Raw genomic sequence first — 53,718 nt, 5'->3', positions numbered from 1 at the left:
AGGCACGGAAATGGTCATGCCTGGCGACAACGTCACCGTTGACGTCGAGCTGATCGTTCCGATCGCGATGGAAGAAAAGCTTCGCTTCGCTATCCGCGAAGGCGGCCGTACCGTCGGTGCAGGCATCGTCGCTTCGATCGTCGAGTAATCGCGATATCTCAGATTAAGGAAGAACCCTGCTGGAAACAGCAGGGTTTTTTCGTTTCTGATGGGCGTCTGGCCGTCCATGAGATGTTGTAAAAATATCGTTAAAATTTCCAGACGCAGCACTTTATTCATCTCGCGTTCAGAAAGCGTTTTGCGATCCGGCTTTTATGGTCCAGACTCCTTCTTGTAGAAAGGAGAGCCAGCATGATTCAAAAGGCAACCTTCGTTGCGACGATATTCGCAATGTACGTTTTCACAATGTTTTTCATCGCTGCAATTCCGCAAGAGGTCGTTCAGGCGGCCGGCGTGCAGGTGGATGAGGTAAGCGTCGTCAAGTGATGACCTTGCAGGATCGCCGGAAAATTCGGCGGTGATTGGAAATGACAGCGCAGGTGCTTCCGGTTGGAAGCTCCTGGCCGAAGCGGGTTTGAACCTGCTTGCGTGACGCTCGCTTGCTCTTCGCGCGGAAGAGTTTATCTATGCCTCCGATTTCACGACGCGGAGGATATTTCATGAAAAAGCGCATTCTTTTCACCGGCGGTTCGGGCAAGGCGGGTCGCCATGCCGTGCCGTGGCTCGTCAATGCAGGCTACGAAGTCCACAATGTCGATCTCGTGCCGCTGGAGAGCCCCGGCGTCACCAATCTCATTGCCGACATCACCGATAGCGGCCAGATGTTCAATGTGCTTTCCATGCATCGCGATTTTCCTGATCTGGACGCAGGCAAGGGCGTGCAGTCCTTCGACGCCGTCGTCCATTTCGCTGCGGTGCCGCGCATCCTGATCAAACCCGACAACGAAACCTTCCGAATCAATACGATGGGCACCTACAATGTCATCGAGGCGGCGGTGAAGCTTGGTATCAGGAAGATCATTGTCGCCTCGAGCGAGACCACTTATGGCGTCTGCTTCGCGGAAGGCCATCGCGATTTCCATCAGTTCCCGCTGGAGGAAGACTATGATGTCAATCCGATGGATTCCTACGGCCTCTCCAAGGTCGTGAACGAGAAGACGGCACGCGCTTTCGCCGAGCGCTCCGGCTTCGACATCTATGCGTTGCGTATCGGTAACGTCATCGAGCCGCACGAATACGAGAAATTCCCGACCTACTTCGCCAATCCGGAGATGCGCAAGCGCATCGCCTGGAGCTATATCGACGCGCGCGATCTCGGCCAGATCGTCCATCTCTGCATCGAGAAGGATGGATTGGGTTTCCAGGTCTTCAATGCCGCCAACGATACCGTTTCGGCCAACACGCCGTCGAAAGAGCTCGCCAAACGCTTCTTCCCGAATGTGCCCTTCGCCCGCGATATCGGCGAATATGAAAGCCTGCTTTCCAACCGCAAGATTCGCGAAGTGCTCGGTTTCAAGGAAGAGCACGACTGGCGCAAATACGTGGGTGTGTGAGATTCCGGTTAATGGACATCGGTGCCGGGCGTGTCGCATACTGCGTCCGGCAGCGTAATGCCGCCAGTGCTGATCGCTTTTTCCGGTTGCTTTCGGAGAATGGTTCTGAAAATCGAAAATCGCTCTTGCATATCCCGAGCCGCCGTCTTAAAGGGAGCGCCATGCTTTTCACCGGCTCATGATCGTAAGGTCAACAGGCTGAATGCAAAGCGTAAAGGGGTATAGCTCAGTTGGTAGAGCGGCGGTCTCCAAAACCGCAGGTCGTAAGTTCGAGCCTTACTGCCCCTGCCATTTTCCTTGAACGGAGAGCGCGGACGTGAACGCAGCGTTCCGGCGAGGATTGCGCATATGGCAACAAATTTCGTTAAGCATCGGTTTCCCTCTTGTGTATTCGGGGATCGGTGTTTATTTAGGGTTCAACAGACACGCGGTGCGTGGGGCTGATAGTTTCAGCTTTACGCGCCGTAATTGCGTGGGCAGTCGATGGCATCCAAATCCAATCCATTCGCGTTTCTGCAGCAAGTTCGCGCGGAAACGTCCAAAGTTACCTGGCCGTCGCGCCGCGAGACGATGATCTCGACGGTCATGGTGCTGTTTATGGTTGTTTTTGCTGCGCTGTTTTTCTTTGCCGCTGACCAGCTGATTGGCTGGGCGCTGAGCTTCGTGCTCAATACCKGCAACTGATACGGGTGGAGATGAAAATGGMGGCACGTTGGTACATCGTCCACGCATATTCCAATTTCGAAAAGAAGGTGGCTGAGGACATCGAGAACAAGGCTCGCCAGAAGGGGCTCGAGCACCTGTTCGAGAAGATTCTCGTGCCAACCGAGAAGGTGGTGGAAGTGCGTCGTGGCCGCAAGGTCGATTCCGAGCGCAAGTTCTTCCCGGGTTATGTCATGGTTCGTGCCAACTTGACGGACGAAGCCTATCACCTGATCAAGAATACGCCGAAGGTTACAGGCTTCCTGGGCTCCGACAACAAGCCCGTTCCGATTCCGGATTCCGAGGCTGATCGCATCCTCGGCCAGGTCCAGGAAGGTGTTGAGCGCCCGAAGGCCTCCATTACCTTCGAAATCGGCGAGCAGGTTCGCGTTTCCGACGGCCCGTTCGCATCGTTCAACGGCACGGTTCAGGATGTCGACGAAGAGCGTTCGCGCCTGAAGGTGGAAGTATCGATCTTCGGCCGCGCCACGCCGGTTGAGCTGGAATACGCTCAGGTCGAGAAGGTCTGATTTCGAGATCGGGGTTCGGTCGTCATTGACTGATCCTCGTGCGGCAAACGCCGCATCGCGTGGAAGGTGAGGGGGTCAAGCCGGACCTCAAAGACCCGCACCACGCAACCGCAGCCGCCGGAGTGATCCGGCATCAAGGGCCGGGCGACCGGCCGTCAGTGAAAGGCAGAGAGATATGGCTAAGAAAGTTGCAGGCCAGCTCAAGCTTCAGGTCAAGGCAGGATCGGCAAACCCGTCCCCGCCGATTGGTCCGGCGCTTGGTCAGCGTGGCATTAACATCATGGAATTCTGCAAGTCGTTCAATGCGGCTACGCAGGAAATGGAAAAGGGTATGCCGATCCCGGTCGTCATCACCTATTACCAGGACAAGTCGTTCACCTTCGCGATGAAGCAGCCTCCGGTCAGCTACTGGCTGAAGAAGGAAGCAAAGATCCAGTCCGGTTCCAAGACCCCGGGCAAGGGCGCAAAGGCTGGTACCCTCACCAAGGCTCAGATCAAGACGATCGCAGAAGCTAAGATGAAGGACCTGAACGCAGCAGATATTGAAGGTGCAATGGCGATGATCGAGGGCTCTGCCCGCGCCATGGGCCTGGAAGTGGTGGGTTAAGACCATGGCAGGCAAGCGCACTCAGAAGATCAACGAAGGTGTTGATCCGACCAAGCTCTACGCTCTGACGACCGCCATCGGCATGGTCAAGGAACGTGCCGTAGCAAAGTTCGACGAAACCATCGAAGTTTCGATGAACCTCGGTGTTGACCCGCGCCACGCTGACCAGATGGTTCGCGGCGTTGTCAACCTGCCGAACGGCACCGGCCGTACGGTTCGCGTCGCCGTTTTCGCCCGTGGCCTCAAGGCTGATGAAGCCAAGGCTGCCGGTGCTGACATCGTCGGCGCTGAAGAGCTCGTAGAAATCGTTCAGGGCGGCAAGATCGACTTCGATCGTTGCATCGCGACCCCGGACATGATGCCGCTCGTCGGCCGCCTTGGTAAGGTACTTGGCCCGCGTGGCATGATGCCGAACCCGAAGGTTGGCACGGTTACGATGGATGTCGCTGGAGCCGTCAAGGCTTCCAAGGGCGGCGCTGTCGAGTTCCGCGTCGAGAAGGCCGGTATCGTTCATGCCGGCATCGGCAAGGCGTCCTTCGAAGCCAAGGCTCTGGAAGAAAACATCCGTGCTTTCGCTGACGCTGTCATCAAGGCAAAGCCGGCTGGCGCCAAGGGCAACTACGTCAAGCGCGTAGCGCTCTCCTCGACCATGGGTCCGGGCGTCAAGATCGAAGTTGGCACGGTCACCGCAGCGGCTCCGGCTGCTTAAGTTTCATCGGGCTTCGGCCTGATAACAAGAATTCCGGCCTCGCAAGGGGCCGGAATATTCCGGAGAAATCCGGAATCCTGTCCGAGATTGCAGGTGGTTTTCCCTTAATCACTGTTGCCTGCATGAGACGGGTAAGACCCGAATTGCATGAAGTTATACTTCTAGGAAGTCGGTTCGAGCCTTGGATGCCTTGTGCCTCCTTTGCCTTAAGTGGCGCGGAGCGCGAGGGGACAGGATCCTCAAGCGTCGCTTGGGATCTCTTCTGATCCCAGGAGGCAAAGGCAACCCGGTGGGTCCGTTCAACGGTCCCGCCAACTGGAGATAGGCAGTGGAAAGAGCGGAAAAGCGCGAATTCGTCACGGAACTGAACGATGTCTTCAAGGCATCGGGCTCGGTTGTCGTGGCCCACTATGCTGGTGCTACAGTCGCGCAGATGAACGATTTTCGTTCGAAGATGCGCGCTGCTGGCGGCACCGTCAAGGTCGCGAAAAACCGCCTGGCCAAAATTGCCCTTCAGGGTACGGAAGCGGAAGGGATTTCTGATCTCTTCAAGGGTCAGACCCTCATTGCTTATAGCGATGATCCGATCACCGCTCCGAAGGTCGTCATGGATTTTGCCAAGACCAACGACAAGATCGTTGTTCTCGGCGGCGCCATGGGAACAACCACGCTCAACGCTGAAGCAGTCAAGTCGCTTGCGACCCTGCCTTCGCTCGATGAGCTGCGTGCGAAGCTGCTGGGCATGATCCAGACACCGGCTACCCGCATCGCTGGGGTTGTTGCAGCACCGGCAAGCCAGCTTGCCCGTGTGTTTGCGGCCTACGCCAAGAAGGACGAAGCCGCTTAAGGCGGTTTTTCGCTGTTTATAATCAACCGGTTCGAACCGAACAAAAGGAACTAGTAAAATGGCTGATCTCGCAAAGATCGTTGACGACCTGTCCTCGCTGACCGTTCTGGAAGCTGCAGAACTGTCGAAGCTTCTCGAAGAAAAGTGGGGCGTTTCCGCTGCTGCTCCGGTAGCTGTTGCTGCCGCTGGTGGTGCTGCCGCTGCTGCTGTCGTTGAAGAAGAAAAGACCGAGTTCGACGTCATCCTCACGGATGCCGGCGCCAACAAGATCAACGTCATCAAGGAAGTCCGCGCTATCACCGGCCTCGGCCTCAAGGAAGCCAAGGACCTGGTCGAAGCTGCTCCGAAGGCTGTCAAGGAAGCTGTTTCCAAGGCTGAAGCCGCTGACATCAAGAAGAAGCTTGAAGACGCTGGCGCAAAGGCCGACGTCAAGTAATCTTGAACCGCATCTGGGAGGCGGGGTATTTACTGCCTCCCATTTGCCGTTTTTCTGAACGAATTACCCAAAAGCCGCGTGAAAACGGCTTTTGGGTAATGGGTTCTTCAAGAGCATGGTCTCGAACCGAGGCACCAAGGCAATCCGGCCTGGCTGTTTCGGGAGGTGGGACGAGGTTGAACTACTCATTGGTTGACGGGATCGACTGGCCATCGGTTCCCGTCCGTTGCAGGCCCGGATGCAATTTTTGAAGGAGCGACGATGGCTCAGACCCTTTCGTTCAATGGTCGTAGGCGCGTACGCAAGTTTTTTGGTAAAATCCCCGAAGTCGCAGAAATGCCGAACCTCATCGAGGTTCAGAAGGCATCCTACGACCAATTTCTGATGGTTGAAGAGCCCAAGGGCGGTCGTCCCGACGAAGGCCTTCAGGCAGTCTTCAAGTCCGTTTTCCCGATCACCGATTTCTCCGGCGCTTCGATGCTGGAGTTCGTATCCTATGAATTCGAACCGCCGAAGTTCGACGTCGACGAATGCCGCCAGCGCGACCTGACCTATGCCGCGCCGCTGAAGGTTACTCTCCGTCTCATCGTGTTCGATATCGACGAGGATACCGGCGCCAAGTCGATCAAGGACATCAAGGAACAGTCCGTTTACATGGGCGACATGCCGCTCATGACGAACAACGGCACGTTCATCGTCAACGGCACCGAGCGCGTGATCGTATCCCAGATGCACCGTTCGCCGGGCGTCTTCTTCGATCACGACAAGGGCAAGAGCCATTCTTCCGGCAAGCTGCTCTTTGCTGCCCGCGTAATCCCGTATCGTGGTTCCTGGCTCGATATCGAATTCGACGCCAAGGACATCGTCTATGCCCGTATCGACCGCCGCCGCAAGATTCCGGTGACGTCGCTGCTGATGGCCCTCGGCATGGACGGCGAGGAAATTCTCGACACCTTCTATACGAAGTCGCTCTACAAGCGTGACGGCGAAGGCTGGCGCATTCCCTTCAAGCCGGAAACGCTGAAGGGTGCAAAGGCGATCACCGAGATGGTTGACGCCGATACCGGCGAAGTCGTTGTCGAAGCCGGCAAGAAGTTGACCCCGCGTCTGCTTCGCGCGCTTTCCGACAAGGGCCTGAAGGCTCTCAAGGCGACTGACGACGATCTGTACGGCAACTATCTTGCCGGAGACATCGTCAACTACTCGACGGGCGAGATCTATCTCGAAGCCGGCGATGAAATCGACGAGAAGACGCTGGGTATCATCCTCGCCAATCACTTCGACGAGATCCCGGTTCTCGGCATCGACCACATCAATGTCGGCGCCTACATCCGCAATACGCTGACGGCAGACAAGAACGAGAACCGCCAGGACGCTCTGTTCGACATCTACCGCGTCATGCGTCCGGGTGAGCCGCCGACSATGGAATCGGCCGAAGCCATGTTCAACTCGCTGTTCTTCGATGCGGAGCGTTACGATCTCTCCGCCGTCGGCCGCGTCAAGATGAACATGCGCCTCGACTTGACCGTCGAAGACACCGTCCGCATTCTACGCAAGGACGACATCCTGGCCGTGGTCAAGATGCTCGTCGAACTGCGCGACGGCAGGGGCGAGATCGACGACATCGACAACCTCGGCAACCGCCGCGTCCGCTCGGTCGGCGAGCTGATGGAGAACCAGTACCGTCTCGGCTTGCTGCGCATGGAGCGCGCGATCAAGGAACGCATGTCCTCGATCGAAATCGACACGGTCATGCCGCAGGATCTGATCAACGCCAAGCCGGCTGCTGCAGCCGTCCGCGAATTCTTCGGTTCCTCGCAGCTCTCGCAGTTCATGGACCAGGTCAACCCGCTCTCGGAAATCACCCACAAGCGCCGTCTCTCGGCTCTTGGCCCGGGCGGTCTGACCCGCGAGCGTGCCGGCTTCGAAGTCCGCGACGTTCATCCGACGCACTACGGCCGTATTTGCCCGATCGAAACGCCGGAAGGCCCGAACATCGGTCTGATCAACTCGCTGGCAACCTTCGCACGCGTCAACAAGTACGGCTTTATCGAAAGCCCGTATCGTCGCATCGTCGACGGCAAGGTGACCAGTGATGTGCTCTATCTCTCCGCTATGGAAGAGGCGAAGTACTATGTTGCCCAGGCCAACGCCGAACTGACGTCCGATGGTTCCTTCGTCGACGAATTCGTCGTTTGCCGTCACGCCGGTGAAGTTATGCTCGCTCCGCGCGACAGCATGAACTTGATGGACGTCTCGCCGAAGCAGGTCGTTTCGGTCGCAGCCGCTCTCATCCCGTTCCTGGAAAACGACGACGCCAACCGCGCTCTCATGGGCTCGAACATGCAGCGTCAGGCCGTTCCGCTTCTGCGGGCTGAAGCACCGTTCGTCGGCACCGGCATGGAACCGGTCGTCGCCCGCGACTCCGGTGCTGCCATCGGCGCACGCCGCGGCGGTGTGGTCGACCAGGTCGACGCGACGCGTATCGTTATCCGCGCCACGGAAGACCTCGAAGCCGGCAAATCCGGCGTCGATATCTACCGCCTGCAGAAGTTCCAGCGTTCGAACCAGAACACCTGCGTCAACCAGCGTCCGCTGGTAACCGTCGGTGACGAGGTCAACCGCGGCGACATTCTCGCCGACGGTCCGTCGACCGATCTCGGTGATCTGGCGCTCGGCCGCAACGCGCTCGTCGCGTTCATGCCCTGGAACGGCTACAACTACGAAGACTCGATCCTGCTCTCCGAGCGTATCGTTGCCGACGACGTGTTCACCTCCATCCACATCGAAGAATTCGAAGTGATGGCGCGTGACACCAAGCTTGGTCCGGAAGAAATCACGCGCGATATTCCGAACGTTTCGGAAGAAGCGCTGAAGAATCTCGACGAAGCCGGTATCGTCTACATCGGCGCCGAAGTTCAGCCGGGCGATATCCTGGTCGGCAAGATCACCCCGAAGGGCGAAAGCCCGATGACGCCGGAAGAAAAGCTCCTGCGCGCCATCTTCGGTGAAAAGGCATCCGACGTTCGCGATACGTCCATGCGCATGCCGCCCGGCACCTACGGCACGATCGTCGAAGTGCGCGTCTTCAACCGCCACGGCGTTGAAAAAGACGAGCGCGCGATGGCAATCGAGCGCGAAGAGATCGAGCGTCTGGCAAAGGACCGTGACGACGAGCAGGCGATCCTCGACCGTAACGTCTACGGCCGTCTGATCGACATGCTGCGCGGCCAGTCCTCCATTGCAGGCCCGAAGGGCTTCAAGAAGGGCACCGAGCTGTCGAACGCCGTCGTCTCCGAATATCCCCGCTCGCAGTGGTGGATGTTCGCCGTCGAGGACGAAAAGGTCCAGAGCGAACTCGAAGCGCTTCGTGGCCAGTACGACGAATCCAAGTCGCGCCTTGAACAGCGCTTCATGGACAAGGTCGAGAAGGTCCAGCGTGGCGACGAAATGCCTCCGGGCGTCATGAAGATGGTCAAGGTCTTCGTCGCTGTTAAGCGCAAGATCCAGCCGGGCGACAAGATGGCCGGCCGTCACGGCAACAAGGGTGTGGTTTCGCGCATCGTGCCTGTGGAAGACATGCCGTTCCTGGAAGACGGCACGCATGTCGACGTCGTTCTGAACCCGCTCGGCGTTCCCTCGCGCATGAACGTCGGCCAGATCCTCGAGACACACCTTGGCTGGGCTTGCGCCGGCATGGGTCGTCAGATCGGCGATATGCTGGAAGCCTACAGGGCCAACGGCAATATCGAACCGCTCCGCAAGACGATTGGCGACGTTGTCGGCGATGGTCCGAAGGCCGAACAGGTCAAGGATTTCGACGATGAATCGGTGCTGCGTCTCGCTGACCAGTGGAAGCGCGGCGTTTCGATTGCGACGCCGGTCTTCGATGGCGCTCACGAAGGTGACGTCAACGACATGCTGGCACTGGCGGGTCTCAAGGAAAGCGGCCAGTCGACACTGTACGATGGTCGTACCGGCGAGCAGTTCGACCGCCAGGTCACGGTTGGCTACATCTACATGCTGAAGCTCAACCACCTGGTCGACGACAAGATCCACGCTCGTTCGATCGGCCCGTACTCGCTCGTTACCCAGCAGCCGCTGGGCGGCAAGGCGCAGTTCGGCGGCCAGCGCTTCGGCGAAATGGAAGTCTGGGCACTCGAAGCCTACGGTGCAGCCTATACGCTGCAGGAAATGCTGACGGTGAAGTCGGACGACGTGGCCGGCCGCACCAAGGTCTACGAAGCGATCGTCCGTGGCGACGACACCTTCGAGGCCGGTATTCCGGAAAGCTTCAACGTTCTCGTCAAGGAAATGCGCTCGCTGGGTCTCTCCGTCGAGCTCGAAAATTCCAAGATCGAGGAGCTGCAGGCTGCAGGCCAGCTGCCGGATGCTGCCGAGTAACCACATGATAAGGTGTGCGCCTTAGGGCGCACACCGTTCCCGCCATGGCCCCGTAATGTGTCGGCCGGGCAGGGACGCTTTCGCCGCATTCTGCGGTTATTGTCGTTTAAGCGCTGGCGCGGCTCCCGGGAATTTGCCGCCAACCTCGCAAGCTAAGGGCGCTTTCGCCCATGAAGGAGACAGGCATGAACCAAGAGGTCATGAATCTTTTCAATCCGCAGGTGCCTGCACAGAACTTCGATTCCATCCGGATTTCGATCGCCTCTCCGGAGAAGATTCTTTCCTGGTCCTACGGCGAGATCAAGAAGCCGGAAACCATCAACTACCGTACGTTCAAGCCTGAACGCGACGGTCTCTTCTGCGCGCGCATCTTCGGACCGATCAAGGACTACGAGTGCCTGTGCGGCAAGTACAAGCGCATGAAGTACAAGGGCATCATCTGCGAAAAGTGCGGCGTCGAAGTCACGCTGTCGCGCGTTCGCCGTGAGCGCATGGGCCATATCGAGCTCGCCGCTCCCGTTGCCCATATCTGGTTCCTGAAGTCACTGCCGAGCCGCATCTCCACGCTGCTCGACATGACGCTGAAGGATGTTGAGCGCGTCCTCTACTTCGAAAACTACATCGTCACTGAGCCGGGTCTCACCGCGCTCAAGGAGCACCAGCTCCTGTCCGAAGAAGAGTACATGCTCGCCGTCGACGAATACGGCGAAGATCAGTTCACGGCCATGATCGGTGCCGAAGCCATCTACGAGATGCTCGCATCGATGAACCTCGAAAAGATCGCTGGCGACCTTCGCTCCGAGCTTGCCGACACCACGTCGGACCTCAAGCAGAAGAAGCTGATGAAGCGTTTGAAGATCGTCGAGAACTTCATGGAATCTGGCAACCGTCCGGAATGGATGATCATGAAGGTCGTTCCGGTCATCCCGCCGGACCTGCGCCCGCTGGTTCCTCTGGACGGTGGTCGTTTCGCGACATCGGACCTGAACGATCTCTATCGCCGCGTCATCAACCGTAACAACCGTCTGAAGCGCCTGATCGAACTGCGCGCACCGGGTATCATCATCCGCAACGAAAAGCGCATGCTGCAGGAATCTGTCGACGCGCTCTTCGATAACGGCCGCCGTGGCCGCGTCATCACCGGCGCTAACAAGCGTCCGTTGAAGTCGCTGTCGGATATGCTCAAGGGCAAGCAGGGCCGCTTCCGTCAGAACCTGCTCGGCAAGCGCGTCGACTATTCCGGCCGTTCGGTCATCGTGACCGGTCCGGAACTGAAGCTGCATCAGTGCGGCCTTCCGAAGAAGATGGCGCTCGAGCTCTTCAAGCCGTTCATCTATGCCCGCCTCGACGCCAAGGGTTATTCCTCGACCGTCAAGCAGGCCAAGAAGCTGGTTGAAAAGGAAAAGCCTGAGGTCTGGGATATCCTCGACGAGGTCATCCGCGAGCATCCGGTTCTCCTGAACCGCGCACCGACGCTGCACCGCCTGGGCATCCAGGCCTTCGAACCCATGCTGGTCGAAGGCAAGGCTATCCAGCTGCATCCGCTCGTCTGCACGGCCTTCAACGCCGACTTCGACGGTGACCAGATGGCCGTTCACGTGCCGCTGTCGCTCGAAGCCCAGCTCGAAGCCCGCGTTCTGATGATGTCGACGAACAACATCCTGCATCCGGCAAACGGCGCACCGATCATCGTTCCGTCGCAGGACATGGTTCTCGGCCTCTACTACCTGTCGATCATGAACCAGAACGAGCCGGGCGAAGGCATGGCCTTCTCCGACCTCGGTGAGCTGCACCACGCCCTGGAAAACAAGGTCGTGACGCTGCACACCAAGATTCGCGGTCGCTTCAAGTCGATCGGCGAGGACGGCAAGCCGTACTCGAAGATCTATGAGACAACGCCGGGCCGCCTGCTCATCGGCGAACTCCTGCCGAAGAACGGCAAGGTGACCTTCGATATCTGCAACCAGGAAATGACCAAGAAGAACATCTCCAGGATGATCGACGCGGTCTACCGTCATTGCGGCCAGAAGGACACGGTCATTTTCTGCGACCGCATCATGCAGCTCGGCTTCAGCCATGCCTGCCGCGCCGGCATTTCGTTCGGCAAGGACGATATGGTCATTCCGGACACCAAGGCGAAGATCGTCGACGACACCGAAAGCCTGGTCAAGGAATACGAGCAGCAGTACAATGACGGTCTGATCACTCAGGGTGAAAAGTACAACAAGGTTGTCGACGCTTGGGGCAAGGCGACGGAAAAGGTCGCCGAAGAGATGATGGCCCGTATTAAGGCTGTTGAATTCGATCCGGCGACCGGTCGCCAGAAGCCGATGAACTCGATCTACATGATGTCCCATTCGGGCGCCCGCGGTTCTCCGAACCAGATGCGTCAGCTGGGCGGCATGCGCGGCCTCATGGCCAAACCGTCGGGTGAAATCATCGAGACGCCGATCATCTCGAACTTCAAGGAAGGCCTGACCGTCAACGAGTACTTCAACTCGACGCACGGCGCCCGTAAGGGTCTGGCAGACACCGCGCTCAAGACTGCGAACTCGGGTTACCTGACCCGTCGTCTCGTTGACGTTGCGCAGGACTGCATCGTCACGCACGTCGATTGCGGCACCGAAACCGGCCTCACCATGACTGCCATCGTCGATGCCGGCCAGGTCGTTGCCTCGATCGGTGTCCGTATCCTCGGCCGTACGGCTCTTGACAATATCGACCATCCGATCACCGGCGAGCGTATCGTCGATGCCGGCAGGATGATCCTCGAGCCTGATGTCGTCGAAATCRAAAAGTCTGGTATCCAGTCGATTCGTATTCGTTCGGCACTGACCTGCGAAATCCAGACGGGCGTCTGCGCGGTCTGCTACGGCCGCGACCTCGCACGCGGTACGCCTGTTAACATGGGTGAAGCCGTCGGCGTTATCGCGGCTCAGTCGATCGGCGAACCGGGCACGCAGCTCACCATGCGTACGTTCCACCTTGGTGGTACGGCAACCGTGGTCGACCAGTCGTTCCTGGAAGCCTCGTACGAAGGTACGGTGCAGATCAAGAACCGCAACATCCTGCGCAACTCCGATGGCAACCTCATTGCCATGGGCCGCAACATAACCGTCCAGATCTTGGACGAGCGTGGTGTGGAGCGTTCCTCGCAGCGTGTTGCCTACGGTTCGAAGCTGCATGTCGACGAAGGCGACAAGGTCAAGCGCGGTCAGCGTCTGGCGGAGTGGGATCCCTACACCCGTCCGATGATGACGGAAGTAGCTGGTACGGTTCAGTTCGAAGATGTCGTCGATGGCCTCTCCGTTCTCGAAGCGACCGACGAAGCCACTGGCATCACCAAGCGTCAGGTTATCGACTGGCGTTCGACCCCGCGCGGTTCGGACCTGAAGCCTGCCATCGTCATCAAGGATGCAAGCGGCAATGTCGCGAAGCTTTCCCGCGGTGGCGAAGCCCGCTTCCTGCTCTCGGTCGATGCAATCCTGTCGGTCGAGCCGGGCACGAAGGTCTCTCAGGGTGACGTTCTCGCGCGTTCGCCGCTGGAAAGCGCCAAGACCAAGGACATTACCGGTGGTCTGCCGCGTGTTGCAGAACTGTTCGAAGCCCGTCGTCCGAAGGACCACGCCATCATCGCAGAGATCGATGGTACGATCCGCCTCGGCCGCGACTACAAGAACAAGCGTCGTGTCATCATCGAGCCGGCAGAAGACGGTGTCGAGCCTGTCGAATACCTGATCCCGAAGGGCAAGCCCTTCCACCTTCAGGAAGGCGACTATATCGAAAAGGGTGACTACATCCTCGACGGTAACCCGGCTCCGCACGACATCCTGGCGATCAAGGGCGTGGAAGCCTTGGCTTCCTACCTCGTGAACGAAATCCAGGAAGTCTATCGTCTGCAGGGCGTTGTCATCAACGACAAGCACATTGAAGTGATTGTCCGTCAGATGCTGCAGAAGGTGGAAATCACCGATGCAGGCGACTCCACGTACATTGTCGGCGACAATGTCGACCGTATCGAACTGGAAGACGTCAACGACCACCTCATCGAGGAAGGCAAGAAGCCTGCCAGCGGTGACCCGGTTCTGCTCGGCATCACCAAGGCATCGCTGCAGACCCCGTCCTTCATCTCGGCCGCTTCCTTCCAGGAAACGACCAAGGTGCTGACGGAAGCCGCGATMGCCGGCAAGACCGACGGTCTGCAGGGTCTGAAGGAAAACGTCATCGTCGGCCGTCTGATCCCGGCTGGTACCGGTGGCACCATGACCCAGATCCGCCGCATCGCGACGGCTCGCGACGACCTGATCCTGGAAGAGCGCCGCAAGGGCTCCGGGGCAGGGGTCGCAACGCCGATGCTGCAGGACCTGGCGAACGAAAGCGCCCCGGCTGCCGAATAATCGGCAACTCGGTATCTCTCAAATTCAAAACCGCCCGGAGAAATCCGGGCGGTTTTTCTTTGTCCGAAAGATCGTGGGAGATGGGGTGCCGCGCCGATAAACAGCGTTGCGACGATGGCGGCAAGATAGACGGACCCGGAGCAGATCAGGATGCCTGTTACGCGGCTGGAGCGGGCTGCTGACGGCAGCAATGCGGACAGATGTCGGACGTCCGGAATTTTAGTATCGCATACCGGTGGCGCTTCATGGCAGTAAAAGACAAAGCCGCCGGCAACGGCCGGGCGGCTTCGCTGAAATCGTTGCTGAGGCTTAAAGACCGAGCGCGCAGCACAACTCGGTCTTGGCACGCCAAAAGGTGGTTTGTCAGCGGTCACCGCGAGCGCAGGCCAATATCGAAGGGCAGGCGGAAGATGCCTGAACGCAGACGGACTGCGGCCTGCAGTTCGGGATACGCAAAAAAGGAATGCTGCACTTGCAGAGACCGCTGGCGACGGTATTGCGAGAACCCGCCGCACGCTCGCCGCCCTCATTGATATCGGCCAAAATGGAAAAGGTGAGGGTGGGAGGATTGGGCCCGCGCCGGCGCGCAGGCTTTGTTCTTTATATATAGGTCTAGCTGAAGCGGATGATCGAGACTTCGCCGTCCAGCGCACCCTGGTAGGCGGATGCATGCGGCTCTTCGGAGGGCACTTCGGTCAGCATGCCGATCTGGTCGAGATCGGCTTCGATGAAGCCTTCCTCGGCGAGCGCGTTCAAGGCTTCGCGCACGGCGCTGTCGTCATCGGCGGCTTTCAGCATGACGTGCAGGTCCACGCCCTCGCTCGTATCGGATTCATAGCCCTTGCCGATGATGATGAAGATCATCGGTCCGTCGAAATTGTTGTCATTGTCCGGTGTCCCGATCATCTTTTTGTCCTTCGGCTGTCTGAGAATCGCAATATGCAGATCCCATATAAGGGCTTGATGTCTGCAAATACTGATTCCTATCCGTTTTTGCTGCAATGCCCAAGTTTATCTTGCCGGGTATCTTTAACCGGCCTAAAGAGCCTGTAAACAGCGTGTTCACAGGGCTTTTCAAGCCGTCGGGGCGGAGATTATTTCTTAACCGGCCTTGACGAAGAGGGCGGAAACCAGTAGTACGCCGGCCATCGGATCCCATGTGAGGTTTGGCTGTTCGGGGCGACGCGCCCTGAAGATCGCCTCAAACAAGGTTCTAAACGCACGTTGAAGTCATGATGCTGCACGCATGACGCATCTTTTTTGCGTCCTCTGCTCTATGTGGTCCATCTGCGGAAGCGGATCGGGCCATATTTTGCGCATTGAGGGAAAATATGTGTGGCAGTGCCGGAGACGGCGAAGTTCGAGCCCGTAAGGGCTGTTGAGACAAACGTAAGGGATGGTTGAATGCCTACCGTAAACCAGCTGATCCGCAAGCCTCGCCAGGCGAACGTAAAGCGTAACAAGGTTCCCGCTCTTCAGGAGAACCCGCAGAAGCGTGGTGTTTGCACCCGCGTTTACACAACGACGCCGAAGAAGCCGAACTCGGCTCTGCGTAAGGTCGCAAAGATCCGCCTCACCAACGGCTTCGAAGTCATTGGTTACATTCCCGGCGAAGGTCACAACCTTCAGGAACACTCTGTCGTCATGATCCGTGGCGGCCGCGTCAAGGACCTTCCGGGTGTCCGTTACCACATCATCCGCGGCGTTCTCGATACCCAGGGTGTCAAGAACCGCAAGCAGCGCCGTTCCAAGTACGGTGCGAAGCGTCCGAAGTAATTTCGCCCCGGGCGATATCGCCCGGAAAGGCTTGGAAGTGAGATCCCCGGCGCTGCGCGAAGTCCTCCGCGTGGTAGAGCGCCTTAACAGTTAAAGAGACGAGAAGTATGTCCAGACGCCATAAAGCAGAAAAGCGCGAGATCAATCCGGACCCGAAGTTCGGTGACCTCGTTGTCACGAAGTTCATGAACGCCATCATGCTCGACGGCAAGAAGTCCGTCGCTGAAAGCATCGTATACGGCGCGTTTGACTCCGTGCAGGGCAAGTCGAAGCAGGAGCCGCTGACGGTTTTCCATTCCGCGCTCGACAACATCGCTCCGCACGTTGAAGTCCGTTCGCGCCGCGTCGGTGGTGCGACCTACCAGGTTCCGGTCGATGTCCGTMCGGAGCGTCGTCAGGCTCTTGCCATCCGCTGGCTGATCGCTGCTGCTCGCAAGCGCAACGAAACCACCATGATCGATCGTCTCTCGGGCGAACTTCTCGATGCCTCGAACAACCGCGGTTCTGCGGTCAAGAAGCGCGAAGACACGCACAAGATGGMTGACGCCAACCGCGCGTTCTCGCATTATCGCTGGTAATCCCGAACGATATCGAAAGGCAGTCCATTATGGCTCGCGAATATAAGATCGAAGACTACCGCAATTTCGGTATCATGGCGCACATTGACGCCGGCAAGACCACGACTACCGAGCGTATTCTTTATTACACCGGCAAGTCGCACAAGATCGGCGAAGTCCACGACGGCGCAGCCACGATGGACTGGATGGAGCAGGAKCAGGAACGCGGTATCACGATCACGTCCGCTGCTACCACGACCTACTGGAAGGGCCGTGACGGCAAGACCCGCCGCTTCAACATCATCGACACTCCCGGCCACGTCGACTTCACCATCGAAGTCGAGCGTTCTCTGCGCGTTCTCGACGGCGCCATTGCGCTGCTCGATGCCAACGCCGGCGTTGAGCCCCAGACGGAAACCGTCTGGCGCCAGGCTGAGAAGTACAATGTTCCGCGCATGATCTTCTGCAACAAGATGGACAAGACCGGTGCGGACTTCTACCGCTCCGTCGAGATGATCAAGACCCGTCTCGGCGCAACGGCTGTCGTCATGCAGCTGCCGATCGGTGCAGAAACCGAATTCAAGGGCGTCATCGACCTCATCGAGATGAACGCTCTCATCTGGCGCGACGAGTCGCTGGGTGCTCAGTGGGATGTCGTCGAGATCCCTGAGGACATGAAGGCCAAGGCTGAAGAATATCGCGAAAAGCTGATCGAAACGGTCGTCGACATCGACGAAGCCGCGACGGAAGCCTATCTCGAAGGCATCCTGCCCGACAACGACAAGATCCGCGAACTCGTTCGCCGCGGCACGATCGACGTCAAGTTCCATCCGATGTTCTGTGGCACAGCGTTCAAGAACAAGGGCGTTCAGCCTTTGCTCGACGCTGTCGTGGACTACCTGCCGTCGCCGATGGACATTCCTGCGATCAAGGGCGTCGATTTCAAGACGGACGCTGAGATCGAGCGTCACGCCGATGACAGCGAGCCGTTGTCCATGCTCGCTTTCAAGATCATGAACGACCCGTTCGTCGGTTCGCTCACCTTTGCACGCATCTACTCCGGCAAGCTCGAAAAGGGCGCGTCGGTCATGAATACGGTCAAGGACAAGCGCGAGCGCGTCGGCCGCATGTTGCAGATGCATTCCAACTCGCGTGAAGACATCGAAGAAGCCTTCGCTGGCGACATCGTCGCTCTCGCCGGTCTTAAGGAAACCACCACTGGCGATACGCTCTGCGACCCGCTGAAGCCGGTTATCCTTGAGCGCATGGAATTCCCCGAGCCGGTCATCCAGATCGCCATCGAGCCGAAGACCAAGGGCGACCAGGAAAAGATGGGCCTCGCGCTCAACCGTCTGGCTGCTGAGGATCCGTCCTTCCGCGTCAAGACCGACCAGGAATCCGGCCAGACCATCATCGCCGGTATGGGCGAACTGCATCTCGACATTATCGTCGACCGCATGCGTCGTGAGTTCAAGGTCGAAGCAACCGTCGGCGCGCCGCAGGTTGCCTACCGCGAAACCATCACAAAGGCACACGAAGAAGACTACACGCACAAGAAGCAGTCCGGTGGTACCGGCCAGTTCGCTCGCGTGAAGATCGTCTTCGAACCGAACCCGGATGGCGAAGACTTCAAGTTCGAATCCAAGATCGTTGGCGGCTCTGTTCCGAAGGAATATATCCCCGGCGTTCAGAAGGGTATCGAAAGCGTTCTGTCTTCGGGTCCGCTCGCTGGCTTCCCGATGCTCGGTGTCAAGGCGACCCTCATCGACGGCGCCTTCCATGACGTCGACTCGTCGGTCCTGGCGTTCGAAATCGCTTCCCGCGCTTGCTTCCGTGAAGCAGCGAAGAAGGCCGGTGCTCAGCTCCTCGAGCCGATGATGAAGGTCGAAGTCGTCACCCCGGAAGATTATGTCGGCGATGTCATCGGCGACCTGAACTCCCGTCGTGGTCAGATCCAGGGCCAGGAAAGCCGTGGTATCGCTGTTGTCATCAACGCCAACGTTCCGCTGGCGAACATGTTCAAGTACGTCGATAACCTGCGCTCCATGTCGCAGGGCCGTGCTCAGTACACGATGACCTTCGATCATTACGCGCCGGTCCCGTCGAACGTCGCAACCGAAATCCAGGCAAAGTATTCCGGTCAGAAGTGACCGGAATACCAATTGACCGATAACAAGAATTAGCGCCCTTCGGGGCCAAAAATGGAGAGCCGAAAATGGCAAAGAGTAAGTTTGAGCGCAACAAGCCGCACGTCAACATCGGCACGATCGGCCACGTTGACCACGGCAAGACGTCTCTGACGGCAGCGATCACGAAGTATTTCGGTGAATACAAGGCGTATGACCAGATTGACGCTGCACCGGAAGAAAAGGCGCGCGGCATCACCATTTCGACGGCTCACGTCGAGTATGAGACGCCGGCCCGYCACTACGCSCACGTCGACTGCCCCGGCCACGCCGACTATGTCAAGAACATGATCACCGGTGCTGCGCAGATGGACGGCGCGATCCTGGTCTGCTCTGCTGCTGACGGCCCGATGCCGCAGACGCGCGAGCACATCCTGCTCGCCCGCCAGGTTGGCGTTCCGGCGATCGTSGTGTTCCTCAACAAGGTCGACCAGGTTGACGACGCYGARCTKCTYGAGCTCGTCGAGCTCGAAGTTCGCGAACTTCTGTCGTCCTACGACTTCCCGGGCGACGACATYCCGGTCGTCAAGGGTTCGGCGCTTGCTGCTCTTGAAGATTCTGACAAGAAGATCGGTGAAGACGCGATCCGCGAGCTGATGGCTGCTGTCGACGCCTACATCCCGACGCCTGAGCGTCCGATYGACCAGCCGTTCCTGATGCCGATCGAAGACGTGTTCTCGATCTCGGGCCGTGGTACGGTTGTGACCGGCCGCGTCGAGCGTGGCATCGTCAAGGTTGGCGAAGAAGTCGAGATCGTCGGCATTCGTGCGACGTCGAAGACGACKGTTACCGGCGTTGAAATGTTCCGCAAGCTGCTCGATCAGGGCCAGGCYGGCGACAACATCAGGCACGGAAATGGTCATGCCTGGCGACAACGTCACCGTTGACGTCGAGCTGATCGTTCCGATCGCGATGGAAGAAAAGCTTCGCTTCGCTATCCGCGAAGGCGGCCGTACCGTCGGTGCAGGCATCGTCGCTTCGATCGTCGAGTAATTCATTCGGCTGCTCCGGTGGGGCAGCCGATTCGATGACATTATTATGATGCAAGCGGCGCTGGCCGCTTGCTTATTACACAGAAATGTTGCAAATGGCGCGCGAGCGCGATTTGCGTACCGCTTTGGTAGACGAAGCGGCGACTAAAGAAACAATAAGGTGGGTCAAAAGGCCCTGAAGAGTGGATAGGGATGCCGTAACAGGCGTCTCTCTCGATCTTTGAAACCGGTGGTCCGCCTTAGGAAGAAAGAACAACCCGTGTCTTGCCCAAAGACATGTGGAAAACAAACACAAGGATAACGTCGAATGAACGGCCAAAATATCCGCATTCGCCTGAAGGCGTTCGATCACCGGATTCTCGATGCTTCCACGCGCGAGATCGTGTCGACGGCGAAGCGCACCGGTGCTAGCGTCCGGGGCCCCGTTCCGCTTCCGACCCGCATCGAGAAGTTTACGGTCAACCGGTCCCCGCACATCGACAAGAAGAGCCGCGAACAGTTCGAGATGCGCACGCATAAGCGCCTGCTCGACATCGTAGATCCGACCCCGCAGACGGTAGACGCGCTGATGAAGCTCGATCTCGCCGCAGGTGTCGATGTTGAGATCAAGCTCTGAGCTTGCTCGAGCTGAGTTGGAAGGATTGAACCGATGCGTTCAGGTGTGATTGCACAGAAGGTGGGAATGACCCGCGTCTACAACGACGCCGGCGAGCATGTCCCGGTAACGGTACTGCGTTTGGAAAGCTGCCAGGTCGTGGCCCAGCGCACCGTAGAAAAGAATGGCTATACCGCGCTTCAGCTCGGTGCTGGCCAGGCCAAGGTAAAGAACACGTCCAAGGCCATGCGCGGCAACTTTGCCGTCGCTAACGTTGAGCCCAAGGCCAAGCTGCAGGAATTCCGTGTTTCGGAAGACCACCTGCTCGACATTGGTACTGAGATCAAGGCTGATCACTTTGCTGCTGGCCAGCTCGTCGATGTCACAGGCACGACGATCGGTAAGGGCTTTGCCGGCGCCATGAAGCGCCACGGCTTCGGCGGTCTGCGCGCCACGCACGGTGTGTCTGTTTCGCACCGCTCGCATGGTTCGACAGGTTCGCGCCAGGATCCGGGCAAGGTTTTCAAGAACAAGAAGATGGCTGGTCACATGGGCCAGACGCGCGTGACGACGCAGAACCTTGAAGTCGTTTCGACCGACGAAGATCGYGGTCTGATCCTGATCAAGGGTGCAGTACCCGGTTCCAAGGGTGCCTGGATCATCGTGCGCGACGCCGTCAAGTCGGCAGCGAAGTAAGGGAGCCAGACCAATGGAATTGAACGTCAAGACCCTCGAGGGAAAAGACGCTGGGAAGGTTTCCCTTTCGGAAGCGATTTTCGGCCTTGAGCCCCGCGAAGATATTCTCGCCCGCGTTATCCGCTGGCAGCTTGCTAAGAAGCAGCAGGGCACGCACCAGGCAAAGGGCCGCGCAGACGTCTGGCGCACCGGCGCCAAGATGTACAAGCAGAAGGGTACGGGCCGCGCTCGTCACCATTCGGCTCGTGCTCCGCAGTTCCGCGGTGGTGGTAAGGCCCACGGCCCGGTTGCTCGCAGCCACGAACACGACCTTCCGAAGAAGGTTCGCGCACTCGGCCTGCGTCACGCGCTGTCCGCCAAGATCAAGGCAGACGAACTGATCATCATTGATGATCTGGTCGCCAACGAAGCAAAGACGAAGGCTCTGGCCGGCGTATTCGCAACGCTGGGCCTCACCAACGCCCTCTTCATCGGCGGCGCCGAGCTCGACGGTAACTTCAAGCTCGCTGCCCAGAACATCCCGAACATCGATGTTCTGCCGATCCAGGGCATCAACGTTTACGACATCGTCCGCCGCGGCAAGCTCGTGCTTTCCAAGGCTGCCGTTGAAGCGCTAGAGGAGCGATTCAAGTGACCGATCTCCGCCACTACGATGTGATCGTTTCTCCTGCGATCACCGAAAAGTCCACGCTGGTATCGGAAAACAACCAGGTTGTTTTCAATGTCGCCAAGAAGGCGACGAAGCCGGAAATCAAGGCTGCAGTCGAGGCGCTCTTCGGCGTCAAGGTTACCGCCGTCAACACTCTGCTGCGCAAGGGCAAGACCCGGCGTTTCCGCGGTTTTGTCGGCAAGCAGCAGGACGTGAAGAAGGCTGTCGTGACGTTGGCCGAAGGCCAGACGATCGACGTCTCCACCGGTCTCTGAGGATAAAAAAATGGCATTGAAAACATTCAATCCGACGACCCCGAGCCAGCGCCAGCTGGTCATCGTCGACCGTTCTGGCCTCTACAAGGGCAAGCCGGTTAAGGCGCTGACGGAAGGTCTGACCAAGAGCGGCGGTCGTAACAACCTCGGCCGCATCACGGCCCGCTTCATCGGMGGCGGTCACAAGCGTACCTATCGCATCATCGACTTCAAGCGTCGCAAGTTCGACGTCGAAGGCACTGTCGAGCGTATCGAATACGACCCGAACCGTACGGCTTACATCGCGCTCATCAAATACGCCGATGGCGAACAGGCCTACATCATCGCTCCGCAGCGTCTTGCTGCTGGCGACAAGGTCATCGCTTCCGACAAGGTTGTTGACGTCAAGCCCGGCAACACGATGCCGCTGCAGTACATCCCGGTCGGCTCCATCATCCACAATGTGGAAATGAAGCCGGGCAAGGGCGGTCAGATTGCCCGCTCCGCCGGTTCCTACGCACAGCTCGTCGGCCGCGACCAGGGCATGGCGATCCTTCGCCTGAACTCGGGCGAACAGCGTCTAGTGCACGGCACCTGCCTTGCTTCGATCGGTGCAGTGTCGAACCCTGACCATGCCAACATCAACGACGGCAAGGCCGGTCGTACTGTTTGGCGCGGCAAGCGTCCGCATAACCGCGGTGTCGTCATGAACCCGGTCGACCACCCGCACGGCGGTGGTGAAGGCCGCACCTCTGGTGGTCGTCACCCGGTTTCTCCGTGGGGCAAGCCGACCAAGGGCAAGCGCACCCGGTCGAACAAGTCGACCGACAAGATGATTATGCGCTCGCGTCATCAGCGTAAGAAGTAAGAGAGGAAGTCTCCAATGGCTCGTTCAGTATGGAAAGGTCCGTTCGTTGACGGCTATCTTCTCAAGAAGGCTGAGAAGGTTCGTGAAGGCGGACGCGCAGAAGTAATCAAGATCTGGAGCCGTCGCTCCACGATCCTGCCGCAGTTCGTCGGTCTCACCTTCGGCGTCTACAACGGCAGCAAGCATGTTCCGGTCAGCGTCAATGAAGACATGGTCGGTCACAAGTTCGGTGAATTCTCTCCGACCCGGACCTATTACGGTCACGGCGCGGACAAGAAGGCAAAGAGGAAGTAACGATGGGCAAGGCAAAAACAGAACGCCGGCTCAAGGACAACGAAGCGCAGGCAGTCGCCCGCACGCTTCGTGTCAGCCCCCAGAAGCTTAACCTGGTTGCTGCGGCCATCCGCGGCAAGAAGGTCGAGCGTGCACTCGCTGAGCTGGAATTCTCCCGCAAGCGCATTGCAGGCGCCGTCAAGAAGACGCTCGAATCTGCGATCGCCAACGCTGAAAACAACCATGACCTCGACGTCGATGCTCTCGTCGTCGCCGAGGCTTATGTCGGCAAGTCGATCGTCATGAAGCGCTTCCACGCTCGTGGCCGTGGCCGCGCATCGCGCATCGAACGTCCGTTCGCTCACCTGACGATCGTCGTTCGTGAAGTGCAGGCACAAGAGGAGGCCGCATAATGGGTCAGAAAATCAATCCTATTGGTTTCCGTCTTGGCATCAACCGTACTTGGGATAGCCGCTGGTTCGCGGACAATGCCGAATACGGTCAGCTCCTGCACGAAGACCTGAAGATGCGGAAGTTCGTCATGAGCGAACTGAAGCAGGCCGGTATCTCCAAGGTGGTTATCGAGCGCCCGCACAAGAAGTGCCGCGTCACGATCCACTCGGCCCGTCCGGGCCTGATCATCGGCCGCAAGGGCGCCGACATCGACAAGCTCCGCAAGAAGCTGTCGGAAATGACAAATTCCGAAACGCACCTCAACATCGTTGAAGTGCGCAAGCCGGAAATCGACGCGACACTCGTCGCTCAGTCGATCGCCCAGCAGCTCGAGCGCCGCGTGGCTTTCCGTCGCGCCATGAAGCGCGCCGTTCAGTCCGCGATGCGTCTTGGTGCCGAAGGCATCAAGATCACCTGCGCCGGCCGTCTCGGTGGTGCAGAAATCGCTCGTACGGAATGGTACCGCGAAGGCCGCGTTCCGCTGCACACCCTGCGCGCCGACATCGACTACGGTACGGCTGAAGCCGAAACCGCATTCGGTATCTGCGGCATCAAGGTCTGGATCTTCAAGGGCGAAATCCTTGAGCACGATCCGATGGCTTCCGAACGTCGCGCGCTGGAAGGCGACGCACAGGGTCCGGCAAGCCGCGAACGCGACCGTGGCGATCGTCGCCGCGAACGCGATAACGCGTAATTAGCGCTGGCGAAAGATAAGCTCGGAGAAGTAAGAAAATGTTGCAGCCAAAGCGTACTAAGTACCGCAAGCAGTTCAAGGGCCGCATCAAGGGCGTAGCCAAGGGTGGTTCTGATCTGGCCTTCGGCGAATTCGGCCTGAAGGCTCAGGAGCCGAACCGCGTTAACGCACGTGAAATCGAAGCGGCCCGCCGCGCGATCACGCGTTACATGAAGCGCGCCGGCCGTGTTTGGATCCGCGTGTTCCCGGACGTTCCGGTAACCGCAAAGCCCACCGAAGTCCGTATGGGTAAGGGTAAGGGTTCCGTGGAATACTGGGCATGCAAGGTCAAGCCCGGTCGTATGATGTTCGAGATCGACGGTGTCTCCGAGGAAATCGCGCGTGAAGCGCTTCGCCTCGGCTCGGCCAAGCTCTCGGTCAAGAMGCGCTTTGTACAGCGCATCGCAGAGTAAGGAGAAGGCACGATGAAAGCCGAAGAAGTACGCGGCCTCACGGCCGACCAGCTCAAGGACAAGCTCGCCGACCTGAAGAAGGAGCAGTTCAACCTGCGCTTCCAGAAGGCGACGAACCAGCTTGAGAAGACCTCGCGCATCAACGAAGTCCGCAAGGACATCGCCCGCGTCAAAACCATTGCCCGCCAGAAGGCGGCAGAAGCAAAGGCCTAAAGGAAAAAAACATGCCGAAGCGCATTCTGCAGGGCGTCGTGGTTGGTKACAAGAACGAGAAGACTGTCGTAGTTCGCGTTGAGCGTCGTTTCGCTCATCCGCTGCTCCAGAAGACCGTTCGTCGCTCCAAGAAGTACAAGGCCCACGACGAAAACAACCAGTACAAGATCGGCGATATCGTCTCCATCGAGGAGTGCGCACCGATCTCCAAGGACAAGCGCTGGACGGTTATTGCCGCCCAGGCCAAGTAAGAATTTCACGCGAGGCCTTGCGTCTCGCGGAAATTTCTGTATGAAGCAGCGTCGGAACGCTCGAATGCCGGGCGTTCTTTTGCTTTAAGCGCACGGAAGGTCCCATCTGGGAAACCACCCTGGCAACGATCTATCCCGCGCTATTCAAGCTATTGCCGTGTTTTCGCTGTCCTCACGACGAGCGGCCGGTAGAGAATTCTCATAAGCCGGGAGAGGGGGCATTGCCCAACCATTCCGGTAAGAACAAGAAGGCGACCTGATATGATTCAGATGCAAACAAACCTCGACGTCGCGGATAATTCCGGCGCCCGTCGTGTCATGTGCATCAAGGTGCTGGGCGGCTCGAAGCGCAAGTATGCCTCGATCGGCGACGTCATCGTCGTTTCGATCAAGGAAGCTATTCCGCGCGGCCGTGTGAAGAAGGGTGACGTGATGAAGGCGGTTGTCGTTCGTACCGCCAAGGACATCCGTCGTCCGGATGGCTCTGTCATCCGCTTCGACACGAATGCAGCAGTCCTCATCGACAACAAGAAAGAGCCGATCGGCACCCGTATCTTCGGACCGGTTCCGCGCGAATTGCGTGCGAAGAACCACATGAAGATCATCTCGCTGGCTCCCGAAGTACTGTAAGGAGCGGGAACGATGCAAAAGATTCGTAAGGGCGACAAGGTCGTCATGCTCGCAGGCAAGGACAAGGGCCGCACTGGCGAAGTCCTTCAGGTCCTGCCGAAGGAAGATCGCGCCGTCGTTCGCGGCGTAAACCTCGTAAAGCGCCACCAGCGCCAGACGCAGACCCAGGAAGCCGGGATTATTTCCAAGGAAGCTTCGGTTCACCTGTCCAACGTCTCGATCATCGACAAGGACGGCAAGCCGACCCGCGTCGGCTTCAAGGTTGTTGACGGCAAGAAGGTCCGCGTGGCCAAGCGTTCGGGAGAAGTGATCGATGGCTGAGGCAAAGTACGAGCCGCGGCTCAAGAAGGAATATGTCGAGCGGATCCGTAAGGCGATGCAGGAGAAGTTCTCCTACGCCAACGAGATGATGATCCCGAAGCTCGACAAGATCGTTATCAACATGGGTGTGGGCGAAGCCACGGCTGACTCGAAGAAGCCGACCGTTGCTGCTGCCGACCTGGCTGCCATTGCTGGCCAGAAGCCGGTCATCACCCGTGCACGCAACTCTATCGCTGGCTTCAAGGTCCGCGAACACATGCCGATCGGCGCGAAGGTCACCCTGCGCGGCGCCCGCATGTACGAGTTCCTGGATCGCCTGGTCAACATCGCGCTTCCGCGCGTTCGCGACTTCCGCGGCCTGAACCCGAAGAGCTTTGACGGCCGTGGCAACTTTGCCATGGGCATCAAGGAGCACATTGTGTTCCCTGAAATCAACTACGACAAGGTTGATCAGATGTGGGGCATGGACATCATCGTTTGCACGACGGCCACGACCGACGACGAAGCTCGCGCACTCCTCACGGAGTTCAGCTTCCCGTTCCGTCAGTAACCGTAACGACGAGCGTAGAAAAGGAACCTGACATGGCGAAGACAAGCGCAGTTGAAAAGAACAAGCGCCGCCGTACTACGGTCGCAAACCAGGCCAGCAAGCGTGCTGCCCTGAAGGCGATCATCATGAACCAGGCTCTTCCGATCGAAGAGCGGTTCAAGGCCTCGATCAAGCTGGCATCCCTGCCGCGCGACGGATCGAAGACCCGCATTCGCAACCGTTGCGAAGTGTCCGGTCGTCCGCGCGCTTATTACCGTAAACTGCGTATGTCGCGTATCGCGCTACGTGAACTGGGCAATCTCGGCAAGGTGCCGGGCATCGTCAAGTCGAGCTGGTAAGGAGCAGGTTAGATGACAATGACTGATCCGTTGGGCGATATGCTCACCCGTATCCGTAACGGTGCTTCGCGTCGCAAGTCGTCGGTTTCGACGCCTGCTTCCAGGCTCCGTGCACGTGTTCTCGATGTCCTCCAGTCCGAAGGCTACATCCGTGGCTACTCCGTCGTCGATTTCGGCAACGGCAAGTCGGAACTGAACATCGAACTGAAGTACTATGAAGGCGCATCGGTGATCCGTGAGATCGGCCGTGTGTCCAAGCCGGGCCGCCGGGTTTATGTCTCGGTCAAGTCCATTCCGCAGGTCGCGAACGGCCTCGGCATCACCATCCTTTCGACTCCGAAGGGTGTGATGGCCGATCACCAGGCTCGCGAACAGAACGTTGGTGGCGAGGTTCTCTGCTCGGTCTTCTAAGACTGCGCAGGGTCTCCATAGCGAACAGACAGGATTGAAACATGTCTCGTATCGGTAAGAAGCCCGTTCAGGTACCTGCTGGGATCACGGCTACGGTCGATGGCCAGAAGGTTACTGCGAAGGGCCCGAAGGGCGAGCTGTTCTTCGTCGCAAACGACGAAATCAGCCTCAAGCTTGAAAACAATGCGGTCGTCGTAACGCCGCTCAGCCAGACGAAGGATGCTCGTTCGAAGTGGGGCATGTCCCGCACGATGATCGAAAACATCTTCAAGGGCGTCAAGGACGGCTACGAGCGCAAGCTCGAAATCAACGGCGTTGGTTACCGTGCCTCCCTGCAGGGCAAGAACCTGCAGCTGGCTCTCGGTTTCAGCCACGACGTGGTCTACGAACCGCCGCAGGGCATCACGATCGCTGTACCGAAGCCGACGGAAATTATCGTCACCGGCATCAACAAGCAGCAGGTCGGCCAGGTCGCCGCCGAGATCCGCGAATACCGCGGTCCGGAGCCCTACAAGGGCAAGGGCGTCAAGTATGCCGAAGAGCGGATTGTCCGCAAAGAAGGCAAGAAGAAGTAAGGATCACGCGAAATGGCTAGCAGGAAAGAAGCACTTGCACGTCGTGCCAACCGCGTGCGCCGTCATCTCAAGTCGGTGGCCAATGGCCGTCCGCGCCTGTCGGTTCATCGCTCCTCGAAGAACATCTACGCTCAGGTCATCGACGATGTTGCCGGCAAGACTCTTGCCGCTGCATCGACCCTCGACAAGGATCTGCGCGGTTCTCTGAAGACCGGTGCCGACACAGCAGCAGCAGCCCTCGTCGGCAAGCTCGTTGCTGAGCGCGCCTCCAAGGCAGGTGTCACTGAGGTCGTTTTCGACCGTGGCGCCTTCATCTATCACGGCCGCATCAAGGCCCTGGCAGATGCAGCCCGCGAAAGCGGCCTGACCTTCTAATCAGTTTCCGGCCGAAGGCTTTTTAAGCCTCGGCCGGATTTCACCGGACCGCAAACCGTTCCCTTGAGGAAGACGATGCGGTCCTCGTTTTGTTTGCCGATTGCACCCGGAAAAGAAAAAGGAAGAGGACAATGGCACAGGAAAGAAGGCCGCAGCGGGAAGACCGCCAGAGCCGCGAAGAGCGCGATAGCGAATTCGTCGACAAGCTTGTCGCGATCAACCGCGTCGCCAAGGTCGTCAAGGGCGGCCGTCGTTTTGGTTTCGCAGCACTCGTCGTCGTTGGCGACCAGAAGGGCCGCGTCGGCTTCGGCCATGGCAAGGCACGTGAAGTGCCGGAAGCCATCCGCAAGGCAACCGAAGCCGCCAAGCGCGAGCTGATCTTCGTACCGCTGCGTGACGGCCGTACGCTGCATCACGACGTCCATGGCCGTCATGGCGCCGGCAAGGTTCTGCTGCGCTCGGCCAAGGTTGGTACCGGTATCATCGCCGGTGGTCCGATGCGCGCCGTTTTCGAAACGCTCGGCGTCCACGACGTCGTCGCCAAGTCGACCGGTTCGTCGAACCCTTACAACATGGTTCGCGCCACCTTCGACGCTCTGAAGCACYAGGTTCACCCGAAGGACATCGCAGCCCAGCGCGGCATCAAGTATGCTACGCTCCAGGCTCGCCGTGCCGCTTCCGGCAACGCCTCTGAAGAATAAGAGGAGCTGACCAATGGCCAAGGCTACCAAGAAGGCTGAAGCGAAGACTGTTACGATCGAACAGGTCGGCAGCCCGATTCGCCGTCCGGACGTCCAGCAGCGTACGCTGATCGGTCTCGGACTGAACAAGATGCACCGCCGCCGCACGCTGGAAGACACTCCAGCCGTTCGTGGCATGATCCGTGCAGTCCAGCATCTCGTTCGCGTCGTYGACGAGAAGTGAGTCCGGAGTAAAGCTCATGAAACTCAATGAAATCAAGGATAACGAAGGCTCTACCCATAGCCGCAAGCGCCTCGGCCGCGGTATCGGCTCGGGCTCCGGTAAGACCGGTGGTCGTGGTGTAAAGGGTCAGAAGTCCCGTTCGGGCGTTGCCATCAACGGCTTCGAAGGCGGTCAGATGCCCATCTACCGTCGCCTGCCGAAGCGTGGCTTCACCAACATCTTCGCAGCCGACTACGTTGTCGTATCGCTCGCACGCATCCAGGCTGCCGTCGATGCCGGCAAGCTGGACGCGAAGGCAACGATCGATGCGGCTGCTCTGAAGGCTGCCGGCGTCATCCGTCGCCCGAAGGACGGCGTTCGCGTTCTGTCCGATGGCGAGCTCAAGGCTAAGGTCACGCTCGAAGTTGCAGGCGCTTCCAAGTCTGCCGTCGAGAAGATCGAAAAGGCCGGCGGCAAGATAACGCTTCTTTCTGCCGCAGCGGCAGAATAATAAACACATGATATATCGCCCGGGGTGCTTCACACCGGGCGATTTTGCTCCCATATGTGAGCCTCATTAAACCTGCTTGGACGCGGCTCGCGTCGGTGCGGTAAGACTGAAAACAAGGGTGAGGCACAGGGTTGCGCCAGCAATCCGTCCAAGGCCCGGTTTTTAAAAGAAATTCATACTGATTCCGGTGCCGGCCAATTCGAGAGCGCCGGAATTGGTAGCGCGGAGAATCGCATGGCTTCTGCAGCGGAACAACTGKCCTCAAACCTCAACTTTTCGACCTTCGCCAAGGCCGAGGATCTTAAGAAGCGCCTGTGGTTCACACTGGCAGCTCTCCTCGTCTACCGGCTGGGCACCCATATTCCGCTTCCAGGCCTTAATCCGCAGGCCTACGCCCAGGCATTCCAGGGTCAGGCCGGCGGCATTCTTGGTCTCTTCAACATGTTCTCGGGCGGCGCGGTGCAGCGCATGGCGATCTTCGCGCTCGGCATCATGCCCTACATCTCCGCTTCGATCATCGTGCAGCTCATGACCTCGGTCGTGCCGGCGCTCGAAAATCTGAAGAAGGAAGGCGAGCAGGGCCGCAAGATCATCAACCAGTACACCCGCTATGGCACGGTCATCCTCGGCGCGCTGCAGGCCTACGGCATTGCTGTCGGTCTCGAGAGCGGCAACGGCCTTGTTGTCGATCCGGGTTGGTTCTTCAAAATTTCGACCGTCCTGACTCTGCTCGGCGGCACCATGTTCCTGATGTGGCTCGGTGAACAGATCACCTCGCGCGGCATCGGCAACGGTATTTCGCTTATCATTTTCGCAGGAATTGCAGCCGGTCTTCCGACCGCTCTTGCCGGCACGTTGGAACTCGGCCGTACCGGTGCGCTGTCGACGAGCCTCATTCTGCTCGTCATCGTTGTCGCGATCGCGGTCATCGCCGTCATCGTCTTCGTCGAGCGTGCGCAGCGCCGTCTGCTGATCCAATATCCGAAGCGCCAGGTCGGCAACCGGATGTTCCAGGGCGATACCTCGCACCTGCCGCTGAAACTGAACACTTCGGGCGTCATCCCGGCAATCTTTGCGTCCTCGTTGCTGCTTTTGCCCGCGACGATCGCAGGTTTTGCCGCCACGACAGCGATGCCTGCCTGGGCCACCTCTATCGTTGCTGCCCTCGGCCATGGCCAGCCGCTTTATATGCTGCTCTATGCGGGCCTCATCGCCTTCTTCGCCTTCTTCTACACGGCCATTGTCTTCAATCCGAAGGATACGGCCGACAATCTGAAGAAACATGGCGGCTTCATCCCCGGCATTCGTCCGGGTGACCGCACCGCTGAGTATATCGACTATGTGCTGACCCGTATCACGGTGATCGGCGCTATCTATCTCGTCTTCGTCTGCATCCTCCCCGAGATTCTGGTGTCGCAAACCGGCATTCCATTAGCCCTTGGTGGGACTTCGCTTTTGATCGTGGTTAGCGTAACTCTTGATACGGTGGCGCAGATCCAGGGCCATCTGATCGCACAGCAGTACGAAGGCCTGATCAAGAAATCGAAGTTGCGTGGAGGAAAGAGGGGGCGATGAGACTTATACTTTTGGGGCCGCCGGGCGCGGGTAAGGGGACCCAGGCCCAGCGGATCGTGGAAAAGCACGGCATTCCGCAGCTTTCCACGGGTGACATGTTGCGCGCCGCCGTTCAGGCCGGTACTGAAGTCGGCAAGCGCGCCAAGGCTGTCATGGACGCCGGAAATCTTGTCTCGGACGAGATCGTCAACGCCATCGTCTCTGAGCGAATCGATCAGCCCGATTGCGCCAATGGCTTCATCCTCGACGGTTTCCCTCGCACGCTCGTGCAGGCGGATGCGACAGAGGTGATGCTCAAGGCCAAGGGCATGGACCTTTCGGTCGTCATCGAATTTCGTGTGGACGACAAGGAGTTGGTCCGCCGCGTGGCTGGCCGCTATTCCTGCGCTCAGTGCGGCACGGTCTATCACGACACGGACAAGGTCCCGGTCAAGGAAGGGGTTTGCGACAAGTGCGGTTCTACCCACTTCAAGCGTCGTCCCGACGACAATGCCGAGACCATGACCAAGCGCCTCGAGGTCTACTACAAGGAAACCTCGCCGCTGATCGGCTACTATTACGCCAAGGGCAAACTCACGTCCGTGGACGGCATGGCCGAGATCGATCAGGTTACGGCCGAAATCGAAGGCATCCTTTCCAAGCTTTAAAGCTTTGAAAATAAACTTCGCGGGAGCGGTTGCTTTTTTGCACTGATTCCGTTAAACCGCGCCAACTCGCGACATTCCCTGCGATCGGCGCGGATTTCCCGAAGGAAATCCGGGTTCGGTCGTTTTGCGATGTTACGAACCCGAATTTGAACGAGCGGCCTTTGGCTGCATAACGAAGCCCTATTGCCGGATGGCAACTGGAATGCAAGGAGAACAGGCGTGGCACGTATCGCTGGCGTCAACATCCCGACTGCAAAGCGCGTTGTCATCGCGCTGACCTATATTCACGGGATCGGACAGAAATTCGCGCAGGAAATCGTCGAGAAGGTCGGTATTCCGGCTGATCGCCGTGTTCATCAGCTCACGGATGCTGAAGTTCTTCAGATCCGTGAAACCATTGACCGTGACTATCAGGTCGAGGGTGATCTTCGTCGTGAAACCTCGATGAACATCAAGCGCTTGATGGATCTCGGCTGCTACCGCGGCCTGCGTCACCGTCGTGGCCTTCCGGTCCGCGGTCAGCGCACGCACACCAATGCTCGCACCCGCAAGGGTCCGGCAAAGGCGATCGCTGGTAAGAAGAAGTAATTTCCGGGAAACCGGAGTGGGGAGGCTGGCGGTCTGCGCCGGCCTCTTTTGAGTTTGGAGCGGGGCCGTACAGGTGCCGTTCCGGTGTAGCCGCTGGGATTACGGCGGTGAAGAGATCAACGAAAGGAATACCATGGCTAAGGAAGCCGTCCGCGTTCGCCGTCGCGAGCGCAAGAACATCTCGTCGGGTGTCGCTCACGTCAACTCGACCTTCAACAACACGATGATCACGATCACTGACGCGCAGGGCAATGCAATTGCCTGGTCGTCTGCTGGCGCCAAGGGCTTCAAGGGCTCGCGCAAGTCGACCCCGTTTGCTGCTCAGATCGCTGCCGAAGACTGCGCCAAGAAGGCCCAGGAACACGGCATGAAGTCGCTGGAAGTCGAAGTCTGCGGTCCGGGTTCCGGCCGTGAATCGGCTCTGCGCGCGCTCCAGGCTGCCGGTTTCATGATTACGTCCATTCGCGACGTGACCCCGATCCCGCACAATGGCTGCCGTCCGCGCAAGAAGCGCCGCGTCTGATCATCGCTATCGTCACCGGTGAGCGCCTCAGCGCTCCCGGTGGTTTTCAAGCTCGGTTGTCACGATTGGATAGTGGCAACGAACGGAAGGCAAAATCATGATTCAGAAGAACTGGCAGGAACTGATCAAGCCGAACAAGGTGGAGTTCTCTTCGAGCTCGCGCACCAAGGCGACTCTCGTTGCAGAGCCGCTTGAGCGTGGCTTCGGCCTCACCCTCGGCAACGCGCTGCGTCGCGTTCTGCTCTCCTCTTTGCGCGGTGCCGCTGTTACGGCCGTGCAGATCGATGGCGTGCTGCATGAGTTCTCGTCGATCCCGGGCGTTCGCGAGGACGTTACGGACATCGTACTCAACATCAAGGAAATCGCCATCAAGATGGATGGCGACGATGCCAAGCGCATGGTTGTGCGCAAGCAGGGTCCGGGTGTTGTAACGGCTGGCGACATCCAGACGGTCGGCGATATCGAAATCCTCAACCCCGAGCATGTGATCTGCACGCTCGACGAGGGTGCCGAAATCCGCATGGAGTTCACCGTCAACAACGGCAAGGGCTACGTCCCGGCTGAGCGCAATCGTGCGGAAGATGCTCCGATCGGTCTTATCCCGGTCGACAGCCTCTACTCGCCGGTCAAGAAGGTGTCCTACAAGGTTGAAAACACCCGCGAAGGACAGGTTCTCGACTACGACAAGCTGACCATGTCCATCGAAACCGATGGCTCTATCTCCGGCGAAGATGCCGTCGCTTTCGCGGCTCGCATCCTGCAGGACCAGCTTGGCGTCTTCGTCAACTTCGACGAACCGCAGAAGGAAACCGAGGAAGAGGCAGTCACCGAACTGGCCTTCAACCCGGCACTCCTCAAGAAGGTGGACGAACTCGAGCTGTCCGTTCGTTCGGCAAACTGCCTGAAGAACGACAATATCGTCTACATCGGCGACCTCATTCAGAAGACCGAAGCAGAAATGCTCCGCACCCCGAACTTTGGTCGCAAGTCGCTTAACGAGATCAAGGAAGTTCTCGCTTCCATGGGCCTGCACCTCGGCATGGAAGTGCCTGCATGGCCGCCCGAGAACATCGAAGATCTCGCCAAGCGCTACGAAGACCAGTATTAAGAAACAAAAAAGGCAGGCTTTTTACGGCTGCCTTTCCCCGTCAAACAGCAGGCCTATCGCCTGCATGTGCCAGGAAACGGCAGGCCCAGTTAGCGTAAGGGCACCTGCATTAAAGGAGAATAGCAATGCGCCATGGTAAAGCCGGCCGCAAGCTGAATAGAACTGCAAGCCACCGCAAGGCGATGTTCGCCAACATGGCGGCTTCGCTCATCACCCACGAGCAGATCGTCACGACCCTGCCGAAGGCCAAGGAAATCCGTCCGATCGTCGAGAAGCTCGTCACCCTCGGCAAGCGCGGCGACCTGCACGCTCGTCGTCAGGCGATCTCGCAGATCAAGGACGCTGTCGTCGTCAACAAGCTGTTCGACACGATCGCCTCGCGCTACGCAACCCGCAATGGCGGCTACCTGCGTATCATGAAGGCCGGCTTCCGCCAGGGCGACAACGCTGCTCTCGCCGTCATCGAATTCGTTGACCGCGACACCTATGCAAAGGGTGCAGCCGACAAGGCTCGCGTCGCTGCTGAAGAGCAGTCTGTCGCTGCCTAACATTTTCCGCTTACGGGAACAGGAAAGCCGGGCTTTGCCCGGCTTTTTGCGTTTGTGCGTTTGAGCCCGCTTCTGTTCAAGCTTTGACAAGCGGTTGATTGATCATGGCTTCGATATTGTCGCCATCGGGATCGAGGATAAAGCAGGCATAATAATCGGGCGCGTAGTCCGGGCGCGGGCCAGGTGCGCCATTGTCCCGCGCGCCGGCTGCAAGAGCGCCTTGATAGAACGACTCGACCTCCGCCTGTTGCCGGCTCGAAAGGCGACGTGGACGCGCGTCAAAGGCGGGGTGCTATCGGCCTGCTGGATTTCGAACAGGCAGCCATTGCCTATATCGAAGGCCCAGAACACTTTCTCCTTCAATGTGTATCCCAAAGGCGCGAAGGCGCTTTGGTAAAAGAGCCTGCTCTTTGTGAGATCGCTTACAGAGACGGGATATGGTCAATCAAGCTTGGCGCTCCCTATGAGTTGACAGGAATGGCGAGATAAAAGCCGGTCCGGCGTTCGCTCCGCACATATCCTGGTTCTCTGCCCGTTTTCGGAAATTCATTCAGGCACGTGGATCTTGTGTTTGATATGCTTGAGGTTCGCAACGATCGTAAAGGTCATGATCACCAGCAGACACCACGAAGTCCATTTGCCGATATGCACGGTCGACCACGCGCCGATCTGGTTTGGATAGCGCCACACGCCGAAGAAGGTGCTGATATTCTCTGCGAGCCAGATGAAGAAGCCGATCAGGACGAAGGCGAGAAGCAGGGGCATCTTGCGGTCTTGATCATAGGGCCTGAAGATGACCGTGGTGCGCGCATAAAGACCGAGCGTGCAGGCGGCGATGTACCAGCGGTAATCGCCGATATAGTGGTGGGTGAAGAAGTTGACGTAGATCGCCAATGCCATGAATCCTGCCATCCAATAGGATGGATGGTGTCTGACGCGCAGATCAAACAGGCGCCAGGCCTGGATGACATAGCTGCCGACGGCCGCATACATGAAGCCGGAAAACAGCGGAACACCAAAGAGCTTCGTATAGGCGAAATCCGGATAGCTCCACGACTGGATGCTGCCGGACGTCTTGAAGGCCTCCAGTGCAAAACCGACCACATGGAAGACCGAGATCGCCTTCAACTCATCGATAGTTTCGAGTTTTGCCCAGACCATCCCGGCCTGGATTACAACAGCGATGAGCAGCAGCAGATCGTAGCGCGGGATACCGATGATGCCTGCACGCGGAACCAGGAAGACCGACAGAAAAAACAGGCCTGCGAAGAGGCAGGCCCGAGCCTCCTTGACGCCGAAATAGAAGAATTCGACAACGAAGCGTTCGATGCCATTGCGTGGAAGATCGGCCGGCCGGTCGATCAGATGCTTGTCCAGTAGGGGGAGTAATCCTTGAAGCGCGGCGACTTTCGGCATGTTCTTGCGAGTGATCCCAGACTCGTTTCGAAGTATCGGGAAGCTATCAGGCTCGACTACGCTGGGATAGCGACGGCTTGATAATTTGCTGCTTCGCGGTTAGGCCGTCCAAATCAGTCGAGAGGATGGTGGTCAATTGCAATTGTGCAGAGTGGTTCAAGGCGCGCAGTTCCAGCGCCTCGCGGCCCTACTCCTGATCATCATTTTTGGTTTGATGCTTCGGCGGTTCGGCTATTCCGTCGGGCTGCCCTTCGTCGTCGTCAAGTATGGCGGATCGCTGCTTTGGGGATCGATGGTGTATTTCCTGTTGGCATCTGCTGTTGCAGGTTTCGTCACAAAAGTTCGCCCCCCGGGAATTGCCGCCATGGCAACGGTTGTCGCCATTTGCGTCGAACTGTTTCGGCTCTATCACTCGCCCTGGCTTGATGCCTTTCGACTGACGACCGCAGGCGCCTTATTGCTGGGACGGGTATTCTCGCTCTGGAATATCCTGGCATACGCTATCGGGATCGCGGCCGCGTATGCGCTTGATCCAGTGCATAGAAAATCATCACCTTCGCGGCCTTAAAGCGGACCTTTACGAAGCCGATGACGCCACGGCGCGGGCGCGGCTTGATCGTCCTTGACCCTTTTTCCTGCTCCGCCCGATTGGCTTGTAGGAGCGGTAGAGGATCAGCGCGATGACCAGGCCAACGTAGATATACTGCTCGAGATCGAGGATTTTCGTCGACAGCGCAAAGTGCAGCGCTGCTGAGGCCGCGATGATATAGATGAGGCGGTGCAGCCAGATCCAGTTCTTGCCGAGCCTGCGGATCGAGAAATTGTTGGATGTGACGGCGAGCGGCACGAGCATCGCAAGGGCACCCATGCCAAACATGATGAAGGGACGCTTCAGCACATCGTCGATGACGGCAGCGATATCAAGCGCCTGGTCGAGCACCATATAGACGGTGAAATGCATCAGAGCATAGTAGAAGGTCAGAAGGCCGAGCGCCCGGCGGTAACGCAGATAGTTCCAGCCGAGGAGATCGCGGGCAGGGGTAACTGCCAGTGTCAGGATGAGGAAGCGGATGGTCCATATGCCGAGGAAAAGCTCGAAGGTCTTCACCGGATCGGCGCCGAGCTGATCCGTCGCGCCGAGATAGAAAGTCCAGGCGGCGGGCATAAGCCCGACGACATAGAGCAGCCAGACGGAAGCCGGCTGCCAGCGCTTCGGAATGGCGAACGAAAAAGCCGCCATCAGAAATTCGCCTTTAGATCCATGCCGGAATAGAGGCTGGCCACGTCATCGGCATAGCCGTTGAAGGGCAGGGTGGGGTGGCGGCTGGCGCCGAAGAAACCGCTTTCGCCGATGCGCCGCTCTGTCGCCTGGCTCCAGCGCGGGTGATCAACCGCTGGATTGACGTTGGCGTAGAAGCCGTATTCCTGCGGGTTGGTGACCTGCCAGGTATTCTTCGGCTGCTGATCGGTGAGCGTGATGCGCACGATCGACTTGATGCCCTTGAAACCGTATTTCCACGGCACGACGAGGCGAACCGGGGCGCCGTTCTGGTTCGGCAACGTCTCGCCATAGAGCCCGACGGCAAGCAGCGTCAGCGGATGGCGAGCCTCGTCTATGCGAAGGCCCTCGACATAGGGCCAGGCCAGTGACTGGAAGAAGCCGGCCTGACCGGGCATTTCCTCCGGCCGCACGATGGTCTCGAAGGCGACATATTTGGCGCTGCCCTGCGGCTCCACCTTGTCGAGAAGTGAAGCAAGCGGAAAGCCGTCCCACGGAATGACCATCGACCAGGCTTCCACGCAGCGCATGCGGTAGGTGCGGTCCTCGATCGGGAATTCCTTCATCAGCGTCTCGATGTCGAAGGTGCCGGGTTTGTTGACCATGCCATCGACCTTGATCGTCCAGGGCAGCGGCTTGAACTTACCGGAAAGTGCAGCCGGATCGCCTTTGTCGAGGCCGAATTCATAGAAGTTGTTATAAGTGGTGACGTCCTTGATCGGCGTCAGCTTTTCGTCGACCGTATAATTGCTCTTGATAGTCGAAAGTGCCGCAGCGCTCGCCTTGCCAGCGCCATAGAGCGCCATGGCGCCGAGCGTCGCCGCGCCGAGAAACTCCCGGCGCTTCAGGTAAACCTCGCGCGGTGTGATTTCCGAGGAGCGGATTTTGGGCGGACGATAGCTTGGCATATCGAATTCCTCTTGGGCGGGGCGGCCCTTGTGAATCTTTAAACGCAAATTGCGCGTTTCGGATCAGTGTGTATGCCCTGAATATTAGCGGCGAAAAGCCAATTTTTTGTGTTCGTCCGTGATGGAATAGTCCGTAACAAAAGAGCCCTTGCATCCGTATATGCTTGATGGTGCCCGTACCGCTTTGGGCATTCCCGGTAGTGACAGCTTGGGCCGATTGGATTAGGACAATTCCAAAAAGCAGCGACTGCCCGGCCTTCGCAAATCCTTTGCCGCCTCGCATCGCCAGACCATTCCTGGATATTGAGGAAGACACCGATGCCAGCTTATCGTTCCAGAACCACGACCCACGGCCGCAACATGGCAGGCGCGCGCGGCCTTTGGCGCGCCACGGGCATGAAGGATTCGGATTTCGGCAAGCCGATTATCGCGGTGGTGAACTCCTTCACTCAGTTCGTGCCCGGCCACGTTCATCTCAAGGATCTCGGCCAGCTCGTCGCTCGCGAAATCGAAGCGGCCGGCGGTGTCGCCAAGGAGTTCAACACCATCGCTGTCGATGATGGCATCGCCATGGGCCATGACGGCATGCTCTATTCGCTGCCTTCGCGCGAACTGATAGCCGACAGCGTGGAATACATGGTCAATGCGCACTGCGCCGATGCCATGGTGTGCATTTCGAACTGCGACAAGATCACCCCCGGCATGCTGATGGCGTCGCTGCGCCTCAACATACCCACTGTCTTTGTTTCCGGTGGCCCGATGGAAGCCGGCAAGGTCGTCCTGCATGGCAAGACCCACGCACTCGACCTCGTCGACGCCATGGTTGCTGCTGCCGATGACAAGATCTCAGACGAAGACGTCCAAGTCATCGAACGTTCGGCCTGTCCGACCTGCGGTTCMTGCTCCGGCATGTTTACCGCAAACTCCATGAACTGCCTGACGGAAGCCCTCGGCCTGTCGCTGCCCGGCAACGGCTCGACACTCGCCACCCACGCCGATCGCAAGCGTCTCTTCGTTGAAGCCGGCCACCTGATCGTCGACCTCGCCCGCCGTTATTATGAGCAGGAAGATGAAAAGACCCTGCCACGTGTCATCGCCTCGAAGCAGGCGTTTGAGAATGCCATGACGCTTGATATTGCCATGGGCGGCTCCACCAACACCGTTCTGCACATTCTGGCGGCTGCCCATGAAGGCGAGGTGGATTTCACCATGGCCGACATCGATGCGCTGTCGCGCCGCGTTCCCTGCCTTTCCAAGGTCGCACCTGCCAAGTCCGACGTGCACATGGAAGACGTTCACCGCGCAGGCGGCATCATGTCGATCTTGGGCGAGCTCGATAAGGGTGGCCTGCTCAATCGTGACTGCCCGACGGTTCATGCCGAAACGCTCGGCGATGCGATCGATCGTTGGGATATCACGCGCACCACCAGCGATACTGTGCGCAACTTCTACCGTGCGGCACCGGGCGGTATCCCGACACAGGTCGCCTTCAGCCAGGAAGCTCGCTGGGACGAGCTTGATACCGACCGTGTCGGCGGCGTCATTCGCTCGGTCGAGCATCCCTTCTCCAAGGATGGCGGCCTTGCTGTCCTCAAGGGTAATCTGGCGGTCGATGGCTGCATCGTGAAGACTGCCGGTGTCGATGAATCGATCCTGAAATTCTCTGGCCCGGCCCGCGTTTTCGAAAGCCAGGATGCTTCCGTCAAGGCGATCCTCGCCAATGAGGTCAAGGCCGGCGATGTCGTTGTGATCCGCTACGAAGGCCCCAAGGGCGGCCCCGGCATGCAGGAAATGCTCTATCCGACGAGTTATCTGAAGTCGAAGGGCCTCGGCAAGGCGTGTGCGCTGATCACCGACGGCCGGTTCTCCGGCGGCACCTCCGGTCTTTCGATCGGCCATGCTTCGCCGGAAGCGGCAAACGGCGGCACGATCGGCTTGGTGCGCGAAGGCGACATGATCGACATCGACATTCCGAACCGGACGATCAGCCTGCGCGTCGGTGACGAGGAACTTGCCGCCCGTCGCGCCGAGCAGGATCAGAAGGGCTGGCATCCGGCCGAGCCGCGMAAGCGCAATGTTTCGACTGCGCTCAAGGCTTATGCGGCCTTTGCAACCAGCGCCGACCGTGGTGCGGTTCGCGACCTGAACGCGCGCTGAGCGAACAACCTCTCAAACTGAAGATCCACTGATTAAACGTCAGTGGGTCTTTTCATGTTCAGAGATGCCGCGTTTCTGCAGGCACAGTCCACCAGCTATTGTTCCTGCCATCATAATATTGCAACGGCGCCTCGGCGAGTTCGGCAGGGTCGAGATCGTCAAGGCAGGCGAGATTGATTGACACATAGGCGCCACCCATCGCCTCGATATAACCGTCGCCATAAGCCGGTACTCCGCAATTGGCACAGAAGCGGTGATGACCGGAGAAAGTGCCGAACTGGTAATCGCTGATGCCAGTTTCCTCGCACAGCAGGCGAAAGTCCTCTGGCTTGATATTGGTGCCCCAATAGCGGAGCTTCCAGCAGATCGAGCAATTACACTTTCCCGTCCCGGCCTGAAGGTCGATATCGGCCTCGTAGCGGATCCGGCCGCAGTGACAGCTTCCGTGATAGGTCTTCTTCATATGCTCCTCCTTGCGTATCGCATTGTAGTATGACAACATATTGTCATTATCGATGTATGACAATATGTTGTCAAGATGACAAAAAAACGTACGCCCGATGGCGATGCCTTTGCTGCACTTTCCATAGCGGTGCTCCGCTTCTCGGCCCATTTGCAGGCTGTGGGCGACGCGCTTGCCAAACCCGCCGGGCAGACGAGCGCGCGCTGGCAGGTGCTTGCCGCAGCCGATCATGCGCCCATGTCGGTTGCCGATGCCGCGCGTGCGCTCGGCCTTGCGCGCCAGGGAGTGCAGCGCATTGCCGATCTGCTGGAAGGCGAGGGGTTGATTGCCTACCGCGCCAATCCTGTCCATCAGCGTGCCAAGCTGATGGAACTGACCGAGGCGGGGAAGAGGGCGCTTGCCGATATCTCCGGCCGCCAAGCCGTCTGGGCAAACGAACACGGCGCGACTTACGGCGAAGAACGGGTACGTCAGGCGGCCAGTCTCATCAACGAGATKATTGCCGATTTCCAGGGTCAGAGCACACCGGACTGAATGTCTTTAGAGTGGACGATTGATGTTCTTGTAGGTTTCGTCCATCTGCTTCAACCGCTCCTGATAGGCAGCGCCAATGCAGGCGGCATCCGGACCACAGGCCTGCCGCTTCTTCAGCCACGCGGTCTGCTCGTCCTGCAGCGTACCGCGTGCGCCCATGGCCAGCAGGCCGGACAGCAGCTCGAAGGTGGTCACCATCTTAACATCGGCGTCGTTGAGCGACCGGTCCTCGCAGATCACTTTCTCATCCGGCAGCAACTCCTTTGCATCGCAGTTGAAGCTTGCCGCCTGCGCACCGTGTGGCGCGAGCGATAAGAGAGTGGCGCAAAGCGTCGCTGATAGAATGGCTGTCTTCATGATCTTTCCCTGCTTCGTGGACACGATATTCGGTCTGCAGGAAGATGATGCAGGTTCGGTTTATGGCAAGGACGAAACCCCGCCTTCCAGCCCGATACACGCCTGCCGAATAATATCTCTCTCCGGTGACTCTGCGCAGCTTTTGGGTTTAAATATCAGCAACATGATTGATTTTCCTGATTCAAATTCCCAGATCCGGAATGCCTTATCTTCCATGCTTCCGCCCTCTTTCCTTTCTAGCGTCGGGCGCTACAACATTTTCTTGAGAGCATTTCAAAAGGATTCCCATGCAAGGCCTGTTCAAGCGCGCCTCCGTTTCCCTTCTGGCATTGACACTTCTGCTGCCGGCTGCCGCCGAAGCGCAGACCAAGACCGTGCCGGAAAGTCAGATGCAGATGCAGCTTTCCTTCGCGCCACTGGTCAAGCAGACGTCAGGCGCCGTCGTGAACGTCTATGCCGAAAAGACCGTCCGGCGTCAGTCGCCTTTTGCCGGCGATCCCTTCTTCGAGCAGTTCTTCGGCCAGCAGATGCCGAACCGGTCCGAGAAGCAGTCTTCGCTGGGGTCCGGCGTCATCATCGAGACGAACGGCACTGTGGTGACCAATAATCACGTCATCGAGGGCGCCGACGACATTAAGGTGGCGCTCTCCGACGGCCGGGAATTCCCCTGCACGGTCGTGCTGCGTGACGACCGTGTCGATCTCGCCGTGCTGAAGATCGACAGCAAGGCGGACTTCCCGGCATTGCCGATCGGCAATTCCGATGCTGTGGAAGTCGGTGATCTCGTACTGGCGATCGGCAATCCCTTTGGCGTCGGCCAGACGGTGACCAGCGGCATCGTTTCCGCACTTGCCCGCAATCAGGTCGTCAAGAACGAGTTCGGCTTCTTCATCCAGACGGACGCGTCGATCAATCCCGGCAATTCCGGCGGCGCGCTGATGAACATGAAGGGCGAACTGATCGGCATCAATACGGCGATCTTCTCGCGTGGCGGCGGTTCCAACGGTATCGGCTTTGCCATTCCCGCCAATCTCGTGAAGGTCTTCCTCGCTTCTGCCGATGCCGGCGTCAAATCCTTCGAGCGACCCTATATCGGTGCGAGCTTCGATCCGGTGACCTCTGAGGTCGCCGATGCACTCGGCCTCGACAAGGCGCGTGGCGCGCTGATCGCCAAGCTCAGTCCGGACAGTCCGGCAGCCAAAGCCGGCCTCAAGGTGGGCGAGATCATCACCGCCGTCGATGGTGTCTCCGTCGAGCATCCGGATGCGCTTCTCTATCGCCTGACGACTGCCGGTCTCGGCAAGTCGGTCAATCTGACCGTCGTCGAGAACGGGCGTGAGGAACAGATGCCGCTTGTGCTCGCCCGCGCGCCGGAAACCCAGCCGCGCGATCAGCGCACGATCGGCGGACGTACGCCCTTCACAGGTGCCGTGGTGGAAAACCTGTCGCCCCGCGTCGCCGATGAACTCCGCATGCCGCTGGATTCGACCGGTGTCGTCATCTCCGACGTGACAGGGGACTCTCCAGCTGCCCGGCTTGGTTTCGAGCCGAAGGATATTATTGTCTCCATCAATGGCGCTGAAGTGAAGACCAGCCACGACCTGCAGGAGATTGCCGATTCCGATCCGGGCCTGTGGCGGGTCGAGATCGAGCGTGATGGTCAGCGTATCCGGCAGTTCTTTCGATGAGCAATGATCTCTTCGCGCCGCGTGTTCCGGAAGAGGTCGCCAGCCGGCGCCCGCTTGCCGATCGCTTGCGGCCGAAGACGCTCGGCGAAGTCACCGGTCAGGAACATCTGACCGGTGAAGATGGTGTTCTGCGCCGAATGATCGAAAGCGGCTCACTCGGCTCCATGATCTTCTGGGGGCCGCCCGGCACCGGCAAGACGACGGTCGCGCGGTTGCTTTCCGGCGAGGCGGGTCTGGCATTCGAACAGATCTCGGCGATCTTCTCTGGCGTTGCCGATCTGAAAAAGGTCTTCGAGACAGCCCGCCTGCGTCGCATGGACGGCCGCCAGACGCTTCTTTTCGTCGATGAGATCCATCGTTTTAATCGAGCCCAGCAGGACAGCTTCCTGCCGGTCATGGAGGATGGCACGGTCATCCTCGTCGGCGCTACGACGGAAAATCCGTCCTTCGAGCTCAACGCCGCCCTTCTGTCGCGCGCGCGGGTGCTGACCTTCAAGTCGCATGAGGAACAGAGCCTCGAGGAATTGCTGAAACGTGCCGAGGCTGTCGAGCAGAAACCGCTGCCGCTGACCGAGGATGCGCGCGCCAGCCTGATCCGTATGGCCGATGGCGACGGCCGCGCGGTGCTGACCCTTGCCGAGGAAGTCTGGCGTGCTGCCCGCGAGGGCGAAACCTTCGATACCGAGGGCCTGACGCGTATCGTCCAGCGCCGGGCGCCAGTCTACGACAAGGCACAGGACGGTCATTACAATCTGATCTCGGCACTCCACAAGTCCGTCCGCGGCTCCGATCCCGATGCTGCGCTCTATTATCTCGCCCGCATGTTCGATGCCGGTGAGGATCCGCTCTATCTCGGTCGCCGGCTGGTGCGTATGGCGGTGGAGGATATCGGCCTTGCCGACCCGCAGGCGCTAGTGATCTGCAATGCCGCCAAGGATGCCTATGACTATCTCGGTTCACCGGAAGGCGAGTTGGCGTTCGCGCAAGCCTGCGTCTATCTCGCGACCGCACCGAAATCGAATGCCGTCTATACCGCCTTCAAGGCGGCGACGATGGCCGCCAAGCAGAACGGTTCGCTATTACCGCCCAAGCATATCCTCAACGCGCCGACCAAGCTGATGAAGGGCGAAGGATATGGCGATGGCTACCGCTACGACCATGACGAGCCGGATGCCTTCTCGGGCCAGGATTATTTTCCGGAAAAGATGGGCCGCCAKACCTTTTATGATCCGCCCGAGCGCGGTTTCGAACGCGAGATCCGCAAGCGGCTGGACTGGTGGGCGAAACTTCGTAAGGAGCGCAATCAGCGCTGATAGGGTTCCGCGCTGAGATCAGGAAACGCGCGACTGCGTGACGGGCGCGTTGATCAGCTTGACCGAGGAATCTGCAAGCCCGTGATGGCCTTCCATGTCGACGACAATATGCCAGTGGCCGCTTTCGGGAATGGCGAGCCTGATCGGTGATTTGCGCGCGACACCGCCGATATATTTGAAGTCGAGCACTTCGGTGAACCGCTGGAAGTTCGGGGCAGTCATCAGCCGCACATTGTTCACAGCGCTCAGCGACACCTCGACAATCGTTCCGGGGCGCTGTTCCTTGATATCATAATGGGTGAAGCGGAAGTTTGGTTTCGGCATCGGTCTCGCGGCACATGTAGTCTCTGCACGCGGGACTCTATCAGGACGGCAGTTAAGGAAAAGTTGGAAACCTTGGGCCTGGTGCCGTTCCTGCTGTGCCAAAATGGCAGGAACGACACGGTATTTAGTGGATATTGCCGGCACCACGCGCAAGAGGTGCAAAATCGAGCACCGTGCCCGTTGCCGCGCGGCAGATATCAGCGGGATTGTGGTTGCACTCTTCCGCAGCGAAATGGAGGGCTGCGGCTTCATTGACGAAGAGGCCGCCGACGAGCCCCTCGCGATCCTGGACGATCCAACCTCCGCCCTTGGCGCGGCCGACAGTGAAGCGGGCCGGACGCGTGGTGAGGGGAGCCGAAAACTGCCGGCGTTGCTGTGCATTTGCCATTGTCGTGATCCTCGATCCGGCGCTCACTGGGAGATAAGGTGAAAGCTTACCTGCACGAGCCCGGCAAAGGCCATGACGACGCCGAGCCGTGGTGCGACGGCTGCAAGGCCGACAAGTAGCGGGTGGGAGGGATCGACCGCAGCTGTATGGGCGCTTACGCTACGTTGCAGCGGGTCGGTCTTGGCATTCGTATCGGTCAGGCGTGACATCGTTTGTCCTTTCGAAGTCTAAMTCAACCGCCGTTTGAGTTCCGCGGCGGTGTCACGCTGATAAAGATAGATGCTGGCGGATAGGGTTTCCATTTGGTGCCAAAAGCGAAAATATTAAAATCTCATAGGGACAGCGCCATGCGCTGAGCGCCGCCGCCGACAAAAGGAGAAAGCGCGGCTATAATCGCGACGCGGCTTTCGGCCTCGGCCGATACGAGTGGCAGACGAAGATCGGCCGACGTGCCGCGCAGCACCTGCAACGCATATTTCACTCGGGCAGGATCACTCTCCGAACCCAGTGCCGCGACGAGCGGATGCAGCCTGTCGTTGAGCGCAAACGCTGCGGAGATATCGCTCCCATAAGCTGCCTGCTGCAGCGAGGTGACGAGCCGCGGAAGGATATTGGCGGCCGCCGACACGATGCCGTTGCCGCCCGCCAGATGAAAGKAAAGCGCCGTGCCGTCATGGCCGGACAGGAAAAGGAAGCGGCGTCGCAGTGCAGGCGGTAGGTTGGCGAAGCGGGCAATATCCCCCGTCGCATCGACGATAGCGACAATCGCATCGAGTTCGGCAAGTCGCTCCAGCGTTTCCGCCGTCAGGTCACTCGCCGTGCGAGCTGGCGCATTCTCGATCAGAACAGGCAGATTGCTTGCCGCAGCGATTTGCTGGAAATGATGGAGAATGCCCTTCTGCCCTGGCTTGGAATAATAGGGGACGGTGATAAGCACAGCGCGGGCACCGCATTCTTCCGCATCCCGGATAAGCGCGATCGTAGTCTCGGTGCAATTGGTTCCGGCCGCGGCGATCACCGGAATACGGTCCGCCGCGGCCCGGATGCAGATGTCGAGCACCATGCGGCGTTCCCGAGGTGAAAGGCTCAGCCCTTCACCCGCCGCCGTGCAGAGGGCGAGTCCATCGACGCCGCTCAGCACCTGCCATTCAACAAGAGCTTCCAATGCTGCGCTGTCGACTTCGCCGTTGCGGAACGGCGTGACGAGCGCGGTGATCGCGCCACCCGGGCGCAGTCTTCCTTTGCTGTTCATGATGGGGTCTCAGAGCGAGCCGAGGATCACATAGAGTTCGACACAGGCGAGCACGATGCCGAAGATCATCAGCGTCTGGGCCGTGCGCTTCTCACGCATCTGCCGCTTTCCGCGCGTGATGTGGTAGGGGCGAAGCGGCAAGTATCGGGAGGACATGACATCTCGCATGGCGGTAACCTTTGCTGTTGTGGCAAAGGCTACTGCCGCCTCCGATAGGAAATCCATTCGGAGTGGAGATCGAAGATATAGGAATCGCATAAAGAGGCCGATGTCAGCCGCCCCGCTGGTTTTCCTTGTCGAGCTGCGTGACCAGCGCGAGCACGACTTCCGAGACGGGCGTCGGCACGTTGGCAGTGCGTCCGAGTGCCACGACCATACCGACGAGCGGCACGATTTCCAGCGCTTTGCCGGCCAGAAGATCTTGAAGCATTGATGTGCGTACAGGGCCGATATTGCGCGACTGCTCGAGCCTTTCCTCGATGGTGATGCTGAATTTCGCGCCAAGGGCACTTCCAACGGCGCGCACTTCCTTCATGATCTTGCCGACCATGTCGAACAGCGACGGATCGGCCATGATGTCGGTCATCAAGGCGCGCGTCAGGGCGCTGAGAGGGTTGAAAGCCGCATTGCCCGTCAGTTTGCTCCAGATCTCGTCGCGAATGCGTGGCGTGGTCGAAACATTGAGGCCTGCCTTGGCAAAGAGGCCGGCAACGGTTTCGAGATCGGTCGACATCTCGCCCGACGGTTCGCCAAGCACGAAACGACCAACATTGGAAAGGCGGATCTCGCCGGGATTGACGACCTCGGCGCCCTGCAGTGCCACGCAGCCGATCACCCGCTCCGGCCCGATCAGGTGCCACAGCTTACCGCCGGGATCGAGCTCTTCGAGCTGAAGTTCGGCATGGCCGCTTTGCGTATCCCGGTGGAAATACCACCAGGGAATACCGTTCAGCACCATGACGACGCGGGTGTTTTCCTTCAGCAGGGTGGCCATGTCTTCTGCCGCAGGACTAAGTTGATGGCCTTTGAGGCCGGTGATGATGAGGTCTTGCGGGGGCAGCGTTGTCGGATCGTTTGTTGCCGTGATCCGTACATTGATCGGCCTGTCTGCATCTGCTTCATGAAGGGAAAGGCCGCGTTCACAGATCGCGTCTAGATGCGCACCCCGCGCGACGACCGAGACGGTCACGTCATCGCCGAGCCGGCTTGCCAGCTTGACGGCGATTGCACCTCCGAGTGCGCCGGCTCCGTAGATGCAAATGGATTTGATAGTCATGCCTTGCCCTTCCGCATTCGTGATGACGCCCGTAGATTTAGGTCATCGCTGCGCCGGCGCGAGTGAAAATCTTGCCGATGCGACGATCTTCACGCCGAAATGAATGAAGCGCGCCGGAGGGCGCGCTTGTTGCTGTGGGAAAGTCAGGCCTTCTCAGGCAGTCTGTTCGAAATCCGTGGAGACGGCGAGCTTGCGCCACTGGGCCAGTTCCTTCTCCACGCTGGCATTTTCTTCTTCGATCTTGGCAACCGTATCGCTGCCGAAAGGCATGCGCAGCGGCGGGTTGGCCGAGTTCACCATCTCGATGATGCCGGCAGTTAACTTTGCCGGGTCGCCCGGCTGGGCATGGTTGGCGTCGGCTGCGAAGTCGCGCATGTTGCCGGCCGGCGTGCCGACATAATCAGGAATGGAGGCCGGGCTGACCGCCAGCGAATTGTCATGCAGGAAGTCCGTGCGGAAGAAGCCGGGCTCGACGATCGTGACCTTGATGCCGAAGGGTTCGACTTCGGTCGCCAGCGATTCCGACAGGCCTTCGACGGCAAACTTCGTGGAGCCATAGACGCCCCAGCCGGGGAAGCCGTAGTAACCGCCGATCGAGGAGAAGTTCAGGATATGGCCGGCGCGCTGGCGGCGCATATAGGGCAGCACGGCGCGGGTGACCTTTAAGAGGYCGAAGACGTTGGTGGCATAGATCTTTTCGATCTCTTCGGCAGTTGCTTCCTCGACAGCGCCGAGCAGGCCGTAACCGGCATTGTTGGCGAGGATATCGATGCGGCCGAAGCGGGCGATGGCGGCAGCCGCGGCTTGCCTGGCTTGGTCTTCGTTGGTGACGTCGAGAGCGACGGCAAGCAGGTTCGCATGATCGCCGAACTGTTCGGTGATAGTCTTGGGGTTGCGAGCGGTGGCAACGACAGCGTCGCCGGCGGCAAGAGCGTCCTTGGTCATCAGCGCGCCGAAACCACGCGATGCACCCGTAATGAACCAGACTTTCATGGCAATTCCCTTTCGTCAGAGTGTTTGTTTCAGCAGTGCGTTGCTGACGAAGAGGAATTTGACGCAAATCTCGCTGATGTATAAGATTTGTTATTTGAGATGCTATGATGAGTGAAATTCAGCAATGAGAGCGACCGAGCTTTCCGAAATGGCGGCTTTTGTCGCTGTCGCCAGGCACAAGAGCTTTCGCAAGGCGGGAGAGGAGAGGGGTGTCACAGCCTCCGCGATCAGCCATGCCGTGCTCAATCTGGAAGACCGCATCGGCATTCGCCTCTTGAATCGTACGACCCGCAGCGTTTCGCTGACAGAGGCTGGCGAACTGTTGCGCTCTCATCTCGATCCGGCCTTCGGCGAGATCAATTCTGCACTCGATGCGCTGAACCGTTTCCGCGATACGCCCTTCGGTCGTGTCCGCATTAATGTCGGCAATTCCATTGCGCCCTTCGTCGTCGGCCAGGTCATCGGGCCGCTATTGATGAAGAACCCGAACCTGCAGCTTGAAATCGCGGCAACGGACCGGCTGGTGGATATCGTCGAGGAGGGGTTCGATGGCGGCATTCGCTTCGGCGAGCGTGTCACCGAAGGGATGATCGCCGTGCGCATCAAGCCGCGCATGCGCCTCGTCGTCGTCGGGGCACCCGCCTATTTCGAAACCCGGCCGAAGCCGCAGACGCCACATGACCTGAAGCGGCATATCTGCGTCCAGAACATGTTCCCCTCAGGCGTGCGTTACCCCTGGGATTTTGAAAAGGACGGGCAGGCCATAACCTTCCACCCAACCGGCCCGCTTTCCCTAGACGATCACGAATTGATGACGGCGGCGGCGCTCAGCGGCGTTGCACTCGCCTATGTCTGGGAGGGCAGGGCGGTGCCGTTGATCGCGAGCAATCAGTTGATCCAGGTACTGGACGAATGGTGCCAGCCGGAGGAGCCGCTTTATCTCTATTATCCCAGCCGACGACATATTTCGGCAGGATTCCGGACAGTGATCGACGCGATCCGGGGTGATTGAGTGGTCAGAGCTTGCGGAATTCCAKCCGGTAGACGACATCCTCTCCCGTGACCGGATCGGTGCCGGGCGCGTCACTGATGACGAGCGTGTCACCTTCCATATGTAGAGGCCGGACGAGAGGGCGCTCCCATGTCGGGTTCCAGGCGGCCTCGACATGATGGATCACCCTGTCGCCCTCCAGCGTATAGGCAGCCGTATAAGCCAGCATTGTATCGAAAAGCGCTGCCTTTTCATTATCGCTGGGGGCCTTGCCGTTGGGTTTCGGCCTGCGGCGGTTGGTGACGAAAGCCATCATCCGGCCATCGGCATGATAGGCGATATATCCGATGGGATCGGCACCCATGGCGTCGCTGACTTCCCCCGTCGCAACGACGGTTCGTGTCCAGGAAATCATTCGCCACGTCCCGAGCAGAGCGGCTCTATCCATGATCTTCCCCTCCTTAAAGTAGTCTAGCACAACTAAAAAATGCGAACTACGAACCCGGAACCTTTTGTGGTCGGAATGCTCCAGTCTGACCAGGAGAGGCTCCTGGCAATCACCCAAAACTCCCTTTTGACTCTCGGTGGCGAAGTGGTGAAGATGCGCCGCACAAAAGAAGATCAGCGCCGGAGGGGCGAATGAGGAAGCCGATTTTTTCTGCCAACAGTCGGTGGAAAGTGGAATGTCGCACGGGCCTGCTGTCAGCGCTTGCAGCCGTGGTTCTGTCTGCTCTTCCCCTCGGGGCAGAGGAGATGCCCGCACAGACACCGGCCTCTCAGGAGCAGGTGGAAAAGCTGCTTTCCCACCGGAAGGATCATTTCAAAGGTGCCGAGACCCTGCGGGACCGGCGCACCGCGTTCCGCGATTTCATGGAATCGCTGCCGGAGCCGACACGCATTCAGATCCGGCATGTCGATGCCGGCGGGGTCGAGGCCGAGCTGATCTGGCCGGCGCGCCTTCACCACCCGATCGGCCGGCGCGCGATCCTTTTCATCCATGGCGGCGGCTTTTACAGCGGCTCCATTCGCAGCCATAGCCTGCTTGCCGGCTCGCTTGCCAAGGCCGCTTCCAGCGACGTGCTGCTCATCGATTACCGGCGGACCCCGGAATACGGCTATCCCGCGCAGATCAACGACGCCTTGAGCGCCTACCGCTATCTGCTCKACAGCGGCTACAGCAACGGAAATATCATTGTTATGGGTGATGGTGCAGGCGGCAATCTCGCACTCGAAACTGTGCTGCGGCAAATGCGCTCCAGACAGCCGCTGCCGGCCGCCGTCGTGGCGCTGAGCCCGATCACTGATCTGGCTGTATCAGGCGCATCGGTCACGTCGAACGCCGCTAACGATCAGGTACTGGACAAGACTGCGCTGGAGGCGCTCCGCAAGGCCTATCTCGGTAATAATTCCGCGACGGATCCCGACATTTCCCCGCTCTATGCCGATCTCTCGGGTTTTCCGCCATTGCTGCTGCAAGTCGGTTCCGGCGAGCTGCTGCTCGACGACACGCTGCGACTTGCCGACAAGGCGCGCAAGGATGGCGTCGATGTGACAGCGCAGGTCTGGCCGGGAATGCCGCATCAATGGCAGCTTTTCCCATCCGTGCTGGATGACGCCGACAAGGCCGGCCAGAAGATCGCCGAGTTCGCGATCACGCATTTTGCAGACCCGCCAGCACAGTAAGGACCAATCCAATACCGCACGATCGCAGCTCTTACGAATGGTTCGAATTCAGCCCCTCGATCGGCCGGCCGATGGTAAGCTTCTGACGAAGCTTGGGATCGAGCCGTTCGGCATAGGCATGATCGGGCGCAGCACCCAGCGCATCCAGCATCTTGGAGAAGAAACAGCGCGCTGCCGCTGCCGCGGTCACGTCGAAGATCTCCGCGTCGCTCAGTTGGAGGCGCTTCAAGCCATCGATGTCCTGCTGGGTCACCGAGGTCGCGTCGCGCGCCACCTTGGCGGAAAAGTCCATGATCGCCCGCTCGACCGTATCGATCGGCGCTTTCTCGCTGCCGCCGGCGACAGCCGAAAGACTGTCATTGGTAAAGCCGTCGCGCAGCAGCACCGAACCATGTGCCAACATGCAATAGGACGACTTCAGCTCCCTGGCTGCTGCCAGCGTGACCAATTCATAACGCCGCTGGCTCATATGGCCGCGAATGCTGGCGAGCAGCGTCCCCCAGTGTTCCATCACCTCGGGCCGGTGGCCGAAGGCGCGGTACATATTCGGCAGATAGCCGTAACTCGCTTCGGCCGAGGCGTACATCGAAGCCGTCTTCTCGCTGGCAGATGCATCGGGGGTATGAATGAAGGCCATGGCATGATCCTCCCTTGATCAATTGTGAGAATAGAGCAGCATCGGATGACATCAATCTGCGCGCCGAACGCTTTGCGCAAAACGGATGCCGGATACCTTAACCGGCTGCCCGGCTCTTCCGCCGGCGATAGAATGGCAGGATGTGGCGTTCCGTCAGCGACGCCATGATGATCTCGCCCGGTTCGGCCGGTGATATTCAACGTATCTCCTCAATCTCCACTGTTGCTTCGATGTCGTCATCCTCCACATGCCGCAGGAAGACATCAGCGATGAGCACATGATCCGGCTCGCTGGCCGTTGGCGCCTGAAACTGTTCCAGACGGCCACGGTGCCGCGCTTGCGCACCAGAGGCATACGGCGTCACTGCGCAAGAGGAGGGCAGCCGATATTCTGATCGTCTTCGTCAAGCGTAAATCTGATCGGATTTGCTGCCGCAATTCAATGCTGCGCTCCCGCTCGACCGTTTGTCAAAACCCGCCTGGCCGCCTATATCAGCGGTTCAGAAACAGGAAGTGGACGTGATAATGTTCCAGGCGGCATCGATCAAGGTGGATAATAAGGCCGAATTCTATCGCGAGCTCGCCCAGCAGCTGCAGGGACTGCTCGAAGGCGAGCCGGATATGATCGCAAACGCCGCCAACACCTCGGCACTGATGTTCCAGACGATGGCCGATCTCAACTGGGCGGGCTTCTATCTTCTGAAGGGCGAGGAACTGGTGCTTGGCCCGTTCCAGGGCAAGCCCGCCTGCGTGCGCATTCCTGTCGGCCGCGGCGTGTGCGGCACGGCGGTCAAGGAGCGCGCCTCGATCCTCGTGGCAGATGTTCATGCGTTTCCCGGCCATATCGCCTGCGACGCCGCATCCCGATCCGAACTCGTCGTTCCCGTCCGCAACGGTGATAAGATTATCGGCGTCATTGATCTCGACAGCCCGATTCCCGCCCGTTTCGATGCCGACGATCAGGCTGGCATCGAACGCCTGGCGGAAATCTTTGCTGCGGCAACCCGCTTCTGAGCGGACTGGTGTGGCGACGATCAGCCGCCGCGTCTCTCGCCGAGTTTGATCCTGTATTCACCTTCGGGGAAATCGTGCTAGGTCACTGATCGAGCGGCGCTCGCGTTCAGGCTAGGCTGGTTGTTGGGAGAGAACCATGAAGAAGCTGATCAACGATCCTTCCTCCGTCGTACGGGAAATGCTGGAAGGGGCCGTTGCACTCAGCCCGGCRGCCATATTGCTGGCCGACGAAAACGTCGTGATCCGGTCAGATCTTCCCGAACCTGCCAAGCGCAAGGTCGCCGTTCTCTCAGGTGGCGGCAGCGGCCACGAACCTGCCCATGCCGGCTATGTCGGCAGCGGCATGCTG

General features: G+C 58.9%; 65 protein-coding genes, 1 tRNA gene and 2 pseudogenes. 52 read left to right on the top strand and 16 right to left on the bottom strand.

Annotation, left to right across the window (positions count from 1 at the left end; genetic code table 11):
• The 12 genes from AC1DNW_RS33725 to rpoC form a co-directional block, all read left to right on the top strand.
• On the top strand, positions 1-148 hold a 148-nt coding region (locus AC1DNW_RS33725), incomplete at its 5' end, for an EF-Tu C-terminal domain-related protein (protein WP_477816249.1).
• A 203-nt stretch (positions 149-351) separates the two neighbouring features.
• Positions 352-486: a hypothetical protein gene (locus tag AC1DNW_RS33720; RefSeq protein WP_477837307.1), complete on the top strand. Its 135-nt coding sequence runs from the start codon at positions 352-354 to the stop codon at positions 484-486.
• Positions 487-659: 173 nt separating this feature from the next.
• Positions 660-1,553 carry an NAD-dependent epimerase/dehydratase family protein gene (locus tag AC1DNW_RS33715; RefSeq protein WP_113311885.1) on the top strand — a complete coding sequence of 298 codons (894 nt, stop codon included), beginning with the start codon at positions 660-662 and terminating at the stop codon, positions 1,551-1,553.
• Between the two features lie 215 nt (positions 1,554-1,768).
• A tRNA-Trp gene (locus tag AC1DNW_RS33710) sits at positions 1,769-1,844 on the top strand.
• A gap of 192 nt (positions 1,845-2,036) precedes the next feature.
• Positions 2,037-2,237: a preprotein translocase subunit SecE gene (gene secE, locus AC1DNW_RS33705; RefSeq protein ID WP_477855564.1), complete on the top strand. Its 201-nt coding sequence runs from the start codon at positions 2,037-2,039 to the stop codon at positions 2,235-2,237.
• 17 nt (positions 2,238-2,254) lie between these two features.
• Positions 2,255-2,785 carry a transcription termination/antitermination protein NusG gene (nusG, locus tag AC1DNW_RS33700; RefSeq protein ID WP_477855563.1) on the top strand — a complete coding sequence of 177 codons (531 nt, stop codon included), beginning with the start codon at positions 2,255-2,257 and terminating at the stop codon, positions 2,783-2,785.
• A gap of 175 nt (positions 2,786-2,960) precedes the next feature.
• Positions 2,961-3,392: a 50S ribosomal protein L11 gene (rplK, locus tag AC1DNW_RS33695; RefSeq protein WP_007817112.1), complete on the top strand. Its 432-nt coding sequence runs from the start codon at positions 2,961-2,963 to the stop codon at positions 3,390-3,392.
• A 4-nt stretch (positions 3,393-3,396) separates the two neighbouring features.
• The gene (rplA, locus tag AC1DNW_RS33690) at positions 3,397-4,101 is read left to right on the top strand and encodes a 50S ribosomal protein L1 (RefSeq protein ID WP_113302145.1); all 705 of its coding nucleotides are present in this window, start codon (positions 3,397-3,399) and stop codon (positions 4,099-4,101) included.
• A 328-nt stretch (positions 4,102-4,429) separates the two neighbouring features.
• Positions 4,430-4,948: a 50S ribosomal protein L10 gene (gene rplJ / locus AC1DNW_RS33685; RefSeq protein WP_113311884.1), complete on the top strand. Its 519-nt coding sequence runs from the start codon at positions 4,430-4,432 to the stop codon at positions 4,946-4,948.
• 58 nt (positions 4,949-5,006) lie between these two features.
• Complete coding sequence (gene rplL / locus AC1DNW_RS33680) at positions 5,007-5,384, top strand: 50S ribosomal protein L7/L12 (protein ID WP_113302146.1); 378 nt, start codon at positions 5,007-5,009, stop codon at positions 5,382-5,384.
• Positions 5,385-5,645: 261 nt separating this feature from the next.
• Positions 5,646-9,788 (top strand): DNA-directed RNA polymerase subunit beta, encoded by a 4,143-nt coding sequence (gene rpoB / locus AC1DNW_RS33675; protein ID WP_113302147.1) that lies wholly within the window; start codon positions 5,646-5,648, stop codon positions 9,786-9,788.
• Positions 9,789-9,973: 185 nt separating this feature from the next.
• The gene (gene rpoC / locus AC1DNW_RS33670; RefSeq protein WP_477855562.1) at positions 9,974-14,185 is read left to right on the top strand and encodes a DNA-directed RNA polymerase subunit beta'; all 4,212 of its coding nucleotides are present in this window, start codon (positions 9,974-9,976) and stop codon (positions 14,183-14,185) included.
• A gap of 612 nt (positions 14,186-14,797) precedes the next feature.
• Here the strand turns inward: rpoC and AC1DNW_RS33665 are convergent.
• Positions 14,798-15,091: a transcriptional regulator gene (locus AC1DNW_RS33665; protein ID WP_112547859.1), complete on the bottom strand. Its 294-nt coding sequence runs from the start codon at positions 15,089-15,091 to the stop codon at positions 14,798-14,800.
• A 498-nt stretch (positions 15,092-15,589) separates the two neighbouring features.
• Between AC1DNW_RS33665 and rpsL the strand changes: the two genes are divergently transcribed.
• From rpsL to rplQ, 31 genes and pseudogenes are all read left to right on the top strand, one after another.
• Positions 15,590-15,961 carry a 30S ribosomal protein S12 gene (gene rpsL / locus AC1DNW_RS33660; protein WP_003547537.1) on the top strand — a complete coding sequence of 124 codons (372 nt, stop codon included), beginning with the start codon at positions 15,590-15,592 and terminating at the stop codon, positions 15,959-15,961.
• Between the two features lie 107 nt (positions 15,962-16,068).
• Positions 16,069-16,539 (top strand): 30S ribosomal protein S7, encoded by a 471-nt coding sequence (gene rpsG, locus AC1DNW_RS33655; protein ID WP_477855561.1) that lies wholly within the window; start codon positions 16,069-16,071, stop codon positions 16,537-16,539.
• A gap of 29 nt (positions 16,540-16,568) precedes the next feature.
• Positions 16,569-18,668, top strand: coding sequence for an elongation factor G (gene fusA / locus AC1DNW_RS33650; RefSeq protein WP_477855560.1), 2,100 nt, complete (start codon positions 16,569-16,571; stop codon positions 18,666-18,668).
• A gap of 65 nt (positions 18,669-18,733) precedes the next feature.
• Positions 18,734-19,697 (top strand): annotated as a pseudogene (locus tag AC1DNW_RS33645) (elongation factor Tu).
• A 306-nt stretch (positions 19,698-20,003) separates the two neighbouring features.
• Entirely contained in the window at positions 20,004-20,312 is a 309-nt protein-coding gene (rpsJ, locus tag AC1DNW_RS33640) for a 30S ribosomal protein S10 (RefSeq protein WP_003547547.1), read from the top strand.
• 33 nt (positions 20,313-20,345) lie between these two features.
• Positions 20,346-20,987, top strand: a complete 642-nt coding sequence (gene rplC, locus AC1DNW_RS33635) for a 50S ribosomal protein L3 (RefSeq protein ID WP_113297893.1) — start codon at positions 20,346-20,348, stop codon at positions 20,985-20,987.
• 13 nt (positions 20,988-21,000) lie between these two features.
• The gene (gene rplD, locus AC1DNW_RS33630; protein ID WP_007812861.1) at positions 21,001-21,621 is read left to right on the top strand and encodes a 50S ribosomal protein L4; all 621 of its coding nucleotides are present in this window, start codon (positions 21,001-21,003) and stop codon (positions 21,619-21,621) included.
• The gene (locus tag AC1DNW_RS33625; protein ID WP_007812862.1) at positions 21,618-21,911 is read left to right on the top strand and encodes a 50S ribosomal protein L23; all 294 of its coding nucleotides are present in this window, start codon (positions 21,618-21,620) and stop codon (positions 21,909-21,911) included. Before rplD ends, AC1DNW_RS33625 begins: the two co-directional genes overlap by 4 nt.
• A 10-nt stretch (positions 21,912-21,921) precedes the next feature.
• A complete protein-coding gene (gene rplB, locus AC1DNW_RS33620; protein WP_113297892.1) occupies positions 21,922-22,758 on the top strand; it encodes a 50S ribosomal protein L2 in 837 nt (278 codons plus the stop codon).
• Positions 22,759-22,773: 15 nt separating this feature from the next.
• A complete protein-coding gene (gene rpsS / locus AC1DNW_RS33615; RefSeq protein WP_007531666.1) occupies positions 22,774-23,052 on the top strand; it encodes a 30S ribosomal protein S19 in 279 nt (92 codons plus the stop codon).
• 2 nt (positions 23,053-23,054) lie between these two features.
• Positions 23,055-23,444, top strand: a complete 390-nt coding sequence (rplV, locus tag AC1DNW_RS33610) for a 50S ribosomal protein L22 (protein WP_018115519.1) — start codon at positions 23,055-23,057, stop codon at positions 23,442-23,444.
• Entirely contained in the window at positions 23,444-24,178 is a 735-nt protein-coding gene (rpsC, locus tag AC1DNW_RS33605; RefSeq protein ID WP_007812868.1) for a 30S ribosomal protein S3, read from the top strand. The genes rplV and rpsC overlap by 1 nt, the downstream gene beginning before the upstream one ends.
• 38 nt (positions 24,179-24,216) lie before the next feature.
• Positions 24,217-24,630, top strand: coding sequence for a 50S ribosomal protein L16 (gene rplP, locus AC1DNW_RS33600; RefSeq protein WP_477855559.1), 414 nt, complete (start codon positions 24,217-24,219; stop codon positions 24,628-24,630).
• A gap of 12 nt (positions 24,631-24,642) precedes the next feature.
• The gene (rpmC, locus tag AC1DNW_RS33595; RefSeq protein WP_018115518.1) at positions 24,643-24,843 is read left to right on the top strand and encodes a 50S ribosomal protein L29; all 201 of its coding nucleotides are present in this window, start codon (positions 24,643-24,645) and stop codon (positions 24,841-24,843) included.
• Positions 24,844-24,854: 11 nt separating this feature from the next.
• On the top strand, positions 24,855-25,094 hold the full coding sequence (gene rpsQ, locus AC1DNW_RS33590; RefSeq protein WP_477855558.1) for a 30S ribosomal protein S17: 240 nt from the start codon (positions 24,855-24,857) through the stop codon (positions 25,092-25,094).
• 261 nt (positions 25,095-25,355) lie between these two features.
• Positions 25,356-25,724, top strand: a complete 369-nt coding sequence (gene rplN, locus AC1DNW_RS33585; protein WP_003573790.1) for a 50S ribosomal protein L14 — start codon at positions 25,356-25,358, stop codon at positions 25,722-25,724.
• Between the two features lie 12 nt (positions 25,725-25,736).
• Complete coding sequence (gene rplX / locus AC1DNW_RS33580) at positions 25,737-26,045, top strand: 50S ribosomal protein L24 (RefSeq protein WP_113297891.1); 309 nt, start codon at positions 25,737-25,739, stop codon at positions 26,043-26,045.
• Entirely contained in the window at positions 26,038-26,595 is a 558-nt protein-coding gene (gene rplE, locus AC1DNW_RS33575) for a 50S ribosomal protein L5 (protein WP_113297890.1), read from the top strand. Before rplX ends, rplE begins: the two co-directional genes overlap by 8 nt.
• Positions 26,596-26,627: 32 nt before the next feature.
• Positions 26,628-26,933, top strand: a complete 306-nt coding sequence (rpsN, locus tag AC1DNW_RS33570) for a 30S ribosomal protein S14 (RefSeq protein WP_113297889.1) — start codon at positions 26,628-26,630, stop codon at positions 26,931-26,933.
• 12 nt (positions 26,934-26,945) lie between these two features.
• Positions 26,946-27,344 carry a 30S ribosomal protein S8 gene (gene rpsH / locus AC1DNW_RS33565; RefSeq protein ID WP_113297888.1) on the top strand — a complete coding sequence of 133 codons (399 nt, stop codon included), beginning with the start codon at positions 26,946-26,948 and terminating at the stop codon, positions 27,342-27,344.
• 41 nt (positions 27,345-27,385) lie between these two features.
• Positions 27,386-27,919, top strand: a complete 534-nt coding sequence (rplF, locus tag AC1DNW_RS33560) for a 50S ribosomal protein L6 (protein WP_113297887.1) — start codon at positions 27,386-27,388, stop codon at positions 27,917-27,919.
• Positions 27,920-27,931: 12 nt separating this feature from the next.
• Positions 27,932-28,294, top strand: a complete 363-nt coding sequence (rplR, locus tag AC1DNW_RS33555) for a 50S ribosomal protein L18 (RefSeq protein ID WP_113297886.1) — start codon at positions 27,932-27,934, stop codon at positions 28,292-28,294.
• A gap of 131 nt (positions 28,295-28,425) precedes the next feature.
• Positions 28,426-28,995 (top strand): 30S ribosomal protein S5, encoded by a 570-nt coding sequence (gene rpsE / locus AC1DNW_RS33550; RefSeq protein ID WP_477855557.1) that lies wholly within the window; start codon positions 28,426-28,428, stop codon positions 28,993-28,995.
• Between the two features lie 13 nt (positions 28,996-29,008).
• Positions 29,009-29,218: a 50S ribosomal protein L30 gene (gene rpmD, locus AC1DNW_RS33545; protein ID WP_113297885.1), complete on the top strand. Its 210-nt coding sequence runs from the start codon at positions 29,009-29,011 to the stop codon at positions 29,216-29,218.
• Between the two features lie 16 nt (positions 29,219-29,234).
• The gene (gene rplO, locus AC1DNW_RS33540) at positions 29,235-29,708 is read left to right on the top strand and encodes a 50S ribosomal protein L15 (RefSeq protein ID WP_113309267.1); all 474 of its coding nucleotides are present in this window, start codon (positions 29,235-29,237) and stop codon (positions 29,706-29,708) included.
• 234 nt (positions 29,709-29,942) lie between these two features.
• Positions 29,943-31,283 (top strand): preprotein translocase subunit SecY, encoded by a 1,341-nt coding sequence (gene secY, locus AC1DNW_RS33535; RefSeq protein ID WP_477855556.1) that lies wholly within the window; start codon positions 29,943-29,945, stop codon positions 31,281-31,283.
• The gene (locus AC1DNW_RS33530) at positions 31,280-31,930 is read left to right on the top strand and encodes an adenylate kinase (RefSeq protein WP_113297882.1); all 651 of its coding nucleotides are present in this window, start codon (positions 31,280-31,282) and stop codon (positions 31,928-31,930) included. The genes secY and AC1DNW_RS33530 overlap by 4 nt, the downstream gene beginning before the upstream one ends.
• A gap of 219 nt (positions 31,931-32,149) precedes the next feature.
• A complete protein-coding gene (gene rpsM / locus AC1DNW_RS33525) occupies positions 32,150-32,518 on the top strand; it encodes a 30S ribosomal protein S13 (protein ID WP_113297881.1) in 369 nt (122 codons plus the stop codon).
• Positions 32,519-32,651: 133 nt separating this feature from the next.
• Positions 32,652-33,041 carry a 30S ribosomal protein S11 gene (rpsK, locus tag AC1DNW_RS33520; RefSeq protein WP_003547577.1) on the top strand — a complete coding sequence of 130 codons (390 nt, stop codon included), beginning with the start codon at positions 32,652-32,654 and terminating at the stop codon, positions 33,039-33,041.
• Positions 33,042-33,138: 97 nt separating this feature from the next.
• Entirely contained in the window at positions 33,139-34,149 is a 1,011-nt protein-coding gene (locus tag AC1DNW_RS33515) for a DNA-directed RNA polymerase subunit alpha (protein WP_007812895.1), read from the top strand.
• 125 nt (positions 34,150-34,274) lie between these two features.
• Positions 34,275-34,697 carry a 50S ribosomal protein L17 gene (gene rplQ / locus AC1DNW_RS33510; protein ID WP_007812897.1) on the top strand — a complete coding sequence of 141 codons (423 nt, stop codon included), beginning with the start codon at positions 34,275-34,277 and terminating at the stop codon, positions 34,695-34,697.
• Positions 34,698-34,773: 76 nt separating this feature from the next.
• On the opposite strand, the pseudogene AC1DNW_RS33505 reads toward rplQ, so the two are convergent.
• Together AC1DNW_RS33505 and AC1DNW_RS33500 are read right to left on the bottom strand one after the other, a co-directional pair.
• Positions 34,774-35,146 (bottom strand): annotated as a pseudogene (locus AC1DNW_RS33505) (VOC family protein).
• A 97-nt stretch (positions 35,147-35,243) separates the two neighbouring features.
• The gene (locus AC1DNW_RS33500; RefSeq protein ID WP_113309266.1) at positions 35,244-36,113 is read right to left on the bottom strand and encodes a DUF817 domain-containing protein; all 870 of its coding nucleotides are present in this window, start codon (positions 36,111-36,113) and stop codon (positions 35,244-35,246) included.
• 142 nt (positions 36,114-36,255) lie between these two features.
• Here AC1DNW_RS33500 and AC1DNW_RS33495 point away from each other — a divergent pair, with 142 nt between their 5' ends.
• Positions 36,256-36,681, top strand: a complete 426-nt coding sequence (locus AC1DNW_RS33495; protein ID WP_477837183.1) for a ribosomal maturation YjgA family protein — start codon at positions 36,256-36,258, stop codon at positions 36,679-36,681.
• A 9-nt stretch (positions 36,682-36,690) separates the two neighbouring features.
• Here the strand turns inward: AC1DNW_RS33495 and msrQ are convergent, their stop codons facing one another.
• Positions 36,691-37,353 carry a protein-methionine-sulfoxide reductase heme-binding subunit MsrQ gene (msrQ, locus tag AC1DNW_RS33490; RefSeq protein ID WP_113297877.1) on the bottom strand — a complete coding sequence of 221 codons (663 nt, stop codon included), beginning with the start codon at positions 37,351-37,353 and terminating at the stop codon, positions 36,691-36,693.
• Positions 37,353-38,300 carry a protein-methionine-sulfoxide reductase catalytic subunit MsrP gene (msrP, locus tag AC1DNW_RS33485; RefSeq protein ID WP_113309265.1) on the bottom strand — a complete coding sequence of 316 codons (948 nt, stop codon included), beginning with the start codon at positions 38,298-38,300 and terminating at the stop codon, positions 37,353-37,355. The genes msrQ and msrP overlap by 1 nt, the downstream gene beginning before the upstream one ends.
• A 318-nt stretch (positions 38,301-38,618) precedes the next feature.
• Between msrP and ilvD the strand changes: the two genes are divergently transcribed.
• Positions 38,619-40,457, top strand: a complete 1,839-nt coding sequence (gene ilvD / locus AC1DNW_RS33480) for a dihydroxy-acid dehydratase (protein ID WP_113297875.1) — start codon at positions 38,619-38,621, stop codon at positions 40,455-40,457.
• Between the two features lie 58 nt (positions 40,458-40,515).
• Here ilvD and AC1DNW_RS33475 read toward each other — a convergent pair whose 3' ends face one another.
• Positions 40,516-40,920, bottom strand: a complete 405-nt coding sequence (locus tag AC1DNW_RS33475) for a GFA family protein (RefSeq protein ID WP_113309264.1) — start codon at positions 40,918-40,920, stop codon at positions 40,516-40,518.
• 75 nt (positions 40,921-40,995) lie between these two features.
• Between AC1DNW_RS33475 and AC1DNW_RS33470 the strand changes: the two genes are divergently transcribed.
• Positions 40,996-41,454: a MarR family winged helix-turn-helix transcriptional regulator gene (locus AC1DNW_RS33470; protein ID WP_477855555.1), complete on the top strand. Its 459-nt coding sequence runs from the start codon at positions 40,996-40,998 to the stop codon at positions 41,452-41,454.
• A gap of 6 nt (positions 41,455-41,460) precedes the next feature.
• Here the strand turns inward: AC1DNW_RS33470 and AC1DNW_RS33465 are convergent, their stop codons facing one another.
• On the bottom strand, positions 41,461-41,811 hold the full coding sequence (locus AC1DNW_RS33465) for a lysozyme inhibitor LprI family protein (protein ID WP_113309262.1): 351 nt from the start codon (positions 41,809-41,811) through the stop codon (positions 41,461-41,463).
• Between the two features lie 287 nt (positions 41,812-42,098).
• On the opposite strand from AC1DNW_RS33465, the gene AC1DNW_RS33460 reads away from it, so the two are divergent.
• Together AC1DNW_RS33460 and AC1DNW_RS33455 are read left to right on the top strand one after the other, a co-directional pair.
• Positions 42,099-43,499, top strand: coding sequence for a DegQ family serine endoprotease (locus AC1DNW_RS33460; protein WP_113297871.1), 1,401 nt, complete (start codon positions 42,099-42,101; stop codon positions 43,497-43,499).
• Positions 43,496-44,812, top strand: coding sequence for a replication-associated recombination protein A (locus AC1DNW_RS33455; protein WP_477855554.1), 1,317 nt, complete (start codon positions 43,496-43,498; stop codon positions 44,810-44,812). The genes AC1DNW_RS33460 and AC1DNW_RS33455 overlap by 4 nt, the downstream gene beginning before the upstream one ends.
• An 18-nt stretch (positions 44,813-44,830) precedes the next feature.
• On the opposite strand, the gene AC1DNW_RS33450 is transcribed toward AC1DNW_RS33455, so the two are convergent.
• From AC1DNW_RS33450 to AC1DNW_RS33420, 7 genes are all read right to left on the bottom strand, one after another.
• Positions 44,831-45,136 carry a DUF1883 domain-containing protein gene (locus AC1DNW_RS33450; protein WP_113297869.1) on the bottom strand — a complete coding sequence of 102 codons (306 nt, stop codon included), beginning with the start codon at positions 45,134-45,136 and terminating at the stop codon, positions 44,831-44,833.
• Positions 45,137-45,260: 124 nt separating this feature from the next.
• A complete protein-coding gene (locus AC1DNW_RS33445) occupies positions 45,261-45,524 on the bottom strand; it encodes a hypothetical protein (RefSeq protein WP_113297868.1) in 264 nt (87 codons plus the stop codon).
• Positions 45,525-45,547: 23 nt separating this feature from the next.
• Positions 45,548-45,733 (bottom strand): hypothetical protein, encoded by a 186-nt coding sequence (locus AC1DNW_RS33440; RefSeq protein WP_113309261.1) that lies wholly within the window; start codon positions 45,731-45,733, stop codon positions 45,548-45,550.
• 122 nt (positions 45,734-45,855) lie between these two features.
• Positions 45,856-46,776, bottom strand: coding sequence for a 4-hydroxy-tetrahydrodipicolinate synthase (gene dapA, locus AC1DNW_RS33435; RefSeq protein ID WP_477855553.1), 921 nt, complete (start codon positions 46,774-46,776; stop codon positions 45,856-45,858).
• A gap of 9 nt (positions 46,777-46,785) precedes the next feature.
• Positions 46,786-46,932: a hypothetical protein gene (locus AC1DNW_RS33430; RefSeq protein ID WP_477837164.1), complete on the bottom strand. Its 147-nt coding sequence runs from the start codon at positions 46,930-46,932 to the stop codon at positions 46,786-46,788.
• Between the two features lie 115 nt (positions 46,933-47,047).
• The gene (locus tag AC1DNW_RS33425; RefSeq protein ID WP_113309259.1) at positions 47,048-48,052 is read right to left on the bottom strand and encodes a 2-dehydropantoate 2-reductase; all 1,005 of its coding nucleotides are present in this window, start codon (positions 48,050-48,052) and stop codon (positions 47,048-47,050) included.
• Between the two features lie 153 nt (positions 48,053-48,205).
• On the bottom strand, positions 48,206-49,045 hold the full coding sequence (locus AC1DNW_RS33420; RefSeq protein WP_477855552.1) for an oxidoreductase: 840 nt from the start codon (positions 49,043-49,045) through the stop codon (positions 48,206-48,208).
• Between the two features lie 124 nt (positions 49,046-49,169).
• On the opposite strand from AC1DNW_RS33420, the gene AC1DNW_RS33415 reads away from it, so the two are divergent.
• The gene (locus AC1DNW_RS33415; RefSeq protein WP_477837160.1) at positions 49,170-50,057 is read left to right on the top strand and encodes a LysR family transcriptional regulator; all 888 of its coding nucleotides are present in this window, start codon (positions 49,170-49,172) and stop codon (positions 50,055-50,057) included.
• 4 nt (positions 50,058-50,061) lie between these two features.
• Here the strand turns inward: AC1DNW_RS33415 and AC1DNW_RS33410 are convergent, their stop codons facing one another.
• Positions 50,062-50,484, bottom strand: coding sequence for a lipocalin-like domain-containing protein (locus tag AC1DNW_RS33410; RefSeq protein WP_477855551.1), 423 nt, complete (start codon positions 50,482-50,484; stop codon positions 50,062-50,064).
• 305 nt (positions 50,485-50,789) lie between these two features.
• Between AC1DNW_RS33410 and AC1DNW_RS33405 the strand changes: the two genes are divergently transcribed.
• On the top strand, positions 50,790-51,719 hold the full coding sequence (locus AC1DNW_RS33405; protein ID WP_477855565.1) for an alpha/beta hydrolase: 930 nt from the start codon (positions 50,790-50,792) through the stop codon (positions 51,717-51,719).
• 31 nt (positions 51,720-51,750) lie between these two features.
• Here the strand turns inward: AC1DNW_RS33405 and AC1DNW_RS33400 are convergent, their stop codons facing one another.
• Positions 51,751-52,356 (bottom strand): carboxymuconolactone decarboxylase family protein, encoded by a 606-nt coding sequence (locus AC1DNW_RS33400; protein WP_113309256.1) that lies wholly within the window; start codon positions 52,354-52,356, stop codon positions 51,751-51,753.
• Positions 52,357-52,880: 524 nt separating this feature from the next.
• Here AC1DNW_RS33400 and AC1DNW_RS33395 point away from each other — a divergent pair.
• Positions 52,881-53,369 (top strand): GAF domain-containing protein, encoded by a 489-nt coding sequence (locus AC1DNW_RS33395; RefSeq protein ID WP_113309255.1) that lies wholly within the window; start codon positions 52,881-52,883, stop codon positions 53,367-53,369.
• Between the two features lie 136 nt (positions 53,370-53,505).
• The coding region (locus AC1DNW_RS33390) for a dihydroxyacetone kinase subunit DhaK (RefSeq protein WP_477855550.1) at positions 53,506-53,718 on the top strand (213 nt) is incomplete at its 3' end.

Source organism: Rhizobium sp. 05L429 (assembly GCF_056397645.1).
This window is presented reverse-complemented; position numbering and strand designations above follow the sequence as displayed.

What these genes read in the sequence shown, in the direction of transcription:
- rplF (WP_113297887.1), top strand. Translation starts at nt 27,386, where the DNA reads ATGTCTCGTATCGGTAAGAAGCCCGTTCAGGTACCTGCTGGGATCACG.
- rpsC (WP_007812868.1), top strand. Translation starts at nt 23,444, where the DNA reads ATGGGTCAGAAAATCAATCCTATTGGTTTCCGTCTTGGCATCAACCGT.
- rplE (WP_113297890.1), top strand. Translation starts at nt 26,038, where the DNA reads ATGGCTGAGGCAAAGTACGAGCCGCGGCTCAAGAAGGAATATGTCGAG.
- rplR (WP_113297886.1), top strand. Translation starts at nt 27,932, where the DNA reads ATGGCTAGCAGGAAAGAAGCACTTGCACGTCGTGCCAACCGCGTGCGC.
- rpsL (WP_003547537.1), top strand. Translation starts at nt 15,590, where the DNA reads ATGCCTACCGTAAACCAGCTGATCCGCAAGCCTCGCCAGGCGAACGTA.
- rplD (WP_007812861.1), top strand. Translation starts at nt 21,001, where the DNA reads ATGGAATTGAACGTCAAGACCCTCGAGGGAAAAGACGCTGGGAAGGTT.
- rplA (WP_113302145.1), top strand. Translation starts at nt 3,397, where the DNA reads ATGGCAGGCAAGCGCACTCAGAAGATCAACGAAGGTGTTGATCCGACC.
- AC1DNW_RS33450 (WP_113297869.1), bottom strand. Translation starts at nt 45,136, where the DNA reads ATGCCGAAACCAAACTTCCGCTTCACCCATTATGATATCAAGGAACAG.
- AC1DNW_RS33445 (WP_113297868.1), bottom strand. Translation starts at nt 45,524, where the DNA reads ATGGCAAATGCACAGCAACGCCGGCAGTTTTCGGCTCCCCTCACCACG.
- rpsJ (WP_003547547.1), top strand. Translation starts at nt 20,004, where the DNA reads ATGAACGGCCAAAATATCCGCATTCGCCTGAAGGCGTTCGATCACCGG.
- AC1DNW_RS33665 (WP_112547859.1), bottom strand. Translation starts at nt 15,091, where the DNA reads ATGATCGGGACACCGGACAATGACAACAATTTCGACGGACCGATGATC.
- rpmC (WP_018115518.1), top strand. Translation starts at nt 24,643, where the DNA reads ATGAAAGCCGAAGAAGTACGCGGCCTCACGGCCGACCAGCTCAAGGAC.
- rpsS (WP_007531666.1), top strand. Translation starts at nt 22,774, where the DNA reads ATGGCTCGTTCAGTATGGAAAGGTCCGTTCGTTGACGGCTATCTTCTC.
- rpsK (WP_003547577.1), top strand. Translation starts at nt 32,652, where the DNA reads ATGGCTAAGGAAGCCGTCCGCGTTCGCCGTCGCGAGCGCAAGAACATC.
- rpsH (WP_113297888.1), top strand. Translation starts at nt 26,946, where the DNA reads ATGACAATGACTGATCCGTTGGGCGATATGCTCACCCGTATCCGTAAC.
- rplQ (WP_007812897.1), top strand. Translation starts at nt 34,275, where the DNA reads ATGCGCCATGGTAAAGCCGGCCGCAAGCTGAATAGAACTGCAAGCCAC.
- AC1DNW_RS33715 (WP_113311885.1), top strand. Translation starts at nt 660, where the DNA reads ATGAAAAAGCGCATTCTTTTCACCGGCGGTTCGGGCAAGGCGGGTCGC.
- AC1DNW_RS33475 (WP_113309264.1), bottom strand. Translation starts at nt 40,920, where the DNA reads ATGAAGAAGACCTATCACGGAAGCTGTCACTGCGGCCGGATCCGCTAC.
- AC1DNW_RS33500 (WP_113309266.1), bottom strand. Translation starts at nt 36,113, where the DNA reads ATGCCGAAAGTCGCCGCGCTTCAAGGATTACTCCCCCTACTGGACAAG.
- AC1DNW_RS33395 (WP_113309255.1), top strand. Translation starts at nt 52,881, where the DNA reads ATGTTCCAGGCGGCATCGATCAAGGTGGATAATAAGGCCGAATTCTAT.
- rpsN (WP_113297889.1), top strand. Translation starts at nt 26,628, where the DNA reads ATGGCGAAGACAAGCGCAGTTGAAAAGAACAAGCGCCGCCGTACTACG.
- AC1DNW_RS33460 (WP_113297871.1), top strand. Translation starts at nt 42,099, where the DNA reads ATGCAAGGCCTGTTCAAGCGCGCCTCCGTTTCCCTTCTGGCATTGACA.
- AC1DNW_RS33430 (WP_477837164.1), bottom strand. Translation starts at nt 46,932, where the DNA reads ATGTCCTCCCGATACTTGCCGCTTCGCCCCTACCACATCACGCGCGGA.
- AC1DNW_RS33465 (WP_113309262.1), bottom strand. Translation starts at nt 41,811, where the DNA reads ATGAAGACAGCCATTCTATCAGCGACGCTTTGCGCCACTCTCTTATCG.
- rplK (WP_007817112.1), top strand. Translation starts at nt 2,961, where the DNA reads ATGGCTAAGAAAGTTGCAGGCCAGCTCAAGCTTCAGGTCAAGGCAGGA.
- AC1DNW_RS33720 (WP_477837307.1), top strand. Translation starts at nt 352, where the DNA reads ATGATTCAAAAGGCAACCTTCGTTGCGACGATATTCGCAATGTACGTT.
- AC1DNW_RS33400 (WP_113309256.1), bottom strand. Translation starts at nt 52,356, where the DNA reads ATGGCCTTCATTCATACCCCCGATGCATCTGCCAGCGAGAAGACGGCT.
- rplV (WP_018115519.1), top strand. Translation starts at nt 23,055, where the DNA reads ATGGGCAAGGCAAAAACAGAACGCCGGCTCAAGGACAACGAAGCGCAG.
- AC1DNW_RS33415 (WP_477837160.1), top strand. Translation starts at nt 49,170, where the DNA reads ATGAGAGCGACCGAGCTTTCCGAAATGGCGGCTTTTGTCGCTGTCGCC.
- AC1DNW_RS33425 (WP_113309259.1), bottom strand. Translation starts at nt 48,052, where the DNA reads ATGACTATCAAATCCATTTGCATCTACGGAGCCGGCGCACTCGGAGGT.
- rplX (WP_113297891.1), top strand. Translation starts at nt 25,737, where the DNA reads ATGCAAAAGATTCGTAAGGGCGACAAGGTCGTCATGCTCGCAGGCAAG.
- AC1DNW_RS33440 (WP_113309261.1), bottom strand. Translation starts at nt 45,733, where the DNA reads ATGTCACGCCTGACCGATACGAATGCCAAGACCGACCCGCTGCAACGT.
- rplO (WP_113309267.1), top strand. Translation starts at nt 29,235, where the DNA reads ATGAAACTCAATGAAATCAAGGATAACGAAGGCTCTACCCATAGCCGC.
- msrP (WP_113309265.1), bottom strand. Translation starts at nt 38,300, where the DNA reads ATGCCAAGCTATCGTCCGCCCAAAATCCGCTCCTCGGAAATCACACCG.
- rplN (WP_003573790.1), top strand. Translation starts at nt 25,356, where the DNA reads ATGATTCAGATGCAAACAAACCTCGACGTCGCGGATAATTCCGGCGCC.
- rplL (WP_113302146.1), top strand. Translation starts at nt 5,007, where the DNA reads ATGGCTGATCTCGCAAAGATCGTTGACGACCTGTCCTCGCTGACCGTT.
- msrQ (WP_113297877.1), bottom strand. Translation starts at nt 37,353, where the DNA reads ATGGCGGCTTTTTCGTTCGCCATTCCGAAGCGCTGGCAGCCGGCTTCC.
- AC1DNW_RS33515 (WP_007812895.1), top strand. Translation starts at nt 33,139, where the DNA reads ATGATTCAGAAGAACTGGCAGGAACTGATCAAGCCGAACAAGGTGGAG.
- AC1DNW_RS33530 (WP_113297882.1), top strand. Translation starts at nt 31,280, where the DNA reads ATGAGACTTATACTTTTGGGGCCGCCGGGCGCGGGTAAGGGGACCCAG.